The following is a 57,671-nucleotide window of genomic DNA, read 5'->3' on the forward strand; positions in this document are numbered from 1 at the left end:
CCGCAGCCGCTCCCACTGATCGTCTCGAAGCACTTCGCCTTCCACGCCAGCCTCCAAAAGCCAGCGTTGAATCAGAACTCCCCACTAAAGGGAATCCCTAAATCGTCACCACATCCTAGAGCGCTTAGTCCCCCGCCGGCCCCACATACTCCTTCCCGTACACTGCCTCGCGGAAGTCGTGGTGCAGCGTCCCGTCGAACGGCGCGGTCTGGACGAAGAACACCGCGGTCAGCTTGTTCGCCGGATCGATCCAGAACAAGGTCGACCAGGCCCCGTCCCAGAAGAACTCGCCCACCGCGCCGCGGTTCTCCTTGGCGTCCTTCGGCGGCGACACGCGCACCGCAAAGTCGAGCCCGAAGCCGACCGAGCCCTTGCCCGGCAGCCACAGCCGCTCGGTCACCCGCGGGTCGAGCTGGTCGGTCGACATCAGCCGCACGGTCGAGGGCCTGAGGATCCGCACGCCGTCGAGGCTGCCCTGGCCGAGCAGCATCCGCGCGAAGCGGAGATAGTCGTCGATCGGCGCGACGATCCCCGCGCCACCCATCGTCATCCTGTGCCCGGCGAACGACAGCCCCTTGATCTGCTCGTCGCCCATCCGCGCGAGCTTGCCGTCGGGGCCCTTGGCATAGCCGGTCGCTAGCCGGGCGAACTTGTCCGCGGGCTGCGCCCAGCCGGCTTCCTTCATCCCCAGCGGATCGAAGATGTGCTTGCGGACATAGTCGCTGAACTTCTCGCCCGAGAGCACTTCGACCAGCCGCGCCTGCACGTCGACCGCGGCCGAATAGCGCCATTGCGTGCCCGGGTCATAGGCGAGCGGCAGCCCGCCGATGATCTTCCCCGCCGCGGCGAGGTCGTTGTCGAGGTCGAGCGGCTTGGCTGCGGCGAACAGCGTGTCGGCATAGCTGTCGCCGCCGCCGTAGGAGAGGCCCGCCGAGTGGCGCATCAGGTCGCGGATCGTGACCGGGCGCGACACCGGCTTGTAGAGCGGCACGCCGTTGGCGTCCTTGCCCGCGACATAGCGCGCGTTGGCGAATTCGGGGAGGTAGCGCTCGACCGGATCGTCGAGCCCGAACTTGCCCTGTTCCCACAGCTGCATCAGCGCAGTGCCGGTCACGGGCTTGGTCATCGAGAAGATCTGGACGAGCGTGTCGCGCGCGAAGGGCCGCTTGGCCTCGCGGTCGGCGAAGCCGGCGCTGCCGTAATAGCGCTCCCTGCCGTCCTGCCACACCACGGCTTCCACCCCCGCGGCGCGCCCGTCGGCGACCATCGCCGCCAAGGCGGCGTCTATGCGCTTCTTGTCGATCTTGACGCTGTCGACCGGCTTGGCCTGCTGGGCAAGCGCGGGCAGCGGCGCGGCGGCGAGCGGCAGCATCAGCGCCGCGGCGAGCGCAAGGCGTACGGGTGTCGGCATGATCGTGATCCCCTCCTATTCGGCGCGAGCCTAGCCGATCCCGGCCAGCGTTGTCACTCGACTGAGCGATTGGCCGCGACGTCGTGCGCGGGGTAGATTGCCGGCGGATTTCGCGCAGGGGGCAGCCGATGCGATTCGTCATCAACGGAGTGTTCTTCGCGATCGCGCTGTCGCTCGCGGGCGTGCTGCTGCTGTCGATGCGCGCGTGCAGCACTGCCAAGACCGAGCGCCGCCTCGCCGCGACCGAGAATACCACCGCCGACATCGTGGACCTGCCCGACGGCGGCACGCTGATGGCGAGCAAGGGCACGGTGACGCGCAGCTTGGTCGACTGGCTGAAGTCCGATGCCGACACGGGCAATTTCGAGCTCGGCGGACAGGAGTTCGTCGGCCGCACCGCGCAGCCGACGCCTGAGTCGCTCGGCCGGGTGCCGCGGCTCGCGGCGATGCTCAAGGCCTATCCCGAGGTCCACCTCGTCGTCACCGGCCATGCCAGCGCGAGCGGCAATGCCGCCGCGGACGAGGCGCTGGCGCTCGAGCGCGCGAAGGCGGCGGCGAAGCTGATCGAAGGCTCGGGGATTCCGGCCGAGCGCATCCGGTTCGAGGGGCAGGGCTCGGCCGCGCCGCTGGCAGGCACGAAGCCGGAGGACCCGCGCAACGAACGCGTCAGCCTGATGCTGACTCGGGGGTGATCGATCCCACCAACCCTTCAGCCGTCATCCCGGCTTTCGCCGGGATGACGATGGTGGTGTGAAGCGGCTTACCCCCGCTCCCCCGCGTCATAACGCTCCCGGCTGCTATGGATCGCCGCCATGTTGTCGCGCGCCCAGGCGCCGATGCGCATCCCTTCCTCGGCCAGCGAGACCCCGAGCGCGGTCAGTGCGTACTCCACCTGCGGCGGCACGCTGGGGTGTACCGTGCGCGTCACCATCCCGTCGCGCTCGAGCGACTTGAGCGTGCGCGTCAGCATCTGCTGCGAGACGCCGTTGATCGCGCGGCGCAGCTGGTTGAAGCGCAGCGGCCCGGCGAGCAGCGTGACTGTCACGGGCAGCGTCCAGCGATCGCCGACGCGCGCGATCAGCTCGCCGAAGCGCACGCATTCGGCATGGGGGAGTGGCTGGTGCGGGGTGGTCCTATCCATATGACTAAGCCTCAAAAATATGCGTTCTTGGCCGCTTGCGGCACGATCCATAGCTGAGCGGGGACCGAAACCAGCCGGGAAAGTCCCCATGAACATCCTGCATCTCGATTCCAGCATCCAGGGCGAAACCTCGGTGAGCCGCGCGCTCTCCGCCGCCGTCGTCGAGCAGCTCCGCGCCGCGCATCCGGGCGCCGCGGTCGGCTATCGCGACCTCGCCGCCGCGCCGCTGCCGCACCTCGATCTCGCCGGCCTCGCCACCGCGGCCGAAAACCCCGTCCTCCGCCAGTTCCTCGACAGCGACATCGTGGTGATCGGACTGCCGATGTACAACTTCGGCGTGCCCAGCCAGCTCAAGAGCTGGATCGACCATGTCGTGGTCGCCGGCCACACCTTCCGCTACGGCGCGGAGGGTCCCGAGGGGCTCGCCAGGGGCAAGCGCGTGATCGTCGCCCAGTCGCGCGGCGGCGTCTATTCGGAGGGCCCCGCGGCGGCGGCGGAGCATGCCGAGAGCTATCTGCGCGCGGTGTTCGGCCTGATCGGCATCGCGGAGCCCGAGTTCGTCACCGCCGAGGGCGTGGCATTCGGCCCCGAAGCGCGCGAGGCGGCGATGTCCGCGGCGTTCGCGCGGATCGAGCCGATCGGCGCGGGAAGGGTCGTGGCGGCCTGATCCCGAAGCCGCCATCCCGGCTTTCGCCAGGATGGCGGCTTCCGGCTAGGGCGCCACCCGTTTCCACAGGTCGTCGAACGCCAGGCTGTCGAAGAAGGCCTGTGCCTCGACGATCCGCGAGTCCTTCATCCGCAGGAACCAGGCATAGCTGTTGCGATAGGCGACGCCGTCCTTCGCCACGCCCTCGGCGTCGAAGCGGACGATCACCGTGTCGCCGGCGGCATAGAGCCGGCGGACCGTCGGGATCAGCCGCTGCTGCATCCGCGCGTTGAACGGGCGGATCACTTCGGCGAGGAAGGCTTCCTTGCTCGGATAGGTCTTCGCCGCCGCCGAATTGCCGGTGATCGTCCAGCGCGCATCCTCGGCGAGCAGGTCATAGGGGCTGCCCGTCCCGTCGCGCCAGGCATCGAAGCCCTGGGTCACCAGCATCCGGTTGCCGCGCTCCTCGGCCGTCTCCTGCGCGCGCGCCGGCTGCGCGGCGAGCGCGATCAGCCCGCCCGCCGCGGCGGCGAGCGTCGTCTGCACGACCGTGCGCAGCCGGATCATTCCGCCGCCTCCAGCACACGCGTGTCCACCGCCGCGGCAGCGGCCTGCGCGACCCGATAGTCCTGCGCCACCGCGCCGCCCGATACGCCGACCGCGCCGAGCAGCCGGCCCGCTTCGTCGCGCACCGGGATGCCGCCGGCGAACACCACCAGCCCGCCGTTGGTGCGGTCGAACCCCGGCGAGGTGCCGCCGGGCTTGCAGAAGTCGTACAGCGCCTCGGTGTTGAACCCGAACAGCGCGGCGGTCCGCGCCTTGTTCATCGCGATATCGGCCGAACCGAGCAGCGCGCCGTCCATCCGCGCGAACTGCTTGAGGTTCGCGCCGTGGTCATAGACCGCGATGTTCATCGGCACGCCGATCGCGTCGGCAGCGCGCCGCGCCGCTTCGATCGCGGCTTCGGCCTGGGTGTCGGTGATGCTCATGATCCGCTCCTCCGTCGAAAGGCTCCGGCCGCGACGGCACGCCGCCGCGGCCGGACGCGCGATCAGATCTGGTTTTCCCACGCCGCGAGCTCATGCTGCTTGAGCATGTCCTCGATCGGCTTGGGGCAGACGTTGCGGAACTTGCCGGTGTCGGCCGGGACGATCTCGATCATCCGGTCGATCATCTCCTTGGCGTCGAGCCGGCCCTCGGGGGTCGCGAAGAAATCGTCGAAGCCGCGGCGCAGGTCGGCGCGCTTGGTGAAGTTCTTCGAATCGTCGAGCCAGCGGAAGGGGTTGTCCGCCATCGTCTCGTTGTAGCCGGTGTAATAGGCGCCCGGATTGATCGTCTGCACCTTGATGCCATAGGCGGCGAGCTCCTGCTGCATCGCTTCGGCGAAGGCCTCGATCGCATGCTTGGTCGAGACATAGGTGCCCCAGTTGGCGGGGGTGAACAGCCCGCCCATCGACGAGGTGAATACCACCTTCTTGCCCATGTTGCGCCCCTCGCGGATCCAGCGCTGGACGACGCCCTGGGTGAGGGTGAGCGGCAGGAAGACGTTGGTCTCGTAGTTGCGCCGCACGATGTCGACCGGGATTTCCCACACCGGCCCCGGCTCGCCCTGGCCGGCGTTGTTCCACAGTATGTCGAAGTCCCAGCTCTGCGCCTGGCGGATGTCATAGGGATCGTTGAGGTCGAGCCGTTCGACGCGGATGCGGTCGGCGAGGCCCAGCTCGGCGACTTCACTGCGCATCGCCGTCACCATCGGCGAGACTTGGCAGGTCGCGATGATGTCGTGGCCGTTTCTGGCCATGCCGATCGCGGCGCCCTTGCCGAAGCCCGAGCCGCCGCCGGTGATGAGGATGGTCTTCTTGGTCATGCGTCTTCTCCCATGGTGCGGCCCCGAGGGGAGGCGCCGCTTGTCGAAAGGGTGCACGCCGCCGCCCGCGGAATGCGGGTGTCGTCGGACTGGAGTCGCATCGACGCATCACAGGCGGCGCGAGCGCACCGGTGTCCGTCGTTCGAACATGCTGAAGTCAGGGCAGGGGAGGCGTGTCCGGCCTAGCCCGATGCCGTCGCTGCGCTCGTCACATCTCTACCCTCCCGGGGGGATTGCTGCGTGCGACTCCCGCTTAACTTGGATCGTGCGGGCGCTGCAACTGCTTCGGGCGGCCTTCAAACCAAGAGATAGTCGGGTATGATCGGCACCGTCTCCGACGAAGAAGGCCCGCCATGAGCCCATCGCCGCCGCGCCCCGAGGAACTCCACCACCACAGCCGACCGATGGCCGGCCGCAACCCCGACGAGCACCACCGCGTCGCCACGCCGCTCGAGCTGTTGTTCGATCTCACCTTCGTCGCGGCCTTCGGACTCGCTTCCTCGCAGGTCGCGCATTCGCTCGCCGAGGGGCATTTCCTGGCCGGCCTAACCGGCTTCGCCTTCGCGAGCTTCGCGATCTGCTGGGCGTGGATCAACTTCAGCTGGTTCGCCTCGGCCTATGACACCGACGATTGGATCTTCCGCCTCGTCACCATGGTGCAGATGATCGGCGTGCTCGTGCTCGCGATCGGGCTGCCGCGGATGTTCGCCTCGATCGAGCATGGCGAGCATTTCGACAACAGCGTGATGGTCGCGGGCTACGTCATCATGCGCGTCGCGATGGTGTTCCAATGGCTGCGCGCCGCGCGGCAGGACCCGGCGCGGCGCCACGCCTGCCTCACCTATGCTACGGCGATCTCGGTCGCGCAGCTCGGCTGGGTGGCGCTGATCTTCGCGCCCGTGCCACTGGGGGTGACGCTCGCCATCTCGATCGTGCTGATCCTCGTCGAGTTCGCCGGCCCGGCGATCGCCGAGCGGCAGGACGGCGGCACGCCCTGGCACGCGCACCACATCGCCGAGCGCCACGGCCTGTTCGCGATCATTGCGCTGGGGGAGGGCGTGATGGGCACGCTCGCCACCTTGTCGGCGGTGACCGAGGCGCAGGGCTGGTCGATGGACGCGGCTTTGGTCTGCGTCGCGGGCATCGGGCTGACGCTGGGGATCTGGTGGGTCTATTACATGGTGCCCTCGGCCGCGATCCTCTGCTGGCACCGCGAGCGCGTATTCGTCTGGGGCTATGGCCAGATGGTGATCGTCGCCTCGATCGTCGCGCTCGGCGCGGGGCTGCACGTCGCGGCCTATTACATCGAGCACAAGGCGCATATCGGCGCGCTGGCGACCGTGCTGACGGTGGCGGTGCCGGTCAGCACCTGCCTGATCGGCTTCTACGCGCTCTACACCTACATGGTCGCGCGGCTCGACCCCTTCCACCTCTGGCTGCTCGCGGGCACGGCGGCAGTAATCGCGCTGGCGGTCGCGGCAGCGGTGGCAGGGGTGGGGATGGCGTGGTGCCTGGTGATCCTCACCTTCGCGCCGCTCGTCACCGTGATCGGCTATGAGTTGCTCGGCTATCGCCACCAGGCCGAAGCGCTGGCAGCGGAGAATCCGAGGGTCGAGCCGACGGATTGAGGATCGATTGCGGGAAAATATTGGTCGGGGAAAGAGGATTCGAACCTCCGGCCCCTGCCTCCCGAAGACAGTGCTCTACCAGGCTGAGCTATTCCCCGACCGGCGCTTTCCGGAGCAAGCCCCGGACCGCGAGGGGGCGCCTATAGCCACGCCCGTCGCGCTGCGCAAGCGGGGGTTTTCAGCTTTTCAGTGCCGCGACCATCGCTTCGATCGACGTGAACTTTTCCCGAGGCGAACCGGCGCGCGCGGCGGCATTCTCCGCCGCCTCGATCTTCTGCCAGTCGCGGAAGGTCACCACGTCGACCCTGCGCTCGGCCAGCAGCGCGTCGAGCCCCGGCCGCCCCGCCTTGCCCGAGTCGCCGACGCTGTCCGCGGCGATCTTGTCGGCGATCGCGAAGCCGTCGGGGCGGTTGGTGCCGATCGTCCCCGTCGGCCCGCGCCGCGCCCAGCCGACCGCGTAGAGCCCCGGCAGCACGCGCCCCTCGTCGTTGGCGAAGCGGCCCAGCTTCTCGTCATAGGGCACGCCTTCGATCGGCGGGGTGCGATAGCCGATGCAGCTCACCACCAGGCTGGCGGGGATCGCATAGGTCTCGCCGGTGCCCTGCGCGCTGCCCTCGGCCGAGAGCGCGGTGCGCTCGACGATCACTTGGCTTGCATGGCCCGGCCCCTCGATCCGCACCGGCATCGCGAAGAAGTCGAAGACGATCCGCACCGGCTTGTCGGCGCCTTCGGTCCGCCCCGCGAAGGTGCGCAGGTGCGTTACCGACTTGCGCTGCCCCGGCTCGAGCAGCGCATCCGCCTCGAGCGGCGGGAAGTCGGCGGCCTCGACCAGCGGCGCCGCGCGCTCGAGCTCGCCCAATTCGCCCAGCTCCTTGGGCGTCATCGCGATCTGGTGCGGCCCGCGGCGGCCGAGGATCGTCACCGTCGTGATCCGCGCCTTCTCCAGCGCCGCCAGCGCATGGCCGACGATGTCCGACCCTTCGAACTCGTGCTGCGTCTTGGCGAGGATCCGCGCGACGTCGAGCGCGACATTGCCGTTGCCGATCACCACCGCGCCGGGTCCGCCGAGCGGCGGATCGAGGTCGGCGAAGTCGGGATGGCCATTGTACCAGCCGACGAACGCCGCCGATCCGATCACGCCCGGCAGGTCGCCGCCGGGGATGCCCAGGGGCTTGTCGTGCGGTGCGCCGGTCGCGAGCACCACGGCGTCATACAGCCCGCGCAACTCGTCGATCGTGACGTCCTGGCCCACGGTCACCTTGCCGACGAAGCGGACATTGTCGCTGAGCGCCACCGCCTCGTAGCGCCGCGACACGCCCTTGATTGACTGATGGTCAGGCGCGACGCCGGTGCGGATCAGGCCATAGGGCACGGGCATCCGGTCGATGATATCGACGCGCACCTGGTCGCCGAACAGCTTCTGGCAGGCTTCCGCGGTGTAATAGCCCGCCGGCCCCGATCCGATCACCGCGACGTGCCGCATCCGCCTCTCCTCCCGATCCTCGGGTGTGCAGCCTAGCGTGTGAAAGGCGGGGGGCAAGGGCAAGCCGCGGTCTTGCGGGGCGCCGCGCCACCGGGCACATCCGCACGATGTCGCCGCTCGAACTCGCCGCCGTGCTGCTTGGCCTCGTAAACGTCGCGCTCGTCGTGCGGCGCAGCATCTGGAACTACCCCTTCGGCATCGTGATGGTCGCGCTCTACGCCTGGATCTTCGCCGAGGCGAAGCTCTACTCCGATGCGCTGCTCCAGCTCTTCTTCCTCGTCGTGCAATTCTACGGCTGGTGGAACTGGCTCCGCTCGCGCGCCGAGAGCGGCGAAGTGGTGGTGCTCACGCTCGGCTGGGGCGGGCGCACGGGCTGGGCGGGGGGCTGCATCGCCGCGACGCTGGGCTGGGGCTGGCTGATGCAGGCCTATACCGACGCGGCCTATCCCTTCTGGGACGCTTCGGTGGCGATGATGAGCATCGCCGCGCAGATTCTGATGTCGCGCCGCTATCTCGAGAATTGGTGGCTGTGGATCCTCGTCGACCTCGACGCGATCCCGCTCTACGCCGCCAAGGATCTGTGGCTGACGGCGTGGCTCTATTTCATCTTCCTGGCGCTGTCGGTCTGGGGGCTGGTCGAGTGGTTCAACGTGCGCAACCGCGCCGCGGGTTGAGGTGTGACCCCTTTAGCAAAAGGACGCGGCAGTCTCCCGCCGCGCCCCTTCGTTCCGCTTCAGGCGGTCGGCCCGGTCAATAGTCTCCGGGCGGCAGGCCGCCGAGTTGCTGGACCATCTTGATATAGGCGTCGAGGTAGGCGAGCACGATCACCTGGCCGATCTCGGTGTTCTGGTAGCCGCCGCCGCCGGCCGCCGCGAAGCCGCCCCACCAGCCGGCACCGCCACCCGCGCCCCAGCCGATGTCGGTCTTGCGCGCATAGCCTTCGGTCACCGTCTCCTCGGTCGTGCGCGAATCGACGATCGACAGCGTGACGTTGGCTTCCTTCTTCTTGATGTTGATGCCGCCCGCGACCGCGCCGGCGAACGGGCTGATCCGCCCGAGCACGCCGCCCAGCACCGCGCCGGCGCCGCCGCCGCCCGAATTGCTGTTCGACGAGACGATGTCCGGCTCGAGCAGGAAGTCCGCCGCGCGTACCTGGCCCTTGCCCATGTTCGAGCCCGCCTGCAGCTCGCCGTTCTCGGCGAGCGCGCGCTCCATCGCGCGGCTCTGCATCGCGCGGCCGCGGTTGACCAGCGTGAAGCAGCCCGATTGCTGGACGAACACCTTCAAGATCGCCTCGGGGCTGCCGAGGTTGAGCTCGCGCCACCATTCCTTCTCGGGCGGCACCATGCCGATCGTGCCGAGCACGCGGCTGCACTTCGGGATCTCGCGCAGGCCGCGCTCCTGCGCCTTGCGGCCCGAGGAAGCGCCCTTGGTGGTGCCGTCCTTGCTCTGGCGGCCCGACGACATGCTGGTCTGGGCATTCGCCGGAACGGCCGCAACGGAAAGCGAAAGCACCGCGGCCGCGGTGGCGAGCATCAGTTTACGCATTCTTCTCTCCCCAATCAATTCGCACGAGCATGGCCGGCCTATGCGCAAACGGCGCACCGAACTGTGTCGAAGCGACTCCCCTCGCCATGATCGCTGCAACTCCTAGCAGATAGCGCGCGGGGAGGGGAGGGGTGTGGTGCCGAGCCCGACGCGAGGCCCAGTCGATTGCTTTCGCGGAACGAATTGCCCAAGAGGAGGCGATCATGCGCACCGAACCGCGAGGATGCTGATCGGCCGGATCGCCAGGGGCCGCCTGACGGCTCCGGTGCTCATGCTCATGGCGGTGCTGCCCGGCCTCGCCGTCCGCGCGGCGCCCGATCGGGACCCCGGCCGCTTCAAGCATCTCGCCTTCCCGATCGACCGCGGTGCGCCGCCCGACGTCGGCTCGCTCGGCCAGGGTCCGGACGGCGACCTGTGGATCGCCAGCACCAGCGGGCTCTTCCGCTTCGACGGCCTGCGCTTCGAGCGGTTCCGCGCGACGGGCCCGGAGCAGCTGCGCAGCGACATGATCTATTCGATGTTTGTCGACCGCGCCGGCCGCATCTGGGTGGGCTATTACAGTGGCGGCGCCTCGGTGATCGAGAACGGCCGCGTGCGCCATTTCGCCGAGGGGCTGCCCAAGGGCCCGCTCAAGCAGTTCGTCGAGGATCGCCAGGGGCGGATCTGGGCGGTCTCGGTGCGCGGCATCGCCTATCACCACGCCGGCCGCTGGCACGCCGTCGCGACGCGGCCCGAGGACGGCACGCCCTATGTCCTGCTGCTCGCGCGCGACGGGACGCTGTGGATCGCCACCGGCAAGGCGCTGCTCTTCGTTCGCCCCGGCGGCGCGACGGTCGAGCGGACCAGCGTCGCGGTCGAGGAGGCCTGGGCGCTCGCGCAGGGGCCGGACGGACGGCTCTGGCTCTCCGACGAAGCGCGGGGCACGCGCCCGATCGCGCCGCGCCCGGGGACGCCGCCGCCCGACGGCGGCCGGCCCGCGCAGCTCCATCCGCTGATCGCGCATCGCCTGCTGTTCGATCGCGCGGGGAACCTCTGGGCCGCGCTCGAGCGCCAGCCCGGCATCGTCCGCATCCCCCGGCCCGGAGCGATCGCGACCGGCACCGCGATCGTCGAGGGCGACATCGCCGCCTGGTACCGCCAGGGCGAGGCCGGGCTGACCTCCGATCTCGCCGCGCCCTTGTTCGAGGATCGCCACGGCATCGTCTGGGCGGGCACGCGGCTCGGCATCGACGAGTTCATGCCAGTCAACTTCGTCCCTCGGCCAGAGATCGCCAAGGTTCCGCGCACCGGCTTCCGCGCAATCCGCGCGCCCGACGGCAGCATCGCCGTCGCCGACGACAGCACCATCTACCGCTATGCCCCGGACGAGCGGATCGTGACGAAGATCGCCTATCCCGGCGTCGCGCGGAACTTCTGCGCCGACAGCCGCAGCCGCATCTTCCTCGCCAGCGACGCCGGGCTGGTCGAGCTCGTCGGCGGCGCAGCGGTGCGCGTGCCGCTTCCCGAAAGCGTGCGCACGCCGGTGGTGCTCGCCTGTCAGGTCGACCGCGCCGGCAACCTGTGGCTGCTTACGCGGCAGGACGGCGTTTTCGTCCGCCGGGGCGCCGGCTGGACTCGCGCGATCACGCCCGAGGCGATCGGCGCCGCCTCGCCGCGGCTGATGCTGATCGACCGGCAGGACCGGCTGTGGCTTGGCGCGGACGGCAGCGGCGTCGCGCGCTATGCCGGCGGGCGCCTCCATCGCTTCGGCCCCGCCGAGGGGCTGGCGATCGGCTTCGTCCAGACCGCGCTGCCGGTGCGCGAGGGCGTGGTCTTGGGCGGCGAGCTCGGCCTCGCGCTGTTCGACGGCACGCGCTTCCGGTCGCTCACCCAGCGCGACCATCCCGGGCTCAGCCTGATCGCGGGGCTGGCGCAGGACGGCCGCGGCGACCTGTGGATCAGCGGCAACCGCGGCGTCGCCGTGTTCCGCGACACGCCGCTCGCATCGCTCTTCGCGGCTTCGCCCGACATGCGCCGCTTCGTCCAGCTCGACTTCCGCAACGGCCTGCCCGGCTACCCGCAGATCGCCTGCTGTACCAACACCGTGCTCGCCAGCCGCGCGGGCAACCTCTGGTTCCTCACCAACCAGGGCGTCGCCTGGCTCGACCCACTGCACCTCGACCTGCTCTCGACCGCGGTGGCGCCCGCGATCCGCGCGGTGGCCTCGGGGGAGACGAGCCTGCCCGCTTCGGGCAGCGTCCGGCTCCGCGCGGGCTCCCCCAACCTCCGCATCGACTATACGTCGGACAGCCTTTCCAACGCCGACCAGGTCGAGTTCCGCTACCGGCTGGTCGGCATCGACGACCGCTGGGTCGACGCGGGGCAGCGCCGCCAGGCCTTCTATCCCGCGCTGCCCAACGGCCGCTACGAATTCAAGCTCCAGGCGCGGCTGCCGGGCGGCGAATGGAGCGTGCGCGAGGCGGAGGTGGCCTTCATGGTGCCGCCGACCTTCCTCCAGACCCCCTGGCCCTGGATCCTCGCGCTGCTCGCCGCAATGCTGCTGATCGCCGGCCTGTGGTGGCTGAGGATGCGCCATGCGATGGAGCTGCTCGAGAAGCGGCTCGAGGAGCGCGGGCGCGAGCGTGAGCGGATCGCGCGCGACCTGCACGACACGCTGCTCCAGTCGGTCCAGGCGCTGGTGCTGCGGATCGACCTGGCCAAGCAGGAGATGCCCGCGGAGATGCCCGCGCGCGACGAGCTCGAGACGGCGCTGGGGCAGGCCGAACAGGTGCTGGACGAAGCGCGCGACACGGTGCGCGGGCTGCGTCCGGTCGAGGGCGCCGGCGGGATCGAGGAGATTCTGCGCGACGTCGCGCGGCGGCAGGCGTTCGACCGGGAGGTCGGGCTGGTGGTGGTCACCGCGGGCGATCCCCGCCCGCTCGCGCCCGAGGTCCGCGACGAGACGGTACGCATCGCCAACGAGGCGCTGTTCAACGTCTGGCGCCATGCGGCGGCGACGCGGGTCGAGGTCGGGCTGCGCTACGACGCGGCGGGCTTCGAGATGGCGATCGCCGACAATGGCGTGGGCATCCCCGCCGACATCCTCGCGAGCGGCGAGCGCAAGGGGCATTTCGGGCTGATCGGCATGCGCGAGCGCGCCCAGCGGCTGGGGGCGGGGCTCAAGGTCGAGAGCGAGGCGGGGCGGGGGACGCGGGTGGTCCTCGCCGTGCCGGCGGCGAAGGCGTTCGCGTCCGGGCGGGAAACGGGGTGGGGGCGGTTGAGGCGGCTCGCAACGGAAGGGCGCAAGAGTCGGGCCGGGGTCTAGGCTCGGATATCCAACCCCGTCACCCCGGGCCTTGTGCCGGGGTCCACCGGGAGATGCGCACTGCATTCACGCCTGGGAGTCAGTCAGCGACACGATGTGGGCCCCGGCACAAGGCCGGGGTGACGATTGGATGATCGGCGGTCGCTTTCGACACCAAGTTACCTCAGAAGCTCGCCCATTCCTCGGTGCCATGGGTGTAGGCCGGCGTCCGCGTCGCCCGCGCCGGGGCGGCTGCCCGCGGAGCCGCGGTCCGGCTACGCACCGGCGCGGCCGCTCGCTCGCCGGTCTCGAAGCGCTGGGCATTCTCGGCCAGCGCATCGACTTCGCTCGAGAGGTTGCGCGCCGCGGCCGAGGTCTCCTCGACCATCGCGGCGTTCTGCTGGGTCGACTGGTCCATCGTGCCGATCGCGGTGGTGATCTCGGTGATCGCCGCCGCCTGGGCGCGATTGTCCGCAGCCATGGTGTCGAGCAGCCCGTGGACGTCGGTGACGCCCTCGGAGATGTCGGCGAGCGCGCCGTCGACCTTCTGGACCGCATCCACCGCCGCGACGATGTCGGTCTGCGTGGCGGTAAGCTGGTCGCGCGCGCGGCCGGCCTCTTCCTCGGCGCGCATCGCAAGGGCGGAGACAAGGTCCGCCACCACTGCGAAGCCGCGGCCGGCTTCACCGGCCCGGCCGGCCTCGACTGCGGCGTTCATCGCGAGCACCCGCGTCTGGAAGGCGATCTTGTCGAGACCCTCGATCACGCTGTCGATGCCCTTGGCGCTTTCCGATACGCGGCCCATCGCCTGGACCACCTCGTCGGCGATCGCGCGGCCGCTGGCGACCGTCTTGATCGCATCGTCGGCACGCGTGACGGTGCGCGCGGCGGCGTCGGCAGTGACGCGCAGGCGCCCGTCCATCTGGCTGATCGCCGCCGAGGTCTGTTCCAGGCTCGCGGCATTGCTCTCGGTGCGGCGGGCGAGGTCCTCGCTGGCCTGGGCGATCTCGCTCGCGCCGGTGCGGATCGTGTTGGCGCTCTCCATCACCTGGCCGATCAGTCCGCGCAGGCTCGCGGCCGCCGAGTTGAAATTGGCCTTGAGCGGCGCGAACGGCCCGCTCAGCTCGGTGGTGATCTCGGCAGTGAGGTCGCCGTTGGCGAGCGCACCCAGCCCGGTGCCGACACTGTCGACGATCAGCTGGGCCTGTTCGGCCTTGGCCGCCTCGGCTGCCTTGAGCTGGTCGCGGAACGCCGCCATCGCCTTGGCGAGCGCGCCGACCTCGTCGGCGCGGCCGTCATCGGGCACTGCCACTGCGAAGTCGCCGGCGGCGAGCTTGCCCATCGCGTCGGTCATCTCGGTGAGCGGGCGCGCGATCATCCGGATCAGCACCATGAACGCCGCGACCACCACCGCGACGCCGACCAGCAGCAGCAACAGCGCGCTCCACGCCCCGTCGATCGAGATGTCGGTCACCTGGTCCGCGGCTTCCTCGGTGTTGCTGCGCTCGATGTCGGCGAGGTCGTTCGCGGCCTTGGCGAGCTCGTCGAAATGGTTCTGCGCGGCGCGTGCGACCGAGATCGCGTCATTCTCCTTGAGCGAGCGCGCGAGCGCCATCATCCGCGCGTCGTCCTTGTCGTAGACCTTGGCGGCGTCGGCGAACTTGTTGAACAGCGCCTGCGTCTTGGGCAGCTCGATGCGGCTGTCGAGCGACGCCATCGTCTTGCGGATCTGCGCGCGCGCCTGGTCGAGCCGCGTGTCGGCGGACTGCGCCGCGACGGGATCGGCAGCGACGATGCGGTCGAACTCGGCGGCGCGATAAGCCGCCATCGCGGCGTGCAGCGCCTGCGAGTCCACCATGTTGGGCACATGCACCGCGCTCACCGCCTTGGACCGCGTATCGACCGCCCAGAGCGACAGCATCGCCGTCGCGCAGATCGCGACGATCACCACCAGCAGCGCGCCGAACACGACGGTCAGCTTTCGCGCGATGCGCATGTTCTTCATCGACGACAGCATCGGGGCATCTCCGCAAGTCCGGCGCATCGGGCGCACGTCTGGATGCTGCTTGCACGGCCGTGGCTCACGGCCGGTTATTGCCGCCGTCAGGAATAATACATACGCGCTGCGTACCGATACTCGCGCTGATCCGTCGTTATACGAAGCGAGGAGCCGAAAATGCCGGACGACGCTTCCGATGCCGGATCGCGCCGCCGATCATCCCGAAGCCCACGATCATCATCGCCCAGGTCGCCGGCTCGGGCACGGCATGGGCGAAGGCGAGGCCGGGCGTCGACAGCTGGCTGTGGTGGCTGACATAGCCGTTGCGCGGATCGTAGAAGCTCGCCTGGAGGAAGAGCGCGCCGCCCCGCTGGTCCGCCGAAAAGCCCGCGAGCGTATTGCTGTCATAGGGCTCGTAGGCGGCGGCGTTGAGTACGAAATAACGGAAGGGGTCGCCGGCGAGCAGTTCGCTGGGCGTGGCGACGAAGCCGTCGCTCATCGCATAGCCGGGATATTCCATGCCCGGCCCCATGCCATAGGAGATATACTTCCCCGCCCCGGCGTCGAGCCGCACGGTGAACGACACGATGTCGCTGCCGGTCAGCACGCCGGTCGCGCCATCGGTAACCACGCTGTATTTGGCGAGGATCGAGCCGATCTGCACGGTGCCGACATATTTGGTCGCAAAGGCCGCGCCCGGCAGCGCGAGAGCCATGGCCGCGAGCATCGCCGCGCCGCAGCGCTTCCAGAAATTCATTGGTGACCCCCCTTTTATCAGGGCCTCCAACTATGCTGGAAATACAGGGGTGTAATTCAACTGGTTTCAGTGCCGGGGCAGGTTCGGTGCATGCGGGGGATCGGATGGCTCGGAATGGGACAGGGCGGGCGAGGCGCGACGGCGGCGGTCCGGTGCTCCACCTGCCCCAGCTGATGGCGGGCGGCGCGGGCCATCTCCTCGACGAGGCCGGGCTGCCGCCGTCCGAAGTGCGATGGTGGCTGGAGAATGCTCGCCATCGCCGGTTCCGCGCCGGCGAGGCCTTTTGCGAGATCGGCCAGCGCACCTACGACTTCGCGATCCTGCGCTCGGGGATCGTGCAGGTCTATGGCCTCACCGGCGGCGGCGACCGGGTCGTGCTGGACTTCGTCTTTCCCGGTGGGGCGGTGATGGCCCTCGACGCTGCGATCCGCGGCATCGCCTCCGAAGTGGTGATCGAGATGGTGACCGGCGCCGAGCTGTGGATCTGGCCCTATGAGCTCCGCCTCGCCAGTTTCGGGCGGCATCCGGGATGGCAACGGCTCGAAGTCCTCTATCTCGAGCAGGCCTTCGTCCGGAAGCACCGGCGCTACAAATCGCTGCGTACCGAGACGTCGCGCGAGCGGTTCGCGCGGCTTCATTCCGAGCTGCCGCCCGAATGGGTGCAGATCCCCCAGGGGCTCGTCGCCTCCTATCTGGACATCACGCCGCAATATCTCTCGCGCCTGCGCGCCGAGCGTCGCAAGCAGGCGGGCTGAGCTACCCCTCCACATCCCCCTCACAACCTGCTAGGCGGCGCGCCACCATGGCCACCGACCTCTCCAAGATCCGCAACTTCTCGATCATCGCGCACATCGATCACGGCAAGTCGACGCTCGCCGATCGCCTCATCCAGCGTACCGGCGGCCTTTCGGACCGCGAAATGTCCGCGCAGGTGCTCGACAACATGGACATCGAGAAGGAGCGCGGCATCACGATCAAGGCGCAGACCGTGCGCCTCGAATGGAAGGGCCATGTCCTCAACCTGATGGACACGCCCGGCCACGTCGACTTCGCCTATGAGGTGAGCCGCAGCCTCGCCGCCTGCGAAGGCGCGCTGCTGGTGGTCGACGCCGCGCAGGGCGTCGAAGCGCAGACGCTCGCCAACGTCTACCAGTCGATCGAGCACGACCATGAGATCATCCCGGTCATCAACAAGATCGACCTGCCCTCGGCCGAGCCCGAGAAGGTCAAAGCCGAGATCGAGGAGATCATCGGGCTCGACGCCTCGAACGCCGTGCTCGCCAGCGCCAAGTCGGGCATCGGCATCGAGGAAGTGCTGGACGCGATCGTCGAGCGCATCCCGCCGCCCAAGGGCGACGCCGCCGCGCCATTGAAGGCGATGCTGGTCGACAGCTGGTACGACCCCTATCTCGGCGTCGTCATCCTCGTCCGCGTGATCGACGGCACGCTGAAGAAGGGCCAGCAGGTCAAGTTCATGGCCACCGACACGGTCCATCTCGTCGATCGCGTCGGCTGCTTCCGCCCCAAGATCGAGCAGCTGCCCGACCTCGGCCCGGGCGAGATCGGCTTCATCACCGCGCAGATCAAGGAAGTCGCCCAGGCGCGCGTCGGCGACACGCTGACCGACGCCAAGCGTCCGGCGGCCGAAGCGCTGCCGGGGTTCAAGGAAGTCCAGCCGGTGGTGTTCTGCGGGCTCTTCCCGGTCGACGCCAACGACTTCGAGAAATTGCGCGAGAGCATCCACAAGCTGCGGCTCAACGATGCGAGCTTCAGCTTCGAGATGGAGACCTCGGCCGCGCTCGGCTTCGGCTTCCGCTGCGGCTTCCTGGGGCTGCTCCACCTCGAGATCATCCAGGAGCGGCTGACCCGCGAATACGACCTCGACCTGATCACCACCGCGCCCTCGGTGGTCTACAAGCTGCGCCTCGCCAAGGCGGCGGGCGAGGCCGAGGGACAGGAGATCGAGCTCCACAACCCTGCCGACATGCCCGATCCCAACCGAATCGACGAGATCGAGGAGCCGTGGATCAAGGCAGTGATCTACGTGCCCGACGAATATCTGGGCTCGATCCTCAAGCTCTGCCAGGACCGCCGCGGCATCCAGAAGGACCTGACCTATGTCGGAGGCCGCGCGCAGGTGACCTATGAGCTGCCGCTCAACGAAGTCGTGTTCGACTTCTACGACCGGCTGAAGAGCATCTCGCGCGGCTATGCGAGCTTCGATTACGAGCAGATCGGCTATCGCGAGGGCGACCTCGTCAAGATGTCGATCATGGTCAACAACGAGGCCGTGGATGCGCTGAGCATGATCGTCCACCGCGGCTCGGCCGAGACGCGGGGCAGGGGGATGTGCGAGCGGCTCAAGGACCTGATCCCGCGACATCTGTTCAAGATCCCGATCCAGGCGGCGATCGGCGGCAAGGTGATCGCGCGCGAGACGATCGCGGCGCTGCGCAAGGACGTGACCGCCAAATGCTACGGCGGCGACATCACGCGCAAGCGCAAGCTCCTGGAAAAGCAGAAGGAAGGCAAGAAGCGGATGCGCGAGTACGGCTCGGTGCAGATCCCGCAGGAGGCCTTCATCGCCGCGCTGAGGATGGGCGAGGAGTAACGGCTCGTCCCGGCGGCGGCCCCGCCCGTCGCTTGCGGAACATCGCAGGCATCGCCGGTGCGTTGGTTGGCTGACTGTTTCGTCAACCAATGGAGACGCACGAAATGAAGCTTTTCGCGACCACGGCCGGCCTGGCGCTGGCGCTCGGCGCCCCGACGGCCGCGCTGGCGCAGGACGCCGCCGCGCCCCCCGCCCAGGCGGAGGCCAAGGGGCCCGAGGCCGGCGCCACCGTCTATGATCCGCAGGGCAACGAGGCCGGCACGATCGTGAGCATCAGCGGCAATGTCGCGGTGTTCTCGACCGGCACCAACCAACTCGGCATCCCGCTCGACCGCTTCGGCAAGAGCCCCAAGGGCCCGACGATCGCGCTCACCAAGCCGCAGCTCGACGCACTCGCCGAACAGGCCAAGACCGAGACCGCCGCCAAGGTCCGCGCCAAGCTGACGCCGGGTGCCGAGGTGCGCGGCTCGAACGGCGCGGTGCTCGCCAAGGTCAAGGGATCGGCGGGCGACAATGTGACGCTCACCGCCGAGAATGGCGGCCGCGACGTGCAGGTCCCGATCTCGGGGCTCGCGGCCGACGACATGGGGCTCACGATCAACATGACCGCCGAACAATTCGCTGCTGCCGTGGCGGCGGCGGGGTAGGCTGCCTTGGCCCCTCCCCCGAACGGGAGGGGCTCAAGAGGCCTATTTCTTCGGCGTCACGCTCGGGATCAGCGCGGCGCGGATCGGCTCGACCCAATGGTCGCCCTTCATGTCCCACACCACGAAGTCGCCGTCGAACTGCCAATAGCTCCACGGCAGCTTGCGCGCCTCGGCTTGCTGGCGGACGTATGCGGTGTAGCGCGCGCGGGCTTCGATCGGCGTGCCGCTCTCGTCATAGGCGCCGAACTCGCCGAGCATGATCGGCCGGTCGTTCTCCTTCGACCAGGCGACCGCCTGGTCGAAATCGTCGCTGATCCGCGCCTCGTCCTCGGGGGTGAAGTCGATCCCCTTCAGGTCCTTGAACTGCTTCACCCAGCGCGCGCCCTGATGGGTGAAGCGCTTGGGCTCGTAATCGTGGAAGGTCACGATGATGTTGCGGTCGTCCTGGGGCAGCTCGAGCTTGGGGAGATAGGCGAGGTTGTTCCAGTGCGTCGGTCCGATCACCAGCGTGCGGTCGGGGTTGGTCCGCCGCACCACCGGGATCAGCTTCCCGAGCATCGCGTTCCAGCGATCGGCGTCGAGCGGCTCGTGCGGCTCGTTGAGCAGCTCGAACAGGACATTGTCGGGTGCGTTCTTGTAGCGCTCGCCGATCTGTTCCCAGAAGGCGATCAGCTTGGGCTCGCAGATGTCGGGCGTGCGCGAGCATTCGTTGAAGTCGTGCTCGTCGATGATCACCGACAGCCCCGCGGCATCGGCCTCGTGGATCACGCGGTCGAGCGTGCCGAGGAACACCGGGTCGAGCTGGTTGTTCGCATCCATCCGCCGCAGCCCGAGCACCACGATGCGGACGAAGTCGAACCCGCCCTCCTTGATGATCTTCAGGTGGCGCATCTGGAAATTGCCGTGCTCGGGCGTGCGCCAGATCGGGTCGTGGCTGAGGATGCTCACCCCGCGCCTGAGCTTGGCGGCGGCGGCCCAGGCCTTGCCCTGGTAGGTCGGCTCGGCGGGCGGCGGGGCGGCGCGGTTGCAGGCGGGAAGCGTCAGCGCCAGCGCGGCGGCGATCAAGGTGAACAGGCGCATCCGGTTATCCCTCCCAGGGCGCGCAGGCCACGCGCCCGCGCCGTGGCTACAACTCGGCCGGGGCGCGCGCAAATATCGAGTGCTACATCTCGCGCAGCAGCTTGAGCCCTTTGGCCGGCGGCAGCGCCAGCGCGGCGTCGATCAGCGCGATCCGCGCAGCGCAGCGGTCCTCGGGCGTGCCGCGGCCGTTGAGCGCATCGCGGAGCCGCTGATCGCGCAATCCGGTCTTGTCCGTGATCGAATCGAGCACCCCGCCCGGCACCATGAAGCTGCCGTTGCCCTTGGCCGGTTCGCGCCCGTCGGTCTCGAGCAGTACTTGCGCGAACACTTCGTGCTGGCGCAGCTGGATGAGCGCCGACAATGGATCGCGCGAATAGGTCCGGTCCGCGAAGAAGGCGTCGCAATCCTCGGCGCTTCGGCCGCGCAGCGCCCTGGCCTTGTCGCGCTCGAGGCTCTGGTAGCGGGCGATCAGCGCATAGGGCGCGATCGCGAGCCCGTTGCGGAACCGCACGTCGAGCAGGGTCTTCACGTCGGCCGCGAACTGATAGCGCGGCTTGCGCGCGTCGCGCGCGGCCGTCCAGTTCGACACCAGCACCTTGGCGAGGTCGGGATTGTCCACCTGCACGATCGCCCAGCTCAGCCGGTCGCCATCGACCTGGTCGAGTGCGTAGCGGAGGTCGTCGTCCTGGTTCGAAAGCGGCGAGAGGAATTCGAGTGCAGGCGATTCCAGAGCGACCGGCAGGGGCAGCGCCGGGTCATGCGTCTCGGGCGAGCAGCTGCGCGCCAGCGACATCAGCACAAACAATCCGATCAGCGCCATGCGGACGATGAAGTCCGCCCCGACGCCGCCCACGGGCCCCCCGGCGGAGCCCGGCTCCCACAGCGCGACGCGATACCAGTCGAACTCGCTCTCGAGCTCGGGATAGTCGCGCCGGACGGTGGCAAGCAGCTGGCGTACCTTCGCGCCGCTCACCATCCACCCGCGTCGCGAATCCTCGCCCGCCGGCGTGATCAGTTCGCGCCAGGCGGCGTGGAGCGGATGACGAGGCCCCTGCACCGCGCGCCAGAAGTCGAGCATGTGCAGCCGCTGGAGGATCCGTCCGGCGGCGGGCGTCTGGTCGATCGTGCCCGCCGTCCGCTCCCAGCCGAATTGCTCGACCGCGAGCGGCAGCAGCGGGTCCGAGGCGGGGATGGTCTGGGCGAGCAGGTTGCCGAGCCAGGTCTCGGCATCAGCGTAGAAGCCGACCTGCTTCATCCGCGGGTCGCTCACCACCGCGTTCCAATGCTCGAACATCAGCCGGCTCTGGTCGGTGCGCGACCAAGGGCTCTCGGGGTTCGAGACTTCGTGGAGCAGGTGCGCAAGGCGGTTGGCATGCTCCTCGATCTGCTCGGGGGTCAGCGGCGACCAGGGGCCGGTGCGCGTCTCCTCATGCTGCGACTCCTCCGCCTCGGGCTCGAGGCGCGGGTCCGGGCCGGTCGAGGCTTCGGAGGGATCGGGCAAGTCGCCGGCGGCCAGGGCGACGCCTTCGTCCTCATCCGACTCGCCTTCGTCTTCCGCTTCCTCCGCATCCCAGTCGGCGACTTCCTCGGTGGTCGCGCGGCCGCGCCATTCGGCCTCGCGCTGCGCCGCTTCGAAGGCCTCGCGCAGCTCGATGAACGCCTTGGGATCGCAATCGACGTCGATCGTCTTGAGCCGCGCGGCATAGGCACGCCGGATCGCACGCGTGTCGCTCGTCGGGCCGATCCCCAGCATGCGCCATGGGCCGCGCAGCCGAGTCACAGGTAGCGATCGCCCTCGATCGCATCGAGCGCGGCGACCATCTGGTCGCGCGCCTCGCGGATCGCGCGCGGGTCCTGCGTCGCCAGCGCCGATTCGAAATGGCCGATCCAGCGGCCGATCTCGTCGCGCCGGTCGCCGATGAAGCTCTCGTAGCAGCGCCCGGCACGGGCGAGCACGGCGGCGTTCTCGCTCTCGTCGCGCGGGTGGATCTTGATCGCGGCAAGTGCGGCGCGACGGTCGGCGAGCTGCTGTTCGGTCAGCGGATCGGCTTCGTCGAGGATGACGAGATTGCGCGTCACGCCCGAGGCGGGGATGCTGACGTCGACTTCAAGCAGCCCGCTGGTGTCATAACTGAACCGCGTCTCGACCATGATATGGCCCGCAGGCTTGGGTGGCACGGGCACGCGCAGCTCGCCGAGCTTGACGTTGCCCGAGACCTCGCGCGCCTCGCCCTGGTAGATGCCGAAATGGACTTCGCGCTGGTTGTCGAACAGCGTCGAATAATGGCTCACCCGGCTGGTCGGGATCGCGGTGTTGCGGTCGATGATCGGCGAGAAGATGCCGCTGCGATAGCCGCCGCGCCCGTCGGGCTCGGCGATATCGACTCCCAGCGTGAACGGGCAGACGTCGGTCAGCCGCACTTCGTCGAGCGCCGAATCCCTGGCGAGCAGTCCCGCCTGCGTTGCCGCGCCCAGCGCCACCGCATGATCGGGGTGGACGGTGGCATTGGGGAAGCGGCCGAACATCCGCGTGATCGCGCGGCGCACGATCGGCATCCGCGTGCCGCCGCCGACGAGCACGACTTCGCTCAGCGTCTCGACGCGGATGTTCGAGTCCCTGAGCGAGCGCAGCACCGGGTCGCGCAGCCGCTGGAGCAGTTGCGCGCAGGCCTCCTCGAAGTCCCGCGAGGTGACGGTCGTCGCGAGCTGCTCGCCGTCGAGCACGATGGCGAACGCCGCGTCGTCGCTCTCGCTCAGCTTGCGCCGCGCGCGCTCGGCGGCGGCGCGGAGCAGCTCGTGGAGCACCAGCGGATCGGCCTTGTCGAGTTTCGCCCTGGGCTCGAGCCTGGGGCGCGCCAGCTCGATCAGCTTCTCGTTGAAGTCCTCGCCGCCCAGCCGGTTGTCGCCCGAGGAGGCGCGCACCTCGACGATGCCTTCGAACACTTCGACGATCGAGACGTCGAAGGTGCCGCCGCCGAGGTCGAAGACCAGGAACGGCTCCTGCTCGCGCGTCGCGATGCCATAGGCGAGGGCGGCGGCGGTCGGCTCGTTGACCAGCCGCTCGACCTTGAGCCCGGCGAGCTCGCCCGCGCGGCGGGTCGCCTTGCGCTGGCGGTCGTTGAAATAGGCGGGGACGGTGATGACGGCGCCGGTCACCTGCTCGCCGGTGTGCGCCTCGACATCGGCCTTGAGCTGACGGAGCACCAGCGCCGACAGCTCCTCGGCGTCGAACTTGCGCTTGCCGAGCGATACGGTCTGCTGGGTGCCGATGAAGCGCTTGAATGCCGTCGCGGTGTCGCGCGGGTGTGTCGACTGGCGCTCGCGTGCCGCCAGGCCCACGTGGATCGTCCCGTCCTTGTCCGCGCTCACCGCGGAGGGTGTGAGCAGGTCGCCGTGCGCATTGGGGATCAGCACCGCCTCGCCGTCCTTCCAGACCGCGACGGCGGAGTTGGTGGTCCCGAGATCGATTCCGACTATCACTGATGTTCCCCCTGGCGCGCGACGCTAGCCGGGGGTGGGGGGATTCGCCAAGCCCGCGGCGGCGAATCCCGTCCGAAATCGATCCACAAGACGCCGGTGAAATGATCGCGGCATTTACCCTTTCTAAGCGGGCGCGCGCCTAGGCTCCTCCGGTTGTTTCCCGGAGATTTGAATGGACCGGCTGCCGCTGATCGCGCCCCAACCACCCCGGCTCAGCGAGCTCGCCGACGAGCTCCGGGCGGTCGAGGCGCGCGGACTCTATTCGAACGGCGGCCCGGTGGTGCGCGGCTTCGAGGCGGCGATGACCGAGCGCGTGTTCGGCGGCGCGGGCGAGTGCCTCGCGGTCTCCAACGCGACGACCGGGCTGATGATCGCGATCCGGCACGCCGCCGGCCCGCGCGGCGGGCTGGGCACGGGCGAGCGCGCCTTCGCGCTGATGCCGGGCTTCACCTTCGCCGCGACGGCCGACGCCGCCGAATGGGCCGGCCTCACGCCGCTGCTCTGCGACATCGATCCCGACGACTGGAGCGCCGCCCAGGCCGCCGAGGAAGCCGCGTTCGAGCGGTACGGCCGCCGCATCGCCGTGGTCGTGCCCTACGCCACATTCGGCGCCGCCATCGATCTCGACCGCTATCGCCGCTATCAGGAGCGCTTCGGCGTCGGCGTGGTCGTCGATGCCGCGGCGTCGCTGGGTTCGCTCGACGCCGAGGGCCGCGCGTTCGGCACCGGCGCGCCCTTCGCGATCGTCCATTCGATGCACGCGACCAAGGTGTTCGCCACCGCCGAGGGCGGGGTGATCCATTCTGGCGATACCCAGCTCATCCAGTCGCTGCGCCACATGACCAATTTCGGCTTCGCCGGCTCGCGCTCGGCCGAGGGGCCGGGGTTCAACGCCAAGCTCCCCGAAGTGCTCGGCGTGCTCGCCCAGGCCAAGCTCGAGGGGTTCGAGGCGGTCGCCGAGCATCGTGCAGCGCTCGACCGCGCCTATCGCGCGCATCTCGGCGCCTTCGCGAGCGAGAACGGCTTCGAATTCCAGAAACCGACCGGCGCGCGCCAGGCCTTCCAGTGCGAGTCGGTCCTCCTGCCGCGCGCCTTTGCCGGGCACCGCGCCGCGATCCTGCGTGCGCTCGACGCCAGGGGGATCGGGGCTGGGCAATATTTCAGCCCGCATCTCGGCGAGCAGCCCTGGTTCCGCGCCAATGCCGAGTTCGGCGCGCTGCCGGTGTGCGACGACGTCTCGGCGCGCATCCTCTCGCTGCCGATGACCGACATGATGAGCGAAGCCGATGTCGAGCGCGTCTGCCATGCGCTCGCCGAGGCGTGCACCAGCGCCGGGTTGGGTGGCGTGCGCAAGGAGCGGCGCGGGACCTTCGTCCATTCTGCGATCGTCGTCGGCGGCGGCCCGGCGGGCACGGCCCTGCTTACGGCGGCGAGCAAGCAGAACCGCCTCGTCGAACTCGCGCAGGACGGGCTCGCGGTGGTCGAGCGCGACGCAGTGCTCGGGCGCGGGGCGATCGGCAATTACGCGATCACCTCGGACTCGACCGCCGAGACCTTCCTCACCGCGGTCCAGCGCAATGTCCATGAGAGCATCGCCGGGCTCGAGGAGCACCTCAGCGGCCGCGAGATCGCGCTCCACAAGGGCGGCGCGGTCGGCGTGCCGCTCTATCGCACCACGCCTTTTCTCGAAGCGACCGGCTCGCGGCTGGGCAGCATCGTCGCCGAGAACGGTGGCGTCGTCGCGACGCGCAGCGAAGCGATCGAGGCGCGCCGCACGCCCGAGGGGCGCTGGGCGCTGCGCGTGCGCAACATCGTCACCGGCAACGAGCGGACGATGCTCACCGCGAGCCTCGTCGTCGCGACCGGCGGCCACCAGGCGCGCGAGCACATCGCCGCGGAGGAGATCGCGGGCGCCACGCTGGGCGAGCTCGCCGGCGGCCGGCTGATGCTCGGCGACGACATGCTCAGCATCGGCGGGATCGAGCGGTTGCGTGCCCGCATCGGCGACGAGCGCGCGCCGCGGATCGCGATCGTCGGCGGCTCGACCAGCGCGCTCGCCGCCGCGGCGCTGATCCTCAAGGCCGCGCCCGCGCTGCCGCTCGGGGCAGGCGCGCTCGCGCTCTACCACCGCCGGCCGCTGCGCCCCTGGTACCGCTCCGAATATGAAGCGCATGCCGACGGCTTCACCGATTTCGGACCCGACGACATCTGCCCGGTCTCGGGCTTCGTCTACCGCCTCGCCGGCTTTCGGCTCGAGGCGCGCGAGCTGGTGCTGCGCATGCTCGAAGTGGGCGGCCGTGCCGCCGACCCGCGGATGGCGCTCCGCCCGATCGCCGAGCTCGACGCCGCGGCGGTCCGCGCCGAGATCGAGCAGGCCGACGTGGTGATCGGCGCGCTCGGCTATCGCCCGCGCGCGATCCCGCTCTACGACGAGCAGGGCGAGCGGATCGAACTGATGGCCGACGCGCCCGGCCGCCCGCGCCTCGTCGACCAGCAATGCCGCGTGATCGATGCGGCTGGGGTGCCCGTGCCCGGCGTCTACGGCATCGGCCTCGCCTCGGGCCATGTGCCGGACGGTGACCTCGGCGGCGAAGCGAGCTTCACCGGCAAGGCCAACGGCCTGTGGCTGTGGCAGAACGACATCGGCCAGCTGATCGTGAACCAGCTCCTCGCCGCGCGTCGCGCCAGCAAGGCGGCCTGATGCGCGAGCCCGCGGTCTCTGTGATCATGGCGGCGTACAATGGCGCGTCGCTGGTCCGCGAGACGGTGCGCAGCCTGATCGCGCAGACTTTCACCGACTGGGAGCTGGTCGCGGTCGACGATTGCTCGCGCGACGACACGGCGAAGTTGCTCGAAGCGTTCGACGATCGCCGCATCCGCGTGATCCGCGCAGAGGCGAACGGCGGCCCGGTGCTCGCGCGCAACCGCGCCTTTGCCGAGGCGCGCGGCCGCTACATCGCCGCGCTCGACCAGGACGACGTCTGCCTTCCCGGCCGGCTCGCGCGCCAGGTCGGCTATCTCGACGCGCACCCCGAGACCGTGCTGGTGAGCACTGCCGCCAATGTCCTCACCGGCGCCAAGGTGACGCCGGGCCATTGGGTGCGCCCGCTCACCCCGGGGCTGATCGACTGGCTGATGCTGGTGCAGAACCCGATCGTCTGGTCGACCGTGATGTTCCGCGCCGAAGCCGCCCGGCGGCTCGAGCCGTTCGAGCGGCCCGAGATGCGCTACGTCGAGGATTTCGACCTCTACCACCGCCTGCGCCGCTTCGGCCCGATCGCGCAGATCGACGAGCCGCTGCTGCTCTACCGCGTCCATGAAGGCGGTGCGTCGCAGATGTTCACCGACACGATGCGCGCCAATGCCGAGACGCTGATCGCCGAGCGCCACGCCGCGCGGATGGGGCGCGAGGATCCCGGGATCGCGCCGCTGGTCGTCCGCCACTGCATGGGCGGCGAGCCGGTGCCCGACGCGGAAACGCTGCGCACGCTGATCGGGGGGATCATGTCCCTGCGCCGCGACTTCGAGACGCGCGGCCATGACGCACGCACGCTCGCGCTGGTCGACCGCGAGATCTCGCGGCTGTGGTGGCGGTTGTGCCGGGCCTGCGTGCGCTCGGGGACCTTGCCGATCCACGTCGCGCTGGCGCAGCGGCCCGAGACGATCGGCTTCGGCGAGGGCAGGACGGCCGACCTGATGCTCAGCCAGGTGATCGGCGGCGTGCGCGCGATCCGGCGTGGGCGGGGTTAGGTCGGATCGAGCGTCCGCATGCGACGCGAATCGGGGCGATCGGGGACGAAAAGTCACAAGAGTCACGACCCGTCGCTGCGATCCGGCTCGATCGAAGGCTCGAAGAGTCACAAGAGTCACAACCCGTCGCCAAATTTTCCGGGGTTGAGGCCCGGCAGCTTCAAAGGCGCGGTCGAACGGTTCCATCCGCGCCAGCCAAGCAGGCCAAATCCTACATTTCAAGAAAGGCGGCCCGGCCCCCTTTCCGTCCCGGCCGCGGACCTCCCTGAGGCACGCGCCGGACGTCGATTGGCCCACATACAAAGAAGGGGTGGCAGAAAGCTGCCACCCCCTTCAGGCAGGGTTGCGAAAACCGGCGGCGAGCCGCCAGCTGACCAAGGACATCTTGGCACAGAAATAATGTAGAAACATACTGCAAAACTACCTAGGCCGTGCTTTTCCGGGACGGCTCAGGCGAAAACGCCCCGCTCCGGCAGGAACGGGGCGCGTTTCGCAGCGTGGCAGCCGCTCAGAAGGCAAGCTGGAGGCCGGCGCGCAGCGTGTAGCTGTAGCGCTCCTGCTCGGCGAGGTGGTTGGGCGTGCCGGTGTAGCGGCGCCACTTGGCGTCGGTCAGGTTCGAGCCTTCGACGAACACGATCGCCTGCTTGATCACCGCGAAGCTCGCGCGCGCATCGAGCTGGCCGTTCGAGTCGGTGTACTGGTCGTGCGCCGCATCCGCGCCCACCGTGTCGAGCATGTGCGAGCGGTAGGAATAGGCGAGGCGGAGCGCCACGCTGCCCTGCTCGAAATAGAGCTGCGCGCTCGCGACGTCGCGCGACTGGAGGTAGTTGTCGACCTTGCCGACGCGGCCCGGCACGCCCGAGCTCGAGCCGCCGGTGCGCGTGTAGTTCAGGTTGACGCCGAACCCGTCGAGCCCGCTCCACAGGATGGTGAGCGGGGTCTGGAGGTTGAACTCGACGCCATAGACCGTCGACTTATTGGCGTTGATCGGCTGGGTCACGTTGGCGTTGGTCAGCGCCACGCCGCCGAAGGTGCCGCTGGTGATCGCGATCGAGCTGAAGATCGGATCGTCGATGTGCTTGTAGAAGCCGGCGACCGAGAACAGCCCATGGCCGGGCAGGTAATATTCGGCGCTGAGGTCGGCGTTCTGCGAGCGCAGCGCCTTCAGCGTCGGATTGCCCTGCGCGACGGTGTTGGCGCCCGCGTCGACCTGCACGAACGGCGCGAGGTCGTCATAGTTGGGGCGGCCGATCGCGGTGGTCGCGCCGGCGCGGATCACCAGCCGGTCGCTCGCGTCGAAGCGGACGTTCAGGCCCGGGAAGACGTTGGTGTAATCCTTCTTGCCCTTGACGTTGAAGCCCTGGCTTACCGTCGAGGTCGCGGTGATCGTCTTGCCCTGGTAGGTGCCCGAGGTGTCCTCGACGCGCACGCCGGGGATGACGGTGACGTTGCCGAACTTCAGCGTCGCCATCGCATAGCCCGCGAGGATGTCCTCGGAGACGATATAGTCGTTGACCAGGCTGTTGCCGAGCGAGCCCGAGGCGTTGAGTACCGCGCGCGCCGGATTGGCGGTGATATAGGCCTGCGCCGCGGCATAGTCGACGCGCGGGCCCAGGCGGAACAGGCCGTCGTAGATCGTCGTGCCTTCGTCGATCCCGATGCCCGCGGTGGCCATGGTGAAGCCGTTGAGGTCGTATTGCTGATAGTCGCGGTTGTTGGTCTTGTCGCGGCCGAGGTACTTCACGCCGACCTTGATGCTGCTGTCCTCGCTCAGCGCCGAGAGCGGCACTTCGAAGTCGGCGCGGAACTGCTTGAGCTTCTCCTCGGCGCGGCGGCGATCGTAGTTGACCTGGAGCGCGCTGTAGTAGCTCGGGTCGAGCCAGCGGCCCGAGCCGCCGGTCGGGTCGACCGTGAAGAGGAAGTTCGAGATGTCGACGGTGCCGGCGAGGCCGCTGGCGCCGCTGCCGGTGCGGAACTGGAATTCGGAGCGCAGCGGATCCTTCTTGATCGCCTTCGACCAGGTGCTCTCGAGGCTCAGCTTGCCGAAGCCGAGGTCGAACTTGCCGCCGCCCTGGAAGGTGACGGTGCTGTCGTCCTCGTTGCGCGTGCGCACGAAGTGGGTGCCGCGCACGCCGCTGAAGCTGGCGACGTTGTTGACCGGGGGCGTCGCGAGATTGCCCAGCGCGATGCGGAACTGGTCGCGCGTCTCATGGTCTTGGAACGACGAATAGATGCCGCGGACGAAGATCTGCACCGCGTCGCTCGGGCGATAGTCGATGTTGGCGACCGCGCCGCGGCGCTCGCGCACGAGGTTGTAGCGGCGGACGCGATAGTCGTCGGGAAGGCCGCTGGTGGCGTTCCACGCCGCCGAGCCCTGGAGGTTCTCCGATGCGATCGGGCGGCGCGAGGCATTGCCCGACAGCACCACGCCGAAGTCGCCGATGCGACCGCCCAGGGTCGCGTCGCCCTCCCACTGGATCTTGTCGTTGAGGTCGGGCAGGCCCGCGGCGGCGCGGCCGAACAGGAAAGTGCCCTTCTTGTCGAACGCGCTCAGCGTGTTGATGTCGACCTGGCCGGCGATCGCATTGGCGTCGCGGTCGGCAGTGAGCGACTTCACCACTTCGACCGAGCCGATCAGCGACGAGGGGATGTCGTCGAGCTTGACCTGGCGGCCGTCGGGCTCGGGCGCCGCGGCGGTCTGGCCGTTGAGCGTGACGTTGGCGAGGTTGGGGTCGACGCCGCGGATGACGACGTAGCGGCCTTCGCCCTGGTCGTTGGCGATCGAGATGCCGGGCAGGCGGCGGACGGCTTCGGCGACGTTCTGGTCGGGGAGCTTGCCCACGTCGGTCGCGGCGACGACGTCCTCGATGGTGAGCGAGCTGCGCTTGGCGTCGATCGCGCGGCGCTCGGCCTCGCGCTGGCCGGTGACGATGATCTCCTCGCCCTGCTCGGCGTTGTCGTCGGTCGCGGCGGCGGCAGGCTGGTCCTGCGGCGCGGCGAGCGCGGGGACGGCGGCGGACGAAAGGAGTGCGCCAAGCGCAAGGGCGAACGGCGCACGAATGCGGCCGCGATGAAGCATCATCACGTTGAGAATCCCCTTTAGGATCGGTGCCCCCCGGCACCGGCGTGGCGCCCCTATGCCGCTCGTGTGACGGCTCGATGACGCGGCGCAACGATTGTCCCAAGGGGTCGAATTGAAACCGTAATAATTCGCGCCTAGGTCGCCGGCGATTTCCCGCGGAGGATCTTGATGCTGCCTGCACTGCTGCTGATGCTCGCCGAGTCGGGCCCCGAAACGAAATCGGTGCAGGCGATCGCCGAGACCCAGGCCGTCGCCAGCGCGAAGGACGCCGCGGACGATCCCGCGATCTGGCGCAACCCCAGGGACCCCGCGAAGAGCCTGATTGTCGCCACCGACAAGCAGGCCGGGCTCAACGTCTATACGCTCGACGGCAAGCTGGTGTCGTCGATCGCGGCGGGGCGGATGAACAACGTCGACCTGCGCGGTGTCGGCGGGCGCGTGATCGTCGCGGCGAGCGATCGCAACGACAAGGCGCATGCCAAGCTCGCGCTGTTCGAGCTCGACACGACGGCGGGAACGCTGGCACCGATCGGCCGCTACGACGTCGGCGCGGGCGAAGGCTATGGGCTGTGCATGTACGCCCCCCGGAGCGGCGGGCTCTCGGCGTTCGTCGTCGACAAGGATGGGACGATCGCCCAGATGGCAATCGCCTTCGACGCCGCTGGCGCGCATGTCGCGCGCGTCCGCACGATGAAGCTCGCGACCCAGTCCGAGGGCTGCGTGGCGGACGACCGCACGGGCGACCTGTTCGTCGCAGAGGAGGATTCCGGCATCTGGAAGTTCGCAGCCGATGCCGATGCGCCGCGCGAGGGGAAGAAGATCGCCGAGGTCGACAGCGCGCGCCTCTTCGCCGACGCCGAGGGGCTAGCGATCGCGGCCAGGGGCGCGAGGGGCGGCTGGCTGGTGGCGTCGAGCCAGGGCGATTCCGCTTATGCGGTGTGGAAGCTGCCGAGCCTCGAATACGCCGGCCGCTTCCGCATCGCCGCGGGCAAGTTCGGCGCGACGAGCGATACCGACGGGATCGAGATTGCGACCGCATCCTTCGGCAAGGGCCGCGAGGGCGGGCTGATGATCGCGCAGGACGGCGACAATTCGCCGAGCGCGCAGAACTTCAAGATCGTCCGCTGGGCCGATGTGGTGAAGGCGCTTGGGCTGAAGTAACTGATATGGTTCAGCTCCCTCGGCCGTCATCCCGGCGAAAGCCGGGACCCAGGGCCAAGCAGGAAGTCGCTCGTGGCCCTGGGTCCCGGCTTTCGCCGGGATGACGGCTGAAAGATTGCGACGGAAAAACCGAGACAGGCGGCACCCGCCTCCGCCTTGCCCTGACGCACCGGAAATGCTTGATGGCCCGGGTGGCACCGGCGAGTCCGCCGATGGGGTCCGCAGCGGTCGCCCGGTGCGCGTAGGAGGGTCGATTGAATCTGATTCCGGACGTCGCGCTGGCGGAGAACACGAGCCAGCGGCTGCCCTGCGTGGTGGTGCTCGACGGCTCTTCGTCGATGGCCGCGAACAACGCGATCGGCGCGCTCAACGACGGGCTCAAGCTGCTCGAGGCCGACCTCAAGGCCGATGACGTCGCGCGCCAGCGCGTCCGCATCCTCGTGCTCCGCGTCGGCGCGCCGCACGACGTCGAGGTCGTTACCGACTGGACCGACGCGATCGAGTTCGATGCGCCGGCGATCACCGCCAACGGCCAGACCCCGCTCGGCGCCGCGGTCCGCCGCGCGCTCGACGAGATCGAGATGGAGAAGACGCGCTACCGCGACCACGGCATCCCCTACAACCGCCCCTGGCTGTTCATCCTCACCGACGGCGAGCCGACCGACCACGACTGGGAATCGGCCGCGGACGAATGCGTCGCCGCCGAGGAATCGGGCAAGGTCTCGGTGTTCTGCGTCGGCGTAGGCGATGCGAACATGGAGAAGCTCGGCCGGTTCAGCCCGCGCCAGCCGCTCGCGCTCCAGGGGCTCGCCTTCCGCGAATTCTTCCTGTGGCTCAGCCGCAGCGCGCGCGCCGGCTCCAAGTCGGCGCCGTCGGAGAACATCCAGATGGCCGCGCCGTCGGACTGGGCAGTGATCCCGGGCCGGAGCAATTGACATGGCTCGCGCGGCCTGGCGCGTAGCAGGCGCTTCCGTCACCGGCGCCTATCACGCGATCAGCGGCGAGCCCTGCCAGGACCGCCACCGCCTGCAAGTCACGCCTGGCGACGCGCTGATCGCCGTGGTATCGGACGGCGCGGGCTCCGCGCGTCACGCGGGCGAGGGCGCGACGATCCTCTGCGAGTCCGTCTCCGCCGCGCTCGCCGGCTTCGCGGGGCGCGGCAAGCTCAAGCCCAGCCGCGCGCTTCTCCGTCGCGCCTACCGTGCGGTGTGCGACGGCGTCGAGGCCGCGCGCCGGCGCATCCTCGACGCGATGCCGCCCGAGGCGTCGCTCTACGACTATCACGCCACGCTGGTCGGCGCCTTCGTCCTCCCCGGCAGCGGCGGGCTGTTCTTCCACATCGGCGACGGCGCGGCGCTGGCGGTCTCGGGCGAGCGCTGGCTGCTCTCGCCGCCGAGCAACGGCGAATATTCGAACGAGACCTATTTCTTCACCCAGGCCAACTGGCGCCGCCATTTGCGCTTCAAGCTGATCGAACCGGGGTTCGACACGATCTTCGTGATGAGCGACGGCGTGACCGATCTCAGCTTCCGCCACAACGGCCACGGCCCCGAGCCGTTCATGCCCTTCTTCGAGCCGATCGGCCGGTTCCTGAGCACCACGAAGCGCGACGAGGCCGAGCGCGCGCTCGGCGCCACGCTCGACACGCCTGCCGCACGCGAACGCTCGGACGACGACAAGACGCTCGTCTGGGCGCAGTTCGCCGCATGAACGAAGTCTGCCTCGGCCGCGGCGCCAGTCGCAAGGTGCTGCCGCTGGGGCGGCTCCTGGGCGAAGGCGCGGCGGGCAAGGTCTATGACGTGCCGGCGATGCCCGGCGCCGCAGCGAAGCTCTACCATGGCGACGCCGAGGCGCGCCGCCACGAGGCCAAGATCGACGCGATGATCGCCAACCCGCCGGACCTTCCCCCGGCGACGCACGGCGGCAACCGCTATCCCCAGATCGCCTGGCCCCAGGCCAAGCTGTTCGACCGTTCGGGCCGGTTCATCGGCTTCCTGATGCCCGAGATCAACTTCACCCGCTCGACCAGCCTGGTGAACCTGCTCCAGAAGAACAGCCGGCGGGTCGAGAAGCTCTCCGAATATTACGGCTATCGCGTGCTGGTGGCGCGCAACCTCGCCTCGGTGTTCGCCGAGCTCCACCGCGCCGGCCACCACATGATCGACATGAAGCCGGCGAACCTGCGCTTCTATCCGCAGGTGAGCTGGATGGCGGTGGTCGACACCGACGGGTTCAGCATCGCCGGCAACGGCGGGCGCATCCCCGCCGACCAGCTGAGCGACGAATATATCGCGCCCGAGGCGTGGAAGCGGCCGGTGGGCGAGCTCGGGGTCGAGCAGGATTTGTTCGCGCTTGCGGTGATCATCTTCCAGCTGCTCAACAACGGCGTCCATCCCTTTGCCGGCGGCTCGATCGGCGCGCGCGGGCAGGCGACCGACCTGCAGGCCCGGATCCTCGACGGCCTCTATCCCTATGCGCTGCGCCCGCCGCCGGGCACGGTGCCGAGCACCGCGAGCGTCCATGCGATGTTCCGGCCGCTCACGCGCGAGATGTTCGACCGTGCCTTCCTGCCGCGGCGCGAGCGGCCGAGCGCGGGGGAATGGCGCGATCATCTCGACGCGCTGCTCCAGCAGCTCTCGCCCTGTGGGGTACGGCCCGAGGAGCATGTCCATTTCGGCGGAGGCTGCGGCTTCTGCGCGCATGAGGAGCGCGTCGCCGCCGCCAGCGCCAAGCCCGGCGCGCGCCGCCGCGCCCAGGGCCAGGCCGCGCCGCCCCGGCGGACCTCGGCGCCCGCGCGACCCGCCCGGCCCGGGCCGATGCTCCCCGCGGTCCGCGCGATCCAGCCGGTGCCGATGTACCGGCTCCACGGTCCGCCGGCCGCCTATCCGCTGCCCTCGCCGCCACGCCGCCGCCGGAGCAGCGGCGTGCCCTGGCGCAGCGCGGCGATGCTGCTGCTCCTCGCCGGCGTCGGCTATGCGACCTTCGGCGAGTGGGGCCCTCTGCTCTCGGCCGCGGGCGTGCCCGCGCATGCCGCGGAGAACCAGCTCGTCGTCCCCGAGGCGGCGATCGATCCCTTCCCCGAGCCGCGCGAATATCTCATCCTGCCGACCGGCGGGACGCTCTCGGTCCCGCTCCATCGCGGCCCCGGCGAGGGCTTCCCCGAAGTCGATCGCCTCAGCCTCCACGACGCGGTGATCGGCCGCGGCACCAGCCGGGCGAAGGACGGCAGCAGCTGGGTCTATGTGATGCGCGACAGCGACGGCATGGCGGGCTTCGTCCCCGCCGAGGCGCTGCTCGCGCGCAAGGACGCCAACGCGCCGGCGTCGAAGATCGCTTCGGCGCCCGGGAATGAGCAGATCGCCCAGCGCTACCGCAAGCTGCTCGACACGAGCGAGGGCTATGAGCGCGCGTATCTCAGCGAGCAGCAGAAGCTGTGGGAGGACGACCGCAAGCGCTGTGTCGAGGATTACGACCCCGCCCAGTGCCGCCGGACGGTCGACGATCGCCGGCTGAGCGAGCTCGACAGCTGGGCGCAGGCCGACAAGGCGAGCAAACAGCCGCTCCCCGATTTCGCCGCCGCGATGGAGGACCCGGCCAAATGATCGCACGCCGTGCCTTCCTGTTGCTCTTCGCATGGGTTGCGATGGCCGCCGCCGCGCCGCCCGGCGCGCCGCTGGTGCTCGCCGCAGCGAGCTTGCAGGAATCGATGACCGCTGCCGCCGACGCCTGGGCGGCGAAGGGACATGCCAGGCCCGTGCTTTCGTTCGCCGCTTCCTCCGCGCTTGCTCGCCAGGCCGCGGCGGGAGCACCCGCCGACCTGTTCGTCTCGGCCGACGAGGAATGGATGGACGATCTCCAGCGCCGCGGCCTGCTCGTGCCGGGCACACGCGCGGACCTGCTCGGCAATCGGCTCGTGCTCGTCGCGCCGGCCAATGACAGCCGTGCGGTGCCGCTCGGGCCGCGCTCGCCGCTCGCCGCGTGGCTGGGCGAGGGACGGCTGGCGATGGCCGATCCGGACTCGGTCCCCGCCGGCAAATACGGCAAGGCGGCGCTGACCAAACTCGGTCTCTGGCCCGGCGTGCAGGCCAGGGTGGTGCGCGCCGAGAACGTCCGTGCCGCGCTCGCGCTCGTCGAGCGCGGGGCCGCGCGCTACGGCATCGTCTACGCGACCGACGCGCGCGCTTCGAAGCTCGTCCGCGTCGCCGGCATTTTCCCGGCGGCCAGCCATCCGCCGATCCGCTACCCGATCGCGCGGCTCAAGGCTTTCCAGAGCCTCGAGGCCGAGGGCTTCCGCCGCTTCCTGCTCGGCCGCGAGGGCAAGGCGATCTTCGCGCGCTACGGCTTCGCCGTCTGGTGAGCGCCGAAGAACTCGGCATCGTCCTGCTGTCGCTCAAGGTCGGCAGCGTCGCGGTGCTCGCGACGCTGCCGCCGGCCTTCGCGCTCGCCTGGCTGCTCGCGCGCGGGCGCTTCCCCGGCAAGCTGCTGGTCGACGGGCTCGTCCATCTGCCGCTCGTCGTGCCGCCGGTGGTGACCGGCTGGCTGCTCCTCCTCGCCTTCGCGCCCGCGGGGCCGATCGGCGGCTGGCTGCAAGGCTGGTTCGGCGTCACCGTGCTCTTCCGCTGGACCGGCGCGGCGATCGCCGCGGGGGTGATGGCGCTGCCGCTGATGGTCCGCGCGATGCGGCTCTCGATCGAAGCGGTCGACCGCCGCCTCGAGACCGCCGCGCGCACGCTCGGCGCGCGGCCGTGGCGCGTGTTCTGGACGATCACGCTGCCGCTCAGCCTCCCCGGCGTGATCGCCGCCGCGGTGCTCGGCTTCGCGCGCGCGCTGGGCGAGTTCGGCGCGACGATCACGTTCGTCTCCAATGTGCCGGGCGAGACCGAGACGCTGCCGCTCGCCATCTATGCCGCGCTGCAGACTCCCGGCGGCGAGGGGCAGGTGCTCCGCCTCGCGATCGTCTCGGTGCTCCTCTCGCTCGCGGCGCTGATCGCTTCCGAGCTGCTCGCCAAGCGCGCGGGGAGGGGGCTGCATGTCCTTTGACGTCGACGTCGCCAGGCGGCTCGGCGATACCGAGGTCGCCTGCCGGATCGAGCCGGGCGAGGGGCTCACCGTGCTGTTCGGCCCCTCGGGCGCGGGCAAGACGAGCGTGCTCAACATGGTCGCCGGGCTGCTCGCGCCCGACGCGGGCCATGTCCGCGTCGGGCGCGAGCTGCTGTTCGGCGAAGGTTGCGACGTACCGCCCGAGCAGCGCCGCGCGGGCTATGTCTTCCAGGAGCCGCGCCTCTTCCCGCACCTGCGCGTCCTCGCCAACCTCGGCTATGGCATGCGCCCCGACCCCGGCCCGCTCGGCTTCGACGAGACAATCAATTTCCTCGGCATCGGGCATCTGCTCGACCGCTGGCCGCGCACGCTCTCGGGCGGCGAGGCGCGCCGCGTCGCGATCGGCCGCGCCTTGCTCTCGGGCCCCCGCTTCCTGCTGCTCGACGAACCGCTCTCGTCGCTGGACCGCGCGCGGCGCGAGGAGATCATGGCGGTGATCGAACGGTTGCGCGACGAAGTGAAACTTCCCATCCTGATGGTCACGCACGATCGGGCCGAAGCCGAGCGGCTCGGCACCCGCATCGTCGAGATGGGCTAGGAGAGAGCGATGAGCGACGCGTCCGAACAGGCCTTCCGCGAGACCCTCCGCCGCGAGCCTGGGCTGTTCACCCAGCTCGGCGCGATGTTCGTCGGCCCGATCGGGCGGCTGACCATTTTGGTCTTCGCCCTGACGATCGCGGCCTTCGTGCTCGGCATCTGGTGCCTGCTGCACCTGCTCGACGCCGAGAATGCGCGCGACACGATCCGCTGGTTCGCCGCCACCGCGGCCTGCTGGTCGAGCGTCGTGGCGATGAAGCTGTGGCTTTGGGGCAGGCTCCACGCGCTGGCGGTGCTGCGGGCGCTCAGCCGCCGCTAGCGATCAGCAGCGCGGCCAGCGCGCGGTTCATCGGTGCGTCGATGCCGTGGCGCCTGCCGATCCGGTCGATCACCACGTTGCGCGCGTCGACTTCGGTGCGGCGGCCCGCCAGCCGGTCGGCGAGCAGCGAGTGCACGCCGTCGCGCGGGCCGGCGCGATAGTTGGCGACGATCTCGTCGGGAATGCTGTCGGGCATCGCCGCGCCCTCGGCCCGGCCCACCGCGACGCACTCGCGCACCACCGCGCGGATCACCTCCGCCACGCCCTCGTCATGCGCGAGGCCATTGGGCTGGAGCGCGATGCCGTTGACGATGCCGGCGCAGTTGATCGCGAGCTTGCGCCACGCCGCGGTGACGAAGTCCGTGGTGGTCGAGGCCTCGATCGGCGTGTTCGCGAACAGCGCGACGAATGCGTCTTCGCCGGCGGGCACCACCACCGTGCCGTAGCGCCGCTGGAGGATGCGCCCCGGCGCGCTGCGCTCGGCGGGGATGTCGACGATCGCAGGGATCACCGCCTCGTCCGGCACCAGCCCGCGAAAGCGCTCGCGATGCTCCACCCCGTTCTGGAACACCGCGAGCCGCGTCTCCGGCCCCATCAACCCCGGCAGCCAGGCGGCCGCGGCGGCGCAGTCATAGGTCTTCACCGCGGCGATCACCCAGTCGACCGGCTCGGCTGCGGCCGGATCGGTGACCACGCGCGGGGTCGCGCGGATCGCCCCGCCCGGCGTCTCGATCTCGAGCGCTGCCAGCCGCGTCCGCGCGCACAAGGTCACGTCATGCGCCGGATCCTGCGCGAGCCAAGCCGCGACCGTCCCGCCGATCGCGCCGGGGCCGATGACCGCGATCCGCGCCACGCTCAGACGGCGCCCATGAAGTCCATCTTGCCCAGCGGCATGCCCTTGTGGCGAAGGATCGCATAGGCCGTGGTGAGGTGGAAATAGAAGTTGGGCATCGCGAAGCCGAGCAGATATTCGCGCGCGTTCATCGTCAGCGTGCGGCTCGGCAGCTTGATCTCGATCGTCGCATCCTCGCGGCCGTTGACGGCGTCGGCGGGCACCGCCTTCACGAAGTCGATCGTCCGCTGGATCCGGTCCTGCAGTTCGGGGAAACTCGTCTCGGTGTCCGCCATCGCCACGCTCTCGACCTGGCCGAGGCGCACCATCGTCAGTTTGGCGAAGTCGCTCGCGCGCTGGATCTGCGCGGGGAGCGGATGCATGTCCTCGTAGAGCCGCGCCTCGATCAGCTCGGCTTCGGGGATGCCGTTCGCCTCGGCATGCGCGCGGGCCTTCTCGAGGAAGCCGGCCAGGTTGGAGAGCCCGCGGATGAACACGGGGGCGGAGATGTCGTGGAGCTCGCTTGCCATGGCGCGCAGATAGGCGGGGCGGGCGCGCAAGGGAAGCTGCCAACCGCGCGCAATCGTGATATCTTCACGAACGTAACGATTTCCGTTGACGGAGGTGTGTTACATCAATAACGCACCGCGCTTTCCCGGCCACCCGGCCGGCAGGGAGAGGCAAATGGCAACCATCATCGATGCTGCGCCGCAGAAGCTGCGCGAATTCCACAACCATCATTTCGATTCGACTGTGTGGAACGACTTCGCGTTCCGCGACGACGACATCGTGATCGCGACCTACGGCAAGTCGGGCACCACCTGGACCCAGCAGATCGTCGGCCAGTTGATCTTCAACGGCGATCCCGAGATCAACGTGTCGGAAATCTCGCCCTGGATGGATCTGCGCATCCCGCCCAAGGAAGTGAAGCTCCCCGCGGTCGAGGCGCAGGCGCACCGGCGCTTCCTCAAGACGCACCTGCCGGTCGACGCGCTCGTGTTCAGCCCGCAGGCCAAGTACATCTACATCGGCCGCGACGGGCGCGACGTGATGTGGAGCATGCACAACCACCACTTCAACGCGAACCAGCAGTGGTTCGGCGCGCTCAACGACAGCCCCGGCCGCGTCGGCCCGCCGATCCCGCCGGCGCCCGAGTGCCGGCGCAGCTATTTCCGCCACTGGCTGGCGACCAATGGCGAGCCCTTCTGGCCGTTCTGGGAAAATGTCCGCAGCTGGTGGGCGCTGCGCGCGCTGCCCAATGTGCTGGTGCTGCACTTCGAGGACATGCGCCGCGACATGCCGGGCGCGATCCGCCAGGTCGCCGAATTCCTGGAGATCGAAGTCGACGAGGCGCGCTGGCCCGCGATCGTCGAGCATTGCGGCTTCGACTGGATGAAGGCCAATGCCGCGCAATGCGCGCCGCTCGGCGGGATCTTCTGGGACGGCGGTGCCGGCGTCTTCATCAACAAGGGCACCAACGGCCGCTGGCGCGACGAGCTGACGGCGGAGGATTGCGCAGAGTATGAGGCGATGGCGATCGCCGAGCTGGGGCCGGAGTGCGCGGACTGGCTCGCGCAGGGACGGGGGGCCTGAGCCCGAGAGCCTGGACGTTTCATCAATCGGCCAGGCTTCTGCGTCCAACCTTCAACCGTCATCGCGGCGAAAGCCGGGATGACGATTCAGGCGTGCTCCCCGGACGCGCGGCGTCCGGGGGAGGATAGTCAGAACGTCGCCCAGTCGCCGTCGCTGCCGACGAGCTGGCCGTTGCCGTTGAGCTTCGGCGTGACCGGCTTGGCGGCAGCCACGGGCGCGCGTGCCGGGGCGGGGGCAGGGCGGCGGACCGGCGCGGCGCGCTGCTCGTCGTCGTCGCCGACGCGGAACTGCGCGGCATGCTCGGCGAGCACCGTCACTTCGCTCGCGAGGTTGCGCGCTGCGGCGGAGGTCTCCTCGACCATCGCGGCATTCTGCTGCGTCGCGCGGTCCATGCCGCCGATCGTGCTGTTGATCTGCGACACCGCGGCCGACTGCGCCTCGTTGTCGCTCGCCATCTGGCCGAGCAGTCCGTGCACGTTGCTGACGTCGTCCGAGATGTTGGCGAGCGCGCCGTCGACCTTCTGGACCATCTCCACCGCGGCGACGATGTCGGCCTGGGTAGCGGTCAGCTGGTCGCGGGCGCGGCCGGCCTCTTCCTCGGCGCGCATCGCCAGGGCGGAGACGAGGTCGGCGACGACCGCGAAGCCGCGACCCGCTTCGCCCGCGCGGCCGGCTTCGACCGCGGCGTTCATCGCGAGCACCCGGGTCTGGAAGGCGATCTTGTCGAGCCCTTCGATGACCGAGTCGATGCCCTTGGCGCTTTCCGACACGCGGTTCATCGCGTTCATCGCTTCATCGGCGATCGAGCGGCCGCTCGACACGGTCGAGATCGCGCCATCGGCGCTGGTCACGGTGCGCGTCGCCGCGCCGACCATCGTCTGCAGGCGCTTGTCCATCTCCGAGACCGCGCTGGTCGTCTGGCTCAGGCTCGCGGCATTGGCTTCCGAGCGCTTGGCGAGGTCTTCCGAGGCGTGGGCGATCTCGTCCGAGCCCGAGCGGATCGCCATCGCGCTGCTGCGGACCGCGCCGACCAGCGCGCGCAGGCTCGCGAGCGCGCCGTTGAAGTTGGTGCGCAGCTCGGCATAGCTCGCCGGGAAGCCTCCCGCGAGGTCGGCGGTGAGGTCGCCGGCCGACAGCGCCTTGAGGCTGCGGTCGAGCGCTTCGGTGACTTCGCGCTGCTCGGCCGCCGCGGCGCGGTCGGCCTCGGCGCGCTTGACCGCGGCCGAGCGGAACTGCTCGACGGCGCGGGCGATCTCGCCCAGCTCGTCGCCGCGCTGCTGCGCGGGGACTTCGGCGAGCTCGCCGTTGGCGAGGCGGGTGGTGACCGAGGTGAGCTTGTCCATCGGCTTGGCGAGGCGGCGGTCGATCAGCATCCACACGCCCGCGAGGCTCGCGAAGGCGACGACGACGAGCAGGATGCCGATGGTGAACGCCCAGCTCGCGGCCGAATCGGCGGCGTCGCTCGTCGTGCTCGAAAGCTTGCGGGTGAGGTCGGTGAGCGTCTGCACCTGCTCGATCAGGTCGTGCGACTTGTCCTTGCCTTCGCCCTTGATGAGCTTGAGCGTGCCATCGAGGTCGCCGGTCTTGCGCAGCTCGACGATGCGGCCGTTGACGTCGTTGAGCGCGGCGGCGAACTGCTCGAGCTTGGTCGTCTCGGCCGGGAAATCCTGCTGGCCGACCTTGCCATAGTCCTTCACGCTGTCCGACAGCGCCTTCTGTGCGTCCGCCAGCCGCTTCTCGAGCTTGGCCGAGTCATCGGCCGAGATCGCGTTGTAATGGCTGTAGACGATGATCCGCTGCTCCTTCACCTGGCTGATCACGTCCGCCAGCGCCGACAGGCCCGAGACGCCGTGCGTCACCTGGGCGCGGGCGATGATGCTGATCTTGCTGGTCGAAGCAAGGCCGTTGAAGGCGAGGCAGGCGAGAAGAACCGCGACGAAACCGAACGCCAGCATCAGCTTGCGCGGCAGCCGCATGTTGTCGAAGGAAGTAAGCACGCCAAACTCCAGAACTGGGGTGCCGGGGGACACCCGTTACGGAACATGTCTTCATTGTAGGATGATTACGGAACCGAGCGGGGATTCCGCCTCCACATGGTTGCCGGTCCTATAATCAAGGCAAGCAAACCGTGTTCAGGAGCGTTCCCGATGGCCTTTTCCCCTACGCATCGCCCCGCATGGGCCCTGCTGCTCGCCGCGGGCGTGCTGGCGCCCGGCGCTGCGGTCGCGAGGCCGGATAAGGACAACGATGGCCCGACGCTAAAGATCAGCGGCAGCGTCCGCCTGGAGGCCGAGGCGATCGACGGACAGTTCCGCCCCAAAGTCCCCGCGAACGACACGCTCTTCTCGTCGCGCACGCTGGTGATGGCCGAGGCCGATCTCGGCCCGATCAGGCTGGTCGGCGAGCTCGACGATGCGCGGGGCTATGGCGAGCGCCACGGGTCGAGCGCGAGCACGAGCGAGATCAACGCGCTCGAGCCGCTCCAGGGCTATCTCGCGGTCAAAGTCGGCAATCTGGGCGGCACGAAGGGCTCGGGCGATTTCGCGATCGGCCGGTTCACCATGGACATCGGCACCGCGCGCCTCGTCGGCCGGCCGGACGCGTCCAACTCGCCGCCCAGCTACCTCGGCGCGCGCTTCGACTGGAAGAGCAAGGCCGGCGACCGCATCATCGCCTTCGTCACGCGCCCGTTCGAGCGGCTCCCCGTCGATGCCGACGACCTGCGCGACAACAAGGTCCAGCTCGACCGCGAGTCGAAGGGGCTGACCTTCTGGGGTGCCTCGGTCACCAAGGCCAATGTCGCCGGCAAGGTCGCGACCGAGGGCTATGGCTATTGGCTCGCCGAGAAGGATACGCCGGGCCGCGACACCAAGGACCGCCACCTCTTCACCTTCGGCGGCCGCGTGTTCCGCGCCGCTTCGAAGGGCAAGCTCGACTTCGAGCTCGAAGTCGCGCGCCAGCACGGTCGCACCCGCGCGACCACCGCAGCTTCGGACGTGACCGACCGTACCGTCCGCGCCACCACTGCGCACGTCGAGGCGGGCATGACGCTCGAGGCGAGCTGGAGCCCGCGCGTCGTCGCGCTGGCGGACTATGCGAGCGGCGACGGGCCGGCGGCGACCTATGGCCGCTTCGACCCGCTGTTCGCCGCGCGCCGCGCCGATTTCAACCCGACCGGCCTCTACGGTCCGATCTCGCGCGCGAACCTGATCTCGGCCGGGCTCGGCCTCGAGGGCAAGCCTTCGAAGAAGCTCGACTTCTTCGTCAAGTCGCGGCTCTTGTGGCTCGCCGAGCCGACCGACAGCTTCGCCTCGACCAGCGTGCGCGACAAGACCGGTGCCTCGGGCGACTGGGCGGGCGTGCAGATCGAAGCGCGCGTGCGCGACTGGATCGTCGACAAGAAGATCCGCTGGGAAGGCGGCGCGGCGTATCTCGCCAAGGGCCGTTTCCTCAAGGACGCGCCGAACGCGCCGCAGACGGGGGATACGACCTACGGCTACACGACGCTGTCGTTCTTCTTCTGAGCGGTCTCGACAACATCCAAGGGATCGCAAGCCATAACCGTCATCCCGGCGAAAGCCGGGACCCAGGGCCACGGGCCATGCGGCTTGCTGCCCTGGGTCCCGGCTTTCGCCGGGATGACGGCTGGTTGGGGCGACCCTCACTGGACACAGCCGGCATCACCGCATAACCCGCCCCACGTGGCGACTCCGCTTCACCGCCGCCGAGGAGCACCGTTCGCGCTGACGCTGATCGCGCTGGCGCTTGCCGTGCGCGTGCTCCTCCCCGAAGGCTGGATGCCCGTCGCCACGCAAGGCGGCTTCGCGATCACCATCTGCTCGGGCACCGCAGGCGAAACCGCCTGGATCGACGCGGCGGGCAAGCTCCACAAGGAGAAGCCGGCCGGCACCGCCGCCGACCACGATTGCGCCTTCGCCAGCGCCGGCGCGCCCCTCGCGACCGCCGCGCTCGACGCCCCGGTCCTCGCCGCTGCCGCACAGGCTGTGAGCTTCCCTGCCGCCTGGCTCCTCATGGCGACCGGCCGCGGGCTCGCCGCGCCGCCGCCGCCGCCCACCGGGCCGCCCGCCACCGTCTGAACCCGCCGTGCCCGGCCCCGTGCCGGGCAAGCTTCTGCGCGTGGCCGAACCCCCGGCCGTGCGCCTGCCGGAGGTCATCAGATGCCGTTCCTGCCGCTGCTGCTTCTCGCAGCCGCCGTGCCCGACGAGGCACCCGAAGAACAGAACCCCGCGATCGTCGTCACCGGCGAGAGCGCCAGGATCGAGAATCCGCCCGCGACCGCCGCTTCGGTCGACGCCGAGACCATCGCCACGACGGTCAATGCGATGAACGTCGAGGACGCGCTCAAATATCTCCCCAGCCTCGTGCTGCGGAAGCGCCACATCGGCGACACCCAGGCGCCGCTCGCCACACGCACTTCGGGGCTCGGCGCCAGCGCACGCAGCCTCGTCTATGCCGACGGGGTGCTGCTCTCGGCGCTGATCGGCAACAACAATACCAGCGCCTCGCCGCGCTGGGGGATGGTGAGCACCGAGGAGATTGCGCGGATCGACGTGCTCTACGGCCCCTATTCGGCCGCCTATCCGGGCAATTCGATCGGGGCGGTGGTGAAGATCACCACACGCCTCCCCGACCGGCTCGAAGCGACGGCCAATGCCGGGGTGAACGTCCAGCCGTTCCGCCTCTACGGCACCGATCGCGTGCTCTCGTCCTTCCAGCTGGGCGGCACGATCGGCGATCGCTTCGGCCCTCTCGCGTTCTTCGCCAGCGTCGACCATGTCGACAGCCAGGGCCAGCCGCTCGGCTTCGTTACTGCCGCGCGCGGGCCGGGCGGCGGCTATGACGATTTGAGCCGTATCGGCCAGCCGATCCGCGTGATCGGCGCGAGCGGGTTCGAGCAGCAGGTCCAGGATCGTATCAAGCTCAAGGCAGCGCTCGACCTCGCTTCCGATCTGCGGCTGACCTATGTCGTCGGGCGCTTCCGCAACGACACCGACGCCACCGTCGAGAGCTATCTCCGCGACGCCGCCGGCCTGCCGAACTACAGCAGCGCCTTCGCCAGCGGCATCTACCGCACCGAACAGGCGCATTGGTCGCATAGCCTTTCGCTGACGGGCGGGAGCGCGGGCTTCGACTGGCAGCTGATCGGCACGCTCTACCATGTCGCCCGAGACGAGCAGCGCGTCGCCGGCACGGCGCCGCCCGCCGGCGCGGCCGGGGGCAGGGGCACGATCACGCGACTCGACGGCACCGGCTGGCAGACGCTCGACGCCAAGGGTGGCTGGCGCCTGGGCGGCGCGCACCGCCTCGGCTTCGGCGCGCACGCCGACTGGTTCGCGCTCGACAGCCGGCGCTACGATACCGCCGACTGGCTGCGCGGCACGCCCGGCGCGCTCAACCTCCGGTCGGCGGGCCGGACGCGCACGCTCGCGTTCTGGGCGCAGGACGAATGGATGTTCGCGCCGGCGCTCGCGCTCACATTCGGCGTGCGCCAGGAATGGTGGCGCGCCTCGGCGGGGCTCAATTACTCGCTGAGCCCGCTGGTGGGGCCCGTCGCCCAGCCCGGACTCTCCGCCGTCCGCTTCTCGCCCAAGGCCTCGCTCGCCTGGGATGTCGCCGCCGCCTGGCGTATCCGCCTCTCGGCCGGCCAGGCGTGGCGCTTCCCGACGGTCGGCGAGCTCTACCAGATCGTCACCACGCCGGTTCCCGCGGTGCCGAACCCCAACCTCCGCCCCGAGCGCGCCCGTTCGGCTGAGTTGGCCTTCGAGTGGCACGACGCGCACGGCACGCTCCGCCTCTCGCTGTTCGACGAGCAAGTGAAGGACGCGCTGATCTCGCAGACCGGCCCGTTGCCCGGCAGCAGCCAGCTCGGCACCTATGTCCAGAACGTCGACCGCACCCGCGCCCGCGGCGTCGAGTTCGTCGCCACGCGCATCGATGCCGTCCCCGGCGTCGATCTGTCGGGCAGCGTCACCTACGCCGACGCCATCACCAAGGGTGATGCCGCCTTCCCCGGCGCGGTCGGCAAGCGGCTCCCCAGCGTGCCGCGCTGGAAGCTCAGCGGCGTCGCGACCTGGCGCCCGGCCGAGAGCGTCTCGCTCACCGCCGCCGCGCGTTACGCCAGCCGCAACTATGGCGCGCTCGACAACAGCGATATCGTCGGCAACACTTATCAGGGCTTCTACAAATATCTCGTCGTCGACATCCGCGCCCGGTTCCGGCTGAGCAGGCATGTCGAGTTCGGCCTTGGCGCCGACAATCTCGGCAACGACAGATACTTTCTCTTCCACCCCTTCCCGCAGCGCAGCCTCACGGCCGATATGAAGGTCGTGCTGTGAGCCCCGGCAGCCTCCGCCGCGCCGCCTGGCGTTGGCATTTCTATGCCGGGCTGATCGTGCTCCCGATGCTGCTCTGGCTCGCCGCCACCGGAGCGCTCTACCTCTACAAGCCCGAGATCGAGGCGTGGCTCTATGCCAAGTGGAGCCACGTCGAGCCCGCCGCGCGGCCGATGCGGCTCGACGCGATGATCGCCACGGTCGAACGCCAGTCGGGTGGCAAGGTTCGCCAGGTGATGCGCCCCGCCGCGTCCGACGCGAGCTGGCGGATGAGCCTCGCCATGCCCGGCGGCGGCAAGCGGCTCGCGTTCGTCGATCCCTATCGCGGGACCTTGCTCGGCAGCGTCGCGGGGGGCGGCGCGATGGCAACGGTCAAGGACCTCCACAGCCTCGCGATTACTGGTCCGATCGGCAATGCGCTGGTCGAGATCGTCGCGGGCTGGGCGATCGTGCTTGTCGTGACTGGCCTCTGGCTCTGGTGGCCGCGGCGCGGGAGTCCCGTCGTCGCGTTGCGGGGAAAACCCTCGGGCCGGCTGTTCTGGCGCGACCTCCATGCGGCGGTCGGGCTGTTCGGCGGCGGCGTGATCCTGTTCCTCGCGCTCACCGGCATGCCCTGGACGGGCGTGGCGGGGAAGAGTCTCCAGGCATGGGTCGCGGACCACGGCCTCGGCCGCCCCGCCGCCGGGGCGTACTCCGTCGGCGGGCACGCCGGCCACGCGATGGGCGCCGAGAGTCTGCCCTGGTCCATGCAGGCGACACCGCCGCCTGCCAATCTGGCGCACGGGGGCAGGGCAAGCGCACAGCAGTCTGCCGAGGCTGCGGCCTGGGCAGGCCTCGCCGCGCCCTGGACGCTCACGCTCCCCGTAGCGCCCGGCGCGCCCTATCAATTCTCCGCGGCGATCGTCCGGGCCGAGGACGCGCATGTCGTCGCGATCGACTCGGCCAGCGGTCGCGAGTTGCGGGACGTGCGCTACTGGGGGTTCGGCGCCGGCGCGCGCTGGATCGAATGGGGCATCGCCGCGCACCAGGGCCAGCAATATGGCGAACCCAATCGCCTCGTCATGCTGTTCGGCTGCCTCGCGCTCTGGGCGCTGGCGCTGACCGGCCCCTTGCTCTGGTGGAAGCGCCGCAACGGCCGTGGCCTCGCCGCGCCGCCCGCCGCCGACTCGCGCAGCCCGCGCGTCGTCGCGGCGCTGATGCTCGCGCTCGGCCTGCTGCTCCCGCTCACGGGCATCACCATGATCGCCGCGCTCGCCGGCGAGCAGCTGTGGCGAAGACTGGAGCGCCTAATCGCGTAAAGCCGCTTGTTGCCGGCCTGTGTCTGCGATGGCATTTGCGCCAAGGGGTTGGGGGCATCATGCTAGCGAAATCATGCGGTTATTGCGCCGCGACGCTCGTCGTCGCGTTGGCCCCGCCACTTCAATAGTCGACGTAATAGTCCTTGGGGAACGCTTCGCCGGCGAACGCCTTCTTGGTCGTCCAGGCCAGCGCGGGGTCGGTCCAGTAGCTGTCGCCGGCGGGCAGGCCGAGCGCCATCAGGCTGAGCGAGGTCAGGTACATGCTGCCCGCGTTCGAATACCAGTCGCCGAGCTTGGGCAGATGGCCGGTGAAGCCGATCGTGAGATAGCCGCGCTCGTCGAAATTGGTCGGGAAGCGGAACACCGCGCGCTGGGCGGCGAGCGTCGCGCCGCGGATCTGGCCCTCGGGAAGCGACGCGGGCAGCTTCTTGCGCCACGCCAGCAGCCCCAGCGGCTGGAACACCGCGGTGCGATAGGTGAGCGAGCGCCCGATCGGGGCATAGCCGCCGTCGGTGCCGACCAGCCGCTCGAGATGCTCGCCGTAGCGCTGCATCCGCTTCACCGCCTGCTCGAGCAGCACCGGCGCGTCGAGGCTGTTGAACTTGGCCTTGGTCGCGACGAGCACTTCGAGGATCTCGACCAGCATCGGATGGATCACGTAGGAGCCATAATGATCGAAATGGAAGTGCGGCCCATCGGCATACCAGCCGTCGCCGACATACCATTCGTTGACCTTGCGCACCGCGAGGTCGATGCGCACCGGGTCCCAGTCCTCGCCCGCCCAGAGCAGGAACGCTTCGTTCATCGCCGCGAAGAGCAGCCAGTTGGTATAGGGCGGCGAGAAGCGGCGGACGCCCTTGATCTCGGTGACGATGCGCTGCTGCGTCGCCTTGTCGAGCGCTTTCCACAGGCCCGGCGCGCGCATCAGCGCGTTGGTGAAATAGGCGGAATCGACCAGCGCCTGCGGGGCGTCGTTCCACAGCAGATAGTCGGGGCTCGAGGGATCGACCGAATGGGCGTAGCTGGCGAGCGCCTGGTCGCGCAGCGTCGCGCGGAGCTTGCCTTCGGGGGTGGCGTCGTCGGGGAGTGCGAGCCAGGGCGCGAGGCCCGCGATCAGCCGGCCGAACGCTTCGAGATAGCCGACGCGGGGGTTGCGCCCGTCCCAGGTGGGGCTGAGCTCGGGCTTCCAGCTCGCCTGGAGCCTGCCCTGCGACATCGGCCCGAGCACCGGCGTCGCCATCTTCGCGAGCAGGTCGAGCATGTAGCGGCGGTCGGCGGCGCCGTCAGGCACCACCGGATCGCGGGGGGCTGCACTGGCGCGCCCTGAGGCGACCGCGGCGAGCGTGCCGGCGCCGAGCGCCGAGGCGAGGAAATTGCGACGTTCCACTGAAGCGACTCCGAAGGACGGGTTGGCGTGAGGTGACTTCGATCCGATCGTCATCCCGGCTTTCGCCGGGATGACGGTGTATTTCAGGCTGCGCCGTCCCATTCTATTTGGGGACGGCGAAGCTCACCGGCTCGGCGGCGACGAGCCGGTCCCAGGCGGCACGGTCGGTGATATGGTCCTGGCCCAGGCTCCAGCCCGAGCCCGAATAATAGACGAAGGGCTTGCCCGGCTGGACGGTGAGCAGGACGAGGGTGTTGTCGGCGTCCTGCTTCACTTCGGCGATCATCTTCGGGTCGACGCGCAGCGCGATCATCATCCGGCCGTGATGGGGATCGTCCGGTCCCCACCAGGAGAGCAGCCCGCGCTCGCGGTCGATGGTCAGGTCGCCGCCGTCGCCGGTGGTGCGCTTGCCGATGCCGATTCCCACGGTGAGCGGCCCGGGCTTGTCGCTGTGGAGCGTCGAGACCAGCCGGGTGAAGTGCGTGCCGAGCGGCAAGGTGAAGCGCCGCGTCTCCCAGACCTTGCGGCCCACGTCGACCGGCCAGGGGGCGTAATCGACCGTGAAGTCGGCGACGTCGGGGCCGTTCCGCAGGATCCGGTAGGTGCGATAGTTGCGCGAGGTCCACAGCTTGTTGTCGAACCAGATGCCGAGGCCCCCGGCGCCGCGGCCGGTGCCGACATTGTAGAAGTCGAGCCCTTCGCCGTGGAAGGCGTGCTGGTCGCCCGAGCGGAGCTGGCGGTCGGCGAAGGGCCAGGGGACGTTCTTGCCCCAGCTGTCGATCCCCGAGCCCGAGGGCGGCTCGGCCGCTTCGAGCGCGCGGCCGTAGATGCGGTGCGCGGTCTTGTCATTCTCCCAGAGGATGTCGTCGTAGCGATAGTCGGCGAGCATCACCGTGGCGCGCGGCGTCTTGTCGGGGGCGGGGGGCAGCGGCTTGTCGACCGGCGGGAGCGGCGAGGCGTCCTGCGCGAGGCTGGGCGCGGCGGCGAGCAGCGCAGCGGCGAGGAGGGCGGGGCGAATGCTCATTGCAGGGCTCCGGCATTGGCGGGCTTGGCCGCATCGGGATGGGTGCCGTTTCCGGCGAAGGGAATCAGGCGGAAGGCGTAGCGCCGCGGCGTGAGCGGGATGCGGTATTGCATCAGCGGGCGGCCGCCGGCGTCCCACGCATTGTCGCCGCCGACGCCGGCCTGGACCGCGTCGATCATCAGCGACACCGCCCCATGCGGCACGATGTCGCTGCTGCGGCGCGTTCCAGGCGGACGGCGCGAAAGGTCGTCATAGGGGAAGGCGAGCGCGTTCATCGACAGTGGCGCGGTGCCCACCACGCGCAGGCCGCCGACGCCGGCGTGAAGCAGCTCCATCCAGCGCACGTCGACCTTGTTGCCGCTCTCCTGCGGGCGGATGTAATCGTGGTACTGCTCGGCGATCAGCCCGCGCCACAGCCCGAGCGGGGCGCCGGTCTTGCGGTCCTGATAGGTCTCCTGCGGGCCGCGGCCATACCATTCGAGCGTGTCGATGCTCGCCGGCATGGTGAAGAACAGCCCGATGCGCAGCGGATCGGGGAGATCGGGCTTGAGCGGCGTGAATTCGCCCTCGACCGAGACCGAGCCGTCGCCGGCCATCCGGTAGCGCGACACAAATCGTGCCGTGGCGTCGCCGGCCAGATAGCGCACCGTGATCTCGGCACCGCCGCCGACGAGCTTGTGCGTTTCGATGCCTTCGACGTGGCGCTGCTCGGAGGCCTTTTTCCACACCCCATGCGTCTTCTCGACGCCGGTCCCGATGTCGTTGTCGGTGAGCGCGCGGTAGAAGTTCGGCGCGCCGCCCTGGAGGAGCAGCCGGCCGCCGGCGGTATAGCGGTCGACCAGTCCGGTCTTGCGGTCGATGACCAGCTCGGCGCCGTTCGCGGCGAGGCTCAGCTTGCCGCTCTTGTCCGAAAGCGACACGGCGCTCGTGGCGGGTGTTTCGGCGGCGGGCTCGCGGCCGAGCTCGAACTGCTCCCAGCCGATCACGGTCCCCGCATCCACCGCCGGGATCACGCCCGCCCTGGCCTTGGCCATGACCGTCAGCACATAGTCGGCGCCGGGCTTGCGGGCGTAGGCGGGGAGCGTGAGCTTCAGCTGCTCGCGGCCGTGCGGTGCGGTGTGGAGCGTGGGCAACGTCCCTTGCGCCACGGCAACGCCGTCCTCCAGCAATTCATAGCCGAAGTCATAGCCCGACAGGTCCTGGAAGTCGTAGCGGTTGATCACCGTCACCGCGCCGTTTGCGTACCCGCTGAACTGGATCGGCGCATAGACGTGGCGCAGCTCGAACAGCTGCGGGTTGGGCGTGCGGTCCGACTGCATCAGCCCATCGCCGAACTCGATGTCGCCGCCGGGGTTGGGGCCGTATTCGCCGCCGTTGCCCCAATAGCGCCGGCCATCGGCCGTGGTGCGATACATCGACTGGTCGACCCAGTCCCACACGAAGCCGCCCTGCAGCTTCTCCGGGTGCGCGTAGATCACGTCCCAATACTCCTTCAGGTCGCCGCCCGAATTGCCCTGCATGTGCGCGTATTCGCACTGGATCAGCGGCTGGCGGAACGACCAGTTCTCGGCATAGTCGGCGAGCCGCGCGGCGCTGTCGTACATCGGCGCATAGATGTCGGCATAGTCGTTGGGGCGGTGGTCGGGCAGGCCCGGCCAAGTCCCCCAGCCGAGATAGCTGACCAGCCGCGACGGGTCGCGCGTCTTCACCGCCGCGGCGGCATGCGCGAAGGTCGGGCCGATCCCCGCCTCGTTGCCCAGCGACCAGAAGAGGATGGACGGGTGGTTCTTGTCGCGCTCGACCATGTTCAAGACGCGACTGACGTGCGCGCCTTCCCAGGCGGGATCGAAGCCCAGCTCGTAGCGGCCGCGCAGCTCGGCGTGCTTGTTCGCCCAGTCCATGTAGCCGTGCGACTCGATGTTCGCCTCGTCCATCACATAGAGCCCGTATTTGTCGGCGAGCTCGTAGAGGCGCGGGTCGTTGGGATAGTGCGAGGTGCGGATCGCGTTGATATTCGCGCGCTTCATCAGCTGGATGTCGCGCTCCATCGTCTCGAGCGAGACGACGTGGAAGGTCTCGGGATCGTGCTCGTGGCGGTTGACCCCGCGGATCGTGATCGGCTTGCCGTTGACGGTGACGAGGCCGTTCCGGATCGCGACGGTGCGGAAGCCGATCCGGTCGTAGGTCGAGGCGATGATGTTGCCCCTGGCGTCATAGAGCTCGACCAGCAGCATGTAGAGGTTGGGCGTCTCGGCAGTCCAGGGCTTCACCCCGGGCAGCACGGCCTTGAGCGTGACGTTGCGCTCCTCGGTCCCTGCGGCGACGGGCTGCGAGGTCTCGAGGACCTGCTTGTCGCCGTCGAGCAGCGCCAGTCGCGCAGTGGTGGCCTGCGCCGAGGGGGTGACCGCCATGTCGACCGCGAGCGTGCCGTCGCGATAGTCGTTGTCGAGCCCGGCATGGACGAAGAAGTCGCGCACGCGCGTCTTCGGCGCGGCCATCAGGAAGACTTCGCGCTCGATCCCCGAGACGCGCCAGAAATCCTGGTCCTCGAGATAGGAGCCGTCGGACCAGCGGAAGACCTGGATCGCGATCGTGTTGCGCCCGGAGTGGACGAACGGCGTCACGTCGAACTCGGAGGGGAGCTTCGAATCCTCCGAATAGCCGACCTTCTTGCCGTTCACCCAGACATAGTAAGCCGAGCCCGCCGCGCCGATGTGGAGGATCACGTCGGAGCCGGTCCAGCCCGCGGGCAGGTCCACGTCGCGCCGGTACGAGCCGACCGGGTTGGTCGCGTGCGGGATCAGCGGGCGGTTGGCGGGGAAGGGATAGGTGATGTTGTTGTAGCGCGGCTGGTCATAGCCCTCGGCCTGCCAGTCGGCGGGGACCTTGATCTCCTTCCAGCCCGAGACGTCGTAGCCCGGCTGCTCGAAGCCGGCGGGGAGCTTGTCGGCATTGGGCGAGAAGGCGAACTTCCACGGGCCGCTCAGCAGCATGAACCGGTCGGACTTGGTGCGGTGCCCGGCGATCGCCTTGGCGCGCGTCTCGAAGGGGAAGCCGGTCGCGCGCGCGGGCAGCTTGTTGACGGCATAGACCGCGGGGTTCTCCCAGTCGGGCCGGCTGGGGTCGACCTGCGGCTGGATCGGCGGCGCGGGGTCCTCGGCGAGCAGCACCACCGGCGCGCAGAGCAGCAATGCCGCGGCAAGCATGCGAGCCGAACGCATCATATATCCTCTTCCCTCGTCGGCCGTTTTCGCCGGGTGACTGGCGGTGTCGTTGGTGCTACGCTAGGCCTAGCTTCTGGAGATTGATATGACAAGTCGGACTGCCGCGGTGCGGGCGGGAGGCGACATCGGAGAGGAGAGCGGGCGCGGCGCGTCGCTGACCGACGAGCTCTACACCAAGCTCGAGGCGCGCATCCGGTCGGGCGAGCTGCTGCCGGGCTCGCGGCTGCCGACCCAGAAGGAGATCGCGCTGGCGGAGAACGTCAGCCGCACCGTGGTGCGCGAGGCGGTGGCGCGGCTTGCCGCGCACGGGCTGACGGTGTCGCGCCAGGGCTCGGGCGTGTTCGTGGCGGACGACGCCGAGCCGCGCGCCTTCCAGATCACCCGCGACGAGCTCGGCGAGCTGGCCGACGTGATCAAGCTGCTCGAGATGCGGCTCGCGGTCGAGACCGAGATGGCGGGGCTGGCGGCGGCGCGGCGCACCACCGACGACATCGCCGCGATCCAGGAAGCGCTGCAGCAGATCGTCGAATCGCAGCATGATCCGGTGGCGGCGGCGAAGGCCGATGCGGCCTTCCACCTCGCGATCGCGCAGGCGACGCAGAATGATTATTACGTCCGCTTCGTCGAGTTCCTCGGCCTGCGGCTGGTGCCGCCGCGCAACCTGTATCTCCGCGACCAGCCCGAGCCGGCGCACGACGCTTATGTCGCCAAGGTCCATGCCGAGCATGAGGCGATCGTCGATGCGATCGTGCGGATGGATTCGGTGCGGGCGCGCGAGGCGGCGCGGCATCACATGCAGGAGAGCCTGACGCGGCACTCGATGCTGAGCGCGGCGGCGCGGCTGCGGGGGCGGGCTGGGAACTAGGCCCATCCTCCCAGTCGTCATCCCGGCGAAAGCCGGGACCCAGGGTCGCGAGGGATGTCCTCTGTAACCCTGGGTCCCGGCTTTCGCCGGGATGACGGTAGGGGAGATTGACCGCTTCCCCAAAACTTATATGATAACTTTGCGGGCAGGAAGTCCCGTGCCGGAGAGGAACCCCAATGAGCCTGTGTCGACTGGCGGCCCTCGCGCTGCTGTGCCTCTCGCCCGCGATCGCGCACGCCCAGGCGCACAAGCCCGCCGCCACCCGCCCGCTAGCGCGCGAGCCGATCGCGCTCGCGACGAAGCTCGCCAACTGGCAGCTCGACCATATGGACGGCGCGGAGCACGTCTCGCGCGTCACTACCGAGACGAAGAACCCTCGCGCCTGGGAACAGGCCGTCTTCTGGATCGGCGTCACCGCGCTCGCCGACGCGGGCAATTCGCCCGAGCTGCGCAAGGCGGTGCTCGACATGGGCCGCGCCAACCAGTGGCTGCCCGCGCGCCGGCCCTTCCACGCCGACGACCTCGTCATCACCCAGAGCTACCTCTGGGCCGCCGGCCATGGCGCGGGCCCCGCCGCGATCGGCCCGACGCGCAAGGCGTTCGACTATATCCTCGCGCACCGCCCGCGCGTCACGCTCGCCTTCTACCAGCCGCCGTCGGGCTATGACGACACCGAATGCCTCAAGCGCTGGTGCTGGTGCGACGCGCTGTTCATGGCCCCGCCGGCGATGGTCGAGCTCTCGCGCCAGACCGGTGATCGCCGGTATCGCGATTACGCCATGCGCGAATATTGGGCGACGACCGACTTCCTCTTCGACCCCGCCGAGCACCTCTTCTACCGCGACAGCCGCTTCTTCGAGCGCCGCGATGCGCAGAACCGCAAGCAGTTCTGGAGCCGCGGCAACGGCTGGGTGTTCGCCGGCATGGCGCGGATCATCCCGCTGCTCGAGAAGGGCAGCGCCGATCGCGTGCGGATGGAAGCGCTGTTCCGCGAGATGGCGGCGCGGCTCAAGGAGCTGCAGAAGCCCGACGGCTATTGGTCGCCCTCGCTGCTCGCGCCCGAGGACTCGCCGCCCGAGTCGAGCGGCACCGGCTTCTACACCTATGGCATCGCCTGGGGCATTCGCGCCGGGCTGCTCGACCGCAAGAGCTACGAGCCCGTCGCGCGGCGCGGCTGGGCGGCGCTGACCCGCGCGATCCAGCCCGACGGGCGGCTCGGCTGGGTGCAGCAGGTGAGCGACCGCCCCGAGAAGGTCGAGCCGAACGACACCCAATTCTATGGCGTCGGCGCCTTCCTGCTCGCCGCCACCCAGATCGCCGCGCTCTGAGCGCAGCCCGCGGCCCACGGAGACCCGATGTTCGAGAAGATCTATTATGCGACGCACCCGGACATGATGGCCGGGGCGTCCAACGAGGAATTGCGCGAGCGCTACCTCGTCACCCGGCTGTTCCGCGAGGGCGAGCTGGTGCTTACCTATTCGCATGGCGAGCGGTTCATCATCGGCGGGGCGGTGCCGGGATCGGGGACGCTCGCGCTGCCCGCGCACAGCGAGCCGCCGAGCGCGGCGGGGCATCCGCTGCTCGAGCGGCGCGAGCTGAGCGCGGTCAACATCGGCACGGCGCCCGGGACGGTGATCGTCGACGGGACGGCGTTCGAGCTCGCACCGCGCGAGGCGCTTTACGTCCCGATGGGAAGCGCGCTCGTGACGTTTGCGGGGCAGGGTGCGCGCTTCTATTTGCTCAGCGTGCCCGCGCATCGCGCCTTCCCGATCCGCAAGCTCTCGCTCGGCGACGTCGAGCCGATGGAGCGAGGCAGCCTCGAAACCTCGAACCTGCGCACCATCTACCAGCTGATCCTGCCGCACACTTGCGCGAGCGCGTCGCTGTGCCTCGGCATGACCGTGCTCGCGCCGGGATCGGTTTGGAACACGATGCCGCCGCACGTCCATGAGCGGCGCTCCGAGATCTACCTCTATTTCGATCTCGGCGAGGACGACCGCGTCTTCCACTACATGGGCCAGCCCGACGCGCTCAGGCACCTGGTGATGGAGAATGAGGAAGCGGTGATCTCGCCGCCCTGGTCGGTCCACATGGGATCGGGCACGCGCGCCTACAGCTTCATCTGGGCGATGGCGGGCGAGAACCTCGATTACAACGACATGGACGTGCAGGACATCTGCCAGCTGCGCTGAGGTGGTTGTCCTATCAATGAACCCGTTTCCGTGCCGGATGCGGCGTTTTTGCCACAGTTGTGGCGCGTCCGCCCTAAAAGTTGTCATATAACTATTGCGGTTTTTAGCGGGGCTGATATGGGTCCGCCATCGGAAGAAGCCGCAAGGCTCGCGATCCACCTTGGGGAGGCATGCATGAAATTGCTCAATACGACCGCCATCTCGCGCGCGCTGCTCGCCGCGACCGTCGCACTGGCGGGAACCGGGGTGGCCCAGGCGCAGGACACGCCCGCCGAGCAGGCCGCCTCGGCCGACGAGGCTGCCAGTGACGGAGAGATCATCGTCACGGCGCAGAAGCGCGAGGAGCGCGTCCAGGACATTCCGCTCGCGGTGCAGGTGCTCGGCGGCGACCAGCTCGAGAGTCAGGGCATCCGCGAATTCTCCGAGCTGACGCGCGCCGCGCCGTCGCTGCTGATCCGCCCCGCCGAGCATCCGGTGAACGCCTCGGTCTCGATCCGCGGCATCGGCACCTTCGCTTTCTCGCCCAGCGTCGAGCCCAGCGTCGCGGTGCAGATCGACGACGTGCCGGTGCAGTTCCTCGCGCGCGCCTTCGCCGACTTGTCCGACATCGAGCGCGTCGAAGTGCTGCGCGGGCCGCAGAGCACGCTCTATGGCCGCGCCGCCTCGGCGGGCCTGCTCAACATCGTCACCAAGGGGCCGAGCGCCGAGTTCAGCGGCCGGATCAGCGGGCTGGTCACCACCGACGAGGAATATAGCGTCAACGGCGCCATCTCGGGCCCGATCACCCCGACGCTCGGCTTCCGGATCAGCGCCAACTACGACAAGTTCGAAGGCAATGTTCACAATCTCTTCAACGGCGAGAAGGTGAACGGCCGCGAGATCTTCTCGGTGCGCGGCAAGCTGGTGTGGGACCCGACCGACAATCTCAACATCACCGCGCAGGTGGGCTATATCGACGGCCACACCACCATTGGCCGCCCGTTCATCCGCGTTTCGTCCGCGGCAAGGCTGCGCGGCAACGCCGCCTACGGCCCCTCGGTGTTCGCGCCGGGCGTGACCTTCAGCGAGGACAATACCGACGTCGTCAACAACGTGACCTCGGGCACCGATTATTACGACTTCTACCAGTCGCTGCGCGCCTCGCTCGACCTGGGCTTCGCGTCGTTGGTGTCGATCACGGCCTGGGATCACTTCAACCAGTACGACATCCTCGACCAGGACGAGTCCGCGGTCGCCGCGCTCGACAACCGCCAGGCGGGCACGTTCAACGTCCACGGTTTCTCGCAGGAGCTGCGGCTGGTGTCGCCCGGCGCGCAGCAGTTCCGCTACACGCTGGGCCTGTTCTACTCGGACCTCGACGTGACGCGCGACTT

The 57,671-nt window shown here is 69.4% G+C and carries 46 protein-coding genes and 1 tRNA gene (1 of these 47 running past the window's edge); 27 read left to right on the plus strand and 20 right to left on the minus strand.

The window, feature by feature from the left end; translation table 11 throughout:
* Window positions 1-124: 124 nt before the first annotated feature.
* Window positions 125-1,411, minus strand: coding sequence for a serine hydrolase domain-containing protein (locus J7495_RS13040; protein WP_294056990.1), 1,287 nt, complete (start codon window positions 1,409-1,411; stop codon window positions 125-127).
* 128 nt (window positions 1,412-1,539) lie between these two features.
* Here J7495_RS13040 and J7495_RS13045 point away from each other — a divergent pair, with 128 nt between their 5' ends.
* Window positions 1,540-2,103 (plus strand): OmpA family protein, encoded by a 564-nt coding sequence (locus J7495_RS13045; RefSeq protein ID WP_294056991.1) that lies wholly within the window; start codon window positions 1,540-1,542, stop codon window positions 2,101-2,103.
* 68 nt (window positions 2,104-2,171) lie between these two features.
* Here the strand turns inward: J7495_RS13045 and J7495_RS13050 are convergent, their stop codons facing one another.
* On the minus strand, window positions 2,172-2,552 hold the full coding sequence (locus J7495_RS13050; protein ID WP_294056993.1) for a helix-turn-helix domain-containing protein: 381 nt from the start codon (window positions 2,550-2,552) through the stop codon (window positions 2,172-2,174).
* Window positions 2,553-2,640: 88 nt separating this feature from the next.
* Here J7495_RS13050 and J7495_RS13055 point away from each other — a divergent pair, with 88 nt between their 5' ends.
* On the plus strand, window positions 2,641-3,219 hold the full coding sequence (locus tag J7495_RS13055) for an FMN-dependent NADH-azoreductase (protein ID WP_294056995.1): 579 nt from the start codon (window positions 2,641-2,643) through the stop codon (window positions 3,217-3,219).
* 45 nt (window positions 3,220-3,264) lie between these two features.
* Here J7495_RS13055 and J7495_RS13060 read toward each other — a convergent pair whose 3' ends face one another.
* The 3 genes from J7495_RS13060 to J7495_RS13070 all read right to left on the minus strand — a co-directional run bounded on the left by J7495_RS13060 (window position 3,265) and on the right by J7495_RS13070 (window position 5,065).
* A complete protein-coding gene (locus J7495_RS13060; protein ID WP_294056996.1) occupies window positions 3,265-3,765 on the minus strand; it encodes a nuclear transport factor 2 family protein in 501 nt (166 codons plus the stop codon).
* A complete protein-coding gene (locus J7495_RS13065) occupies window positions 3,762-4,187 on the minus strand; it encodes a heme-binding protein (protein WP_294056998.1) in 426 nt (141 codons plus the stop codon). Before J7495_RS13065 ends, J7495_RS13060 begins: the two co-directional genes overlap by 4 nt.
* Before the next feature lie 62 nt (window positions 4,188-4,249).
* A complete protein-coding gene (locus tag J7495_RS13070) occupies window positions 4,250-5,065 on the minus strand; it encodes an SDR family oxidoreductase (RefSeq protein ID WP_294056999.1) in 816 nt (271 codons plus the stop codon).
* 353 nt (window positions 5,066-5,418) lie between these two features.
* Here J7495_RS13070 and J7495_RS13075 point away from each other — a divergent pair, with 353 nt between their 5' ends.
* The gene (locus J7495_RS13075) at window positions 5,419-6,693 is read left to right on the plus strand and encodes a low temperature requirement protein A (RefSeq protein ID WP_294057000.1); all 1,275 of its coding nucleotides are present in this window, start codon (window positions 5,419-5,421) and stop codon (window positions 6,691-6,693) included.
* 21 nt (window positions 6,694-6,714) lie between these two features.
* On the opposite strand, the gene J7495_RS13080 is transcribed toward J7495_RS13075, so the two are convergent.
* Both J7495_RS13080 and J7495_RS13085 read right to left on the minus strand, forming a co-directional pair.
* Window positions 6,715-6,791 (minus strand) — tRNA-Pro (locus J7495_RS13080).
* 80 nt (window positions 6,792-6,871) lie between these two features.
* Entirely contained in the window at window positions 6,872-8,176 is a 1,305-nt protein-coding gene (locus J7495_RS13085; protein ID WP_294057001.1) for an FAD-dependent oxidoreductase, read from the minus strand.
* Window positions 8,177-8,283: 107 nt separating this feature from the next.
* Here J7495_RS13085 and pnuC point away from each other — a divergent pair, with 107 nt between their 5' ends.
* Window positions 8,284-8,850, plus strand: a complete 567-nt coding sequence (gene pnuC, locus J7495_RS13090; RefSeq protein WP_294057003.1) for a nicotinamide riboside transporter PnuC — start codon at window positions 8,284-8,286, stop codon at window positions 8,848-8,850.
* Window positions 8,851-8,926: 76 nt separating this feature from the next.
* Here the strand turns inward: pnuC and J7495_RS13095 are convergent, their stop codons facing one another.
* The gene (locus tag J7495_RS13095; protein ID WP_294057094.1) at window positions 8,927-9,643 is read right to left on the minus strand and encodes a CsgG/HfaB family protein; all 717 of its coding nucleotides are present in this window, start codon (window positions 9,641-9,643) and stop codon (window positions 8,927-8,929) included.
* A 304-nt stretch (window positions 9,644-9,947) separates the two neighbouring features.
* Here J7495_RS13095 and J7495_RS13100 point away from each other — a divergent pair, with 304 nt between their 5' ends.
* Complete coding sequence (locus J7495_RS13100) at window positions 9,948-13,028, plus strand: sensor histidine kinase (protein WP_294057005.1); 3,081 nt, start codon at window positions 9,948-9,950, stop codon at window positions 13,026-13,028.
* Between the two features lie 163 nt (window positions 13,029-13,191).
* On the opposite strand, the gene J7495_RS13105 is transcribed toward J7495_RS13100, so the two are convergent.
* Complete coding sequence (locus J7495_RS13105; protein ID WP_294057007.1) at window positions 13,192-15,003, minus strand: methyl-accepting chemotaxis protein; 1,812 nt, start codon at window positions 15,001-15,003, stop codon at window positions 13,192-13,194.
* A 157-nt stretch (window positions 15,004-15,160) separates the two neighbouring features.
* On the minus strand, window positions 15,161-15,763 hold the full coding sequence (locus tag J7495_RS13110) for a PEPxxWA-CTERM sorting domain-containing protein (RefSeq protein ID WP_294057008.1): 603 nt from the start codon (window positions 15,761-15,763) through the stop codon (window positions 15,161-15,163).
* A 152-nt stretch (window positions 15,764-15,915) separates the two neighbouring features.
* Here J7495_RS13110 and J7495_RS13115 point away from each other — a divergent pair, with 152 nt between their 5' ends.
* The 3 genes from J7495_RS13115 (at window position 15,916) to J7495_RS13125 (ending at window position 19,021) form a co-directional block, all read left to right on the plus strand.
* The gene (locus J7495_RS13115; RefSeq protein ID WP_294057010.1) at window positions 15,916-16,518 is read left to right on the plus strand and encodes a Crp/Fnr family transcriptional regulator; all 603 of its coding nucleotides are present in this window, start codon (window positions 15,916-15,918) and stop codon (window positions 16,516-16,518) included.
* Window positions 16,519-16,565: 47 nt separating this feature from the next.
* The gene (gene lepA, locus J7495_RS13120) at window positions 16,566-18,374 is read left to right on the plus strand and encodes a translation elongation factor 4 (protein WP_294057012.1); all 1,809 of its coding nucleotides are present in this window, start codon (window positions 16,566-16,568) and stop codon (window positions 18,372-18,374) included.
* Between the two features lie 104 nt (window positions 18,375-18,478).
* The gene (locus tag J7495_RS13125) at window positions 18,479-19,021 is read left to right on the plus strand and encodes a hypothetical protein (RefSeq protein ID WP_294057014.1); all 543 of its coding nucleotides are present in this window, start codon (window positions 18,479-18,481) and stop codon (window positions 19,019-19,021) included.
* A 42-nt stretch (window positions 19,022-19,063) separates the two neighbouring features.
* Here the strand turns inward: J7495_RS13125 and J7495_RS13130 are convergent, their stop codons facing one another.
* The 3 genes from J7495_RS13130 to J7495_RS13140 form a co-directional block, all read right to left on the minus strand.
* A complete protein-coding gene (locus tag J7495_RS13130; RefSeq protein WP_294057015.1) occupies window positions 19,064-20,101 on the minus strand; it encodes a glycoside hydrolase family 5 protein in 1,038 nt (345 codons plus the stop codon).
* 82 nt (window positions 20,102-20,183) lie between these two features.
* Window positions 20,184-21,854 carry a hypothetical protein gene (locus J7495_RS13135; RefSeq protein WP_294057016.1) on the minus strand — a complete coding sequence of 557 codons (1,671 nt, stop codon included), beginning with the start codon at window positions 21,852-21,854 and terminating at the stop codon, window positions 20,184-20,186.
* A gap of 23 nt (window positions 21,855-21,877) precedes the next feature.
* Complete coding sequence (locus tag J7495_RS13140; RefSeq protein ID WP_294057018.1) at window positions 21,878-23,581, minus strand: molecular chaperone HscC; 1,704 nt, start codon at window positions 23,579-23,581, stop codon at window positions 21,878-21,880.
* A 172-nt stretch (window positions 23,582-23,753) separates the two neighbouring features.
* Between J7495_RS13140 and J7495_RS13145 the strand changes: the two genes are divergently transcribed.
* Both J7495_RS13145 and J7495_RS13150 read left to right on the plus strand, forming a co-directional pair.
* Window positions 23,754-26,282 carry a DegT/DnrJ/EryC1/StrS family aminotransferase gene (locus J7495_RS13145; RefSeq protein ID WP_294057019.1) on the plus strand — a complete coding sequence of 843 codons (2,529 nt, stop codon included), beginning with the start codon at window positions 23,754-23,756 and terminating at the stop codon, window positions 26,280-26,282.
* The gene (locus J7495_RS13150; protein ID WP_294057021.1) at window positions 26,282-27,331 is read left to right on the plus strand and encodes a glycosyltransferase; all 1,050 of its coding nucleotides are present in this window, start codon (window positions 26,282-26,284) and stop codon (window positions 27,329-27,331) included. Before J7495_RS13145 ends, J7495_RS13150 begins: the two co-directional genes overlap by 1 nt.
* 508 nt (window positions 27,332-27,839) lie before the next feature.
* Here the strand turns inward: J7495_RS13150 and J7495_RS13155 are convergent.
* Entirely contained in the window at window positions 27,840-30,413 is a 2,574-nt protein-coding gene (locus J7495_RS13155) for a TonB-dependent receptor (RefSeq protein ID WP_294057095.1), read from the minus strand.
* A 168-nt stretch (window positions 30,414-30,581) separates the two neighbouring features.
* Here J7495_RS13155 and J7495_RS13160 point away from each other — a divergent pair, with 168 nt between their 5' ends.
* From J7495_RS13160 to J7495_RS13195, 8 genes are all read left to right on the plus strand, one after another.
* Window positions 30,582-31,574: a phytase gene (locus J7495_RS13160; RefSeq protein ID WP_294057023.1), complete on the plus strand. Its 993-nt coding sequence runs from the start codon at window positions 30,582-30,584 to the stop codon at window positions 31,572-31,574.
* A gap of 254 nt (window positions 31,575-31,828) precedes the next feature.
* Window positions 31,829-32,509, plus strand: a complete 681-nt coding sequence (locus J7495_RS13165) for a VWA domain-containing protein (RefSeq protein ID WP_294057025.1) — start codon at window positions 31,829-31,831, stop codon at window positions 32,507-32,509.
* A gap of 1 nt (window position 32,510) precedes the next feature.
* The gene (locus J7495_RS13170) at window positions 32,511-33,284 is read left to right on the plus strand and encodes a PP2C family serine/threonine-protein phosphatase (protein ID WP_294057026.1); all 774 of its coding nucleotides are present in this window, start codon (window positions 32,511-32,513) and stop codon (window positions 33,282-33,284) included.
* Complete coding sequence (locus tag J7495_RS13175; RefSeq protein ID WP_294057027.1) at window positions 33,281-35,176, plus strand: hypothetical protein; 1,896 nt, start codon at window positions 33,281-33,283, stop codon at window positions 35,174-35,176. The genes J7495_RS13170 and J7495_RS13175 overlap by 4 nt, the downstream gene beginning before the upstream one ends.
* 41 nt (window positions 35,177-35,217) lie before the next feature.
* Window positions 35,218-35,931 (plus strand): molybdate ABC transporter substrate-binding protein, encoded by a 714-nt coding sequence (gene modA, locus J7495_RS13180; protein ID WP_294057096.1) that lies wholly within the window; start codon window positions 35,218-35,220, stop codon window positions 35,929-35,931.
* Window positions 35,925-36,614 carry a molybdate ABC transporter permease subunit gene (gene modB / locus J7495_RS13185; RefSeq protein WP_294057097.1) on the plus strand — a complete coding sequence of 230 codons (690 nt, stop codon included), beginning with the start codon at window positions 35,925-35,927 and terminating at the stop codon, window positions 36,612-36,614. The genes modA and modB overlap by 7 nt, the downstream gene beginning before the upstream one ends.
* Window positions 36,604-37,212, plus strand: a complete 609-nt coding sequence (locus tag J7495_RS13190) for an ATP-binding cassette domain-containing protein (RefSeq protein ID WP_294057028.1) — start codon at window positions 36,604-36,606, stop codon at window positions 37,210-37,212. The genes modB and J7495_RS13190 overlap by 11 nt, the downstream gene beginning before the upstream one ends.
* 9 nt (window positions 37,213-37,221) lie before the next feature.
* Complete coding sequence (locus tag J7495_RS13195) at window positions 37,222-37,530, plus strand: DUF6768 family protein (protein ID WP_294057029.1); 309 nt, start codon at window positions 37,222-37,224, stop codon at window positions 37,528-37,530.
* On the opposite strand, the gene J7495_RS13200 is transcribed toward J7495_RS13195, so the two are convergent.
* Together J7495_RS13200 and J7495_RS13205 are read right to left on the minus strand one after the other, a co-directional pair.
* Window positions 37,517-38,383, minus strand: coding sequence for a 2-dehydropantoate 2-reductase (locus J7495_RS13200; RefSeq protein WP_294057030.1), 867 nt, complete (start codon window positions 38,381-38,383; stop codon window positions 37,517-37,519). The genes J7495_RS13195 and J7495_RS13200 overlap by 14 nt on opposite strands.
* 2 nt (window positions 38,384-38,385) lie before the next feature.
* Window positions 38,386-38,892, minus strand: a complete 507-nt coding sequence (locus J7495_RS13205) for a DUF1993 family protein (RefSeq protein ID WP_294057031.1) — start codon at window positions 38,890-38,892, stop codon at window positions 38,386-38,388.
* 154 nt (window positions 38,893-39,046) lie between these two features.
* Between J7495_RS13205 and J7495_RS13210 the strand changes: the two genes are divergently transcribed.
* Window positions 39,047-39,955, plus strand: a complete 909-nt coding sequence (locus J7495_RS13210; RefSeq protein WP_294057032.1) for a sulfotransferase domain-containing protein — start codon at window positions 39,047-39,049, stop codon at window positions 39,953-39,955.
* A 128-nt stretch (window positions 39,956-40,083) separates the two neighbouring features.
* Here J7495_RS13210 and J7495_RS13215 read toward each other — a convergent pair whose 3' ends face one another.
* Window positions 40,084-41,952 (minus strand): methyl-accepting chemotaxis protein, encoded by a 1,869-nt coding sequence (locus tag J7495_RS13215; protein ID WP_294057034.1) that lies wholly within the window; start codon window positions 41,950-41,952, stop codon window positions 40,084-40,086.
* 150 nt (window positions 41,953-42,102) lie between these two features.
* On the opposite strand from J7495_RS13215, the gene J7495_RS13220 reads away from it, so the two are divergent.
* From J7495_RS13220 to J7495_RS13235, 4 genes are all read left to right on the plus strand, one after another.
* Window positions 42,103-43,479, plus strand: a complete 1,377-nt coding sequence (locus J7495_RS13220; protein ID WP_294057035.1) for an alginate export family protein — start codon at window positions 42,103-42,105, stop codon at window positions 43,477-43,479.
* A 177-nt stretch (window positions 43,480-43,656) separates the two neighbouring features.
* Window positions 43,657-44,052, plus strand: a complete 396-nt coding sequence (locus J7495_RS13225; protein ID WP_294057036.1) for a hypothetical protein — start codon at window positions 43,657-43,659, stop codon at window positions 44,050-44,052.
* A gap of 81 nt (window positions 44,053-44,133) precedes the next feature.
* A complete protein-coding gene (locus J7495_RS13230; protein WP_294057037.1) occupies window positions 44,134-46,311 on the plus strand; it encodes a TonB-dependent receptor in 2,178 nt (725 codons plus the stop codon).
* Window positions 46,308-47,606 (plus strand): PepSY domain-containing protein, encoded by a 1,299-nt coding sequence (locus J7495_RS13235; protein ID WP_294057039.1) that lies wholly within the window; start codon window positions 46,308-46,310, stop codon window positions 47,604-47,606. The genes J7495_RS13230 and J7495_RS13235 overlap by 4 nt, the downstream gene beginning before the upstream one ends.
* Window positions 47,607-47,727: 121 nt before the next feature.
* Here the strand turns inward: J7495_RS13235 and J7495_RS13240 are convergent, their stop codons facing one another.
* The 3 genes from J7495_RS13240 to J7495_RS13250 all read right to left on the minus strand — a co-directional run bounded on the left by J7495_RS13240 (window position 47,728) and on the right by J7495_RS13250 (window position 53,241).
* Window positions 47,728-48,993 (minus strand): DUF2264 domain-containing protein, encoded by a 1,266-nt coding sequence (locus J7495_RS13240; RefSeq protein ID WP_294057041.1) that lies wholly within the window; start codon window positions 48,991-48,993, stop codon window positions 47,728-47,730.
* A 103-nt stretch (window positions 48,994-49,096) separates the two neighbouring features.
* A complete protein-coding gene (locus J7495_RS13245) occupies window positions 49,097-50,017 on the minus strand; it encodes a DUF4861 family protein (protein WP_294057043.1) in 921 nt (306 codons plus the stop codon).
* On the minus strand, window positions 50,014-53,241 hold the full coding sequence (locus J7495_RS13250; protein ID WP_294057044.1) for a glycoside hydrolase family 2 TIM barrel-domain containing protein: 3,228 nt from the start codon (window positions 53,239-53,241) through the stop codon (window positions 50,014-50,016). Before J7495_RS13250 ends, J7495_RS13245 begins: the two co-directional genes overlap by 4 nt.
* Before the next feature lie 85 nt (window positions 53,242-53,326).
* On the opposite strand from J7495_RS13250, the gene J7495_RS13255 reads away from it, so the two are divergent.
* From J7495_RS13255 to J7495_RS13270, 4 genes are all read left to right on the plus strand, one after another.
* A complete protein-coding gene (locus J7495_RS13255) occupies window positions 53,327-54,106 on the plus strand; it encodes a FadR/GntR family transcriptional regulator (protein WP_294057046.1) in 780 nt (259 codons plus the stop codon).
* Window positions 54,107-54,282: 176 nt separating this feature from the next.
* A complete protein-coding gene (locus J7495_RS13260; RefSeq protein WP_294057047.1) occupies window positions 54,283-55,434 on the plus strand; it encodes a glycoside hydrolase family 88 protein in 1,152 nt (383 codons plus the stop codon).
* Window positions 55,435-55,461: 27 nt separating this feature from the next.
* On the plus strand, window positions 55,462-56,298 hold the full coding sequence (kduI, locus tag J7495_RS13265) for a 5-dehydro-4-deoxy-D-glucuronate isomerase (protein WP_294057049.1): 837 nt from the start codon (window positions 55,462-55,464) through the stop codon (window positions 56,296-56,298).
* A 174-nt stretch (window positions 56,299-56,472) separates the two neighbouring features.
* A protein-coding gene (locus J7495_RS13270) for a TonB-dependent receptor (protein ID WP_294057051.1) crosses the window boundary here: on the plus strand, window positions 56,473-57,671 show its 5' portion. It continues 1,057 nt past the right edge of the window; 1,199 of the gene's 2,256 nt are visible here — the first part of the coding sequence; its start codon is at window positions 56,473-56,475; its stop codon lies beyond the right edge, outside the window.

Source organism: Sphingomonas sp., assembly GCF_017745215.1.
In the GTDB taxonomy this organism is placed as follows: domain Bacteria; phylum Pseudomonadota; class Alphaproteobacteria; order Sphingomonadales; family Sphingomonadaceae; genus Sphingomonas.

Coding starts and splice junctions, on each gene's coding strand:
- J7495_RS13040 (WP_294056990.1), bottom strand. CDS start 1,411: ATGCCGACACCCGTACGCCTTGCGCTCGCCGCGGCGCTGATGCTGCCG.
- J7495_RS13045 (WP_294056991.1), top strand. CDS start 1,540: ATGCGATTCGTCATCAACGGAGTGTTCTTCGCGATCGCGCTGTCGCTC.
- J7495_RS13050 (WP_294056993.1), bottom strand. CDS start 2,552: ATGGATAGGACCACCCCGCACCAGCCACTCCCCCATGCCGAATGCGTG.
- J7495_RS13055 (WP_294056995.1), top strand. CDS start 2,641: ATGAACATCCTGCATCTCGATTCCAGCATCCAGGGCGAAACCTCGGTG.
- J7495_RS13060 (WP_294056996.1), bottom strand. CDS start 3,765: ATGATCCGGCTGCGCACGGTCGTGCAGACGACGCTCGCCGCCGCGGCG.
- J7495_RS13065 (WP_294056998.1), bottom strand. CDS start 4,187: ATGAGCATCACCGACACCCAGGCCGAAGCCGCGATCGAAGCGGCGCGG.
- J7495_RS13070 (WP_294056999.1), bottom strand. CDS start 5,065: ATGACCAAGAAGACCATCCTCATCACCGGCGGCGGCTCGGGCTTCGGC.
- J7495_RS13075 (WP_294057000.1), top strand. CDS start 5,419: ATGAGCCCATCGCCGCCGCGCCCCGAGGAACTCCACCACCACAGCCGA.
- J7495_RS13085 (WP_294057001.1), bottom strand. CDS start 8,176: ATGCGGCACGTCGCGGTGATCGGATCGGGGCCGGCGGGCTATTACACC.
- pnuC (WP_294057003.1), top strand. CDS start 8,284: ATGTCGCCGCTCGAACTCGCCGCCGTGCTGCTTGGCCTCGTAAACGTC.
- J7495_RS13095 (WP_294057094.1), bottom strand. CDS start 9,643: ATGTCGTCGGGCCGCCAGAGCAAGGACGGCACCACCAAGGGCGCTTCC.
- J7495_RS13100 (WP_294057005.1), top strand. CDS start 9,948: ATGCTGATCGGCCGGATCGCCAGGGGCCGCCTGACGGCTCCGGTGCTC.
- J7495_RS13105 (WP_294057007.1), bottom strand. CDS start 15,003: ATGCGCATCGCGCGAAAGCTGACCGTCGTGTTCGGCGCGCTGCTGGTG.
- J7495_RS13110 (WP_294057008.1), bottom strand. CDS start 15,763: ATGAATTTCTGGAAGCGCTGCGGCGCGGCGATGCTCGCGGCCATGGCT.
- lepA (WP_294057012.1), top strand. CDS start 16,566: ATGGCCACCGACCTCTCCAAGATCCGCAACTTCTCGATCATCGCGCAC.
- J7495_RS13125 (WP_294057014.1), top strand. CDS start 18,479: ATGAAGCTTTTCGCGACCACGGCCGGCCTGGCGCTGGCGCTCGGCGCC.
- J7495_RS13130 (WP_294057015.1), bottom strand. CDS start 20,101: ATGCGCCTGTTCACCTTGATCGCCGCCGCGCTGGCGCTGACGCTTCCC.
- J7495_RS13135 (WP_294057016.1), bottom strand. CDS start 21,854: ATGCTGGGGATCGGCCCGACGAGCGACACGCGTGCGATCCGGCGTGCC.
- J7495_RS13145 (WP_294057019.1), top strand. CDS start 23,754: ATGGACCGGCTGCCGCTGATCGCGCCCCAACCACCCCGGCTCAGCGAG.
- J7495_RS13150 (WP_294057021.1), top strand. CDS start 26,282: ATGCGCGAGCCCGCGGTCTCTGTGATCATGGCGGCGTACAATGGCGCG.
- J7495_RS13155 (WP_294057095.1), bottom strand. CDS start 30,413: ATGATGCTTCATCGCGGCCGCATTCGTGCGCCGTTCGCCCTTGCGCTT.
- J7495_RS13160 (WP_294057023.1), top strand. CDS start 30,582: ATGCTGCCTGCACTGCTGCTGATGCTCGCCGAGTCGGGCCCCGAAACG.
- J7495_RS13170 (WP_294057026.1), top strand. CDS start 32,511: ATGGCTCGCGCGGCCTGGCGCGTAGCAGGCGCTTCCGTCACCGGCGCC.
- J7495_RS13175 (WP_294057027.1), top strand. CDS start 33,281: ATGAACGAAGTCTGCCTCGGCCGCGGCGCCAGTCGCAAGGTGCTGCCG.
- modA (WP_294057096.1), top strand. CDS start 35,218: ATGGCCGCCGCCGCGCCGCCCGGCGCGCCGCTGGTGCTCGCCGCAGCG.
- J7495_RS13190 (WP_294057028.1), top strand. CDS start 36,604: ATGTCCTTTGACGTCGACGTCGCCAGGCGGCTCGGCGATACCGAGGTC.
- J7495_RS13195 (WP_294057029.1), top strand. CDS start 37,222: ATGAGCGACGCGTCCGAACAGGCCTTCCGCGAGACCCTCCGCCGCGAG.
- J7495_RS13205 (WP_294057031.1), bottom strand. CDS start 38,892: ATGGCAAGCGAGCTCCACGACATCTCCGCCCCCGTGTTCATCCGCGGG.
- J7495_RS13210 (WP_294057032.1), top strand. CDS start 39,047: ATGGCAACCATCATCGATGCTGCGCCGCAGAAGCTGCGCGAATTCCAC.
- J7495_RS13220 (WP_294057035.1), top strand. CDS start 42,103: ATGGCCTTTTCCCCTACGCATCGCCCCGCATGGGCCCTGCTGCTCGCC.
- J7495_RS13230 (WP_294057037.1), top strand. CDS start 44,134: ATGCCGTTCCTGCCGCTGCTGCTTCTCGCAGCCGCCGTGCCCGACGAG.
- J7495_RS13245 (WP_294057043.1), bottom strand. CDS start 50,017: ATGAGCATTCGCCCCGCCCTCCTCGCCGCTGCGCTGCTCGCCGCCGCG.
- J7495_RS13250 (WP_294057044.1), bottom strand. CDS start 53,241: ATGATGCGTTCGGCTCGCATGCTTGCCGCGGCATTGCTGCTCTGCGCG.
- J7495_RS13255 (WP_294057046.1), top strand. CDS start 53,327: ATGACAAGTCGGACTGCCGCGGTGCGGGCGGGAGGCGACATCGGAGAG.
- J7495_RS13260 (WP_294057047.1), top strand. CDS start 54,283: ATGAGCCTGTGTCGACTGGCGGCCCTCGCGCTGCTGTGCCTCTCGCCC.
- kduI (WP_294057049.1), top strand. CDS start 55,462: ATGTTCGAGAAGATCTATTATGCGACGCACCCGGACATGATGGCCGGG.